Genomic DNA, 56870 nt, shown 5'->3' with positions numbered 1-56870 from the left:
CGGTCGAGCACGATCGTCGGCGAGATCGACGAACGCGGCCGCTTGCCCGGCCCGGGCAGGTTCGGGTCGTGGACGGCCGGGTTGGCGGGGGCGAAGGAGAAGTCCGTCAGCTCGTTGTTGAGCAGGAAGCCACGGCCGGGGACGGTGATGCCGCTGCCGCCGGTCTGCTCGATGGTGAGCGTGTAGGAGACGACGTTGCCCCACTTGTCGGCGACGGTGAGGTGCGTGGTGTTCTCGCCCTCGTACGTCGTCGGCGCCGCCGTTCCGCCCGCGCCGCAGGCGGCCGGGTGCCGCGGGTCGCCGGGCGCCACCGGGCTGGTGAGGACCGCGTCGTCCCTGATGAGGCAGGCCCGTGAGTCGGCGTACCGCTGCGACAGCAGCTGCTTGGTGGGGACGTCCTCGAAGGCGGGATCGCCGACCCAGCGCCCGCGGTCGGCGAAGGAGATCCGGCTGGCCTCGAGATAGTGGTGCAGGTACTGGACCTCGCTCGCCTTCGAGAGGTCCGTCCTCTCCAGGATGTTGAGGGCCTCTCCGACCGTCGTGCCGCCCGAGGACGAGGGCGCGATGGAGTAGACGCCCAGGCCCCGGTACGAGGTCCTGGTGGGCGCCTGGAGCTTGGCGCGGTAGGCCGCGAGGTCCTTGGCGGACAGCTCGCCCGGCCGGGCGTTCCAGCCCGAACCCGGGTCGACGGGCGGCTTGTTCACGGTGGCGACGATGTCCTCGCCGAGGTCGCCGCGGTAGATCGCGCCCACGCCCTTGCGGGCCAGCTCCGCGTAGGTCCGGGCGAGGTCGGGGTTCTTGAACGTCGAGCCCACCACGGGCAGTTGGCCGCCGGGCAGGAACAGCTTCGCCGTGTCGGGGAAGTAGCGGAAGCGGGTCTCGTTGGCTGCGGTCTGGCTGCGGAAGGTGTCGTCGACGGTGAAGCCCTCGCGGGCGATGCGCTGGGCGGGCTTCAGGACCGTGCCGAGCTGTTCGCTGCCCCACTCCTTCAGGGCGGTCGCCCAGGTGGCGGGGGTGCCCGGCGTGCCGACGCCCAGACCGCTGGTGACGGCGTCCGCGAAGGCGAGCGGCTTGCCGTTCTCCAGGAAGAGGCCGGAGTCCGCGGTCAGCGGGGCGGTCTCGCGGCCGTCGATGGTGTGCACCGCACGGGACTCGGCGTCGTAGTAGACGAAGTAGCCGCCTCCGCCGACACCGGCGGAATAGGGCTCGGTGACGCCGAGGGCGGCGGCGGTGGCCACGGCCGCGTCGACGGCGTTGCCTCCCTCGCGGAGCACCTCGATGCCGGCCGCGGAGGCGTCCGCGTCGACGCTGGCGACCGCGCCGCCGTAGCCGACGGCGACCGGGACCTTCGCGACAGTGGCTCTCTCAGCGGCGGGTGGCGCCGCGGCCCCCACCGTGACCACGGCGGCCGAGACCGCCAGGACCGACAGTTTCCGCGCGACAGGGCGACGCATCCGTACCTCCAGTCCAGGACCGTCCGCGCAGCGTAACCAGATTCCCGGGGCCCCGACAGCCTCCTTCCGGGCACTGTCATACGAACGCCACACCTCGAACACGGGTACGCCCCGCTCGCGCCCGCCCGCTACCATGCGCGCCCATGAACGACGACGTGCGCAACATCGTCCTGGGCGTGGTGGCGGCCGGCATCAGTGCCGCGCTCGGCTGGCTGACCCGCACCTACCTGTGGAAGCGCAGACTCCGGCGCAAGCAGGCCTTCTTCGGGCTGCCCGAGAACTCGGAGTGCCTGCTCGTCGTGAACCGCGACGCGGGCAGCCCCGACCTCGCGGTGCACCGTCACGACGTGTTCGCGCTCCTGGAGCTCGCCGCGCTCATCAAGGACTGCGGCGCGGGCACCGAGGTGGTCACCCAGGACGTGGCCCGGCAGGGCTTCGGGGAGCGGACGGAGTTCTGTGTCGGGGGTCCGGGATCGAACCGGCGGATGGCGGCCCACATCCAGGCCATGCTGCCCGGCGTGCGCGTCAACACCGACCGCGAACCGGGCCCCGACCGGCTGGCGTTCCAGGTGGGCGGCGAGCACTACCGCATGGACTCGGGCGTCACCGAGTTCGTCCTGCTGGCCCGGCTGACCGTGGGCGGACGACGTGGGGCGCGGCCGGTGTTCCTGTTCTGCGGCCAGCGGGCGATCAACAACCAGGCCGCCACCCGCTACCTGGTCCGCAACCACGAGCGGCTGGCCCGCAAGCACGGCAACGGCTCCTTCGTGCTGCTCCTGAAGGTCGTCAACTCCCAGGCGTACGGCCCCGACGTGGTGGAACTGGTGGACGACGTGACCCGGGCGGCGCTGGCTCCCCTCCCGGAGTCAACTATTGTTACCCCCACGTAACTTACCGGCGGGTTACTCGTGGTGAGGCGCGGCGGTTACCGTCAGGTCACTTTGCGATGGCGCAGGCAAGAGGAGTGACCCGTGGGACGACCGCACCGCATGGCCCTTCGCGCGACCGCCATGGGCGCCGCCTCCGCGACCCTGGTCGCCGGCGGGGTGCTGGGCCTGACACCCGCCGCGCAGGCCGCGACCGGCGGCGTCCGGTACGTCGACATCGCCGGGGACGGCGGTACGGTCCTCAAGGCCAATGTGGTCACCCCCGCCGACGGTGCCCGCAGCCACCCGCTGATCGTCCTGCCGACCAGCTGGGGCTTCCCGCAGGTCGAGTACCTCGCCCAGGCGCGGCGGCTCGCCGACTCCGGCTACGTCGTGCTCAGTTACAACGTGCGGGGCTTCTGGCAGTCCGGCGGCGAGATCGACGTGGCGGGACCGCACGATGTCGCCGACGCCGCCAGGGTCCTCGACTGGGCGCTCGCCAACACCCCGAGCGACCCGCGCAACGTCGGCATGGCGGGCGTCTCGTACGGCGCCGGGATCAGCCTGCTGGCCGCCGCCCACGACCCGCGCATCAAGGCCGTGGCGTCGCTCAGCGGCTGGGGCGACCTGATCGACTCGATCTACTCCGGGCGCACCCAGCACGTCCAGGCCGCCGCCGTGCTCGACACGGTGGGCACGGTCACCGGCCGCCGGAGCGCCGAGTCCCGGGAGGTCTTCTCGGCCTTCTACTCCTCCGACCTGTCGAAGGAGAAGACCATCGTCGCCTGGGGGCAGAAACGTTCCCCCGTGACCTACCTGGACCAGCTCAACAAGAACGGCGCGGCCGTCATGCTCGCCGGCGCCTGGGGCGACACGATCTTCCCGCCGAACCAGTCAGCCGCCTTCTACGAGCGGCTGACCGGCCCGAAGCGGCTGGAGTTCCGCCCCGGCGACCACGCCACCGCCGAGCTGACCGGCCTGTTCGGCCTCCCCAACGACGTCTGGACCGACACCGAGCGCTGGTTCGACCACTACCTCAAGGGCGAGGACAACGGCATCGACCGTGAACAGCCGGTCCGGCTCAAGTCCCGTTCCACAAGCGGTTACGAGGGATATCCGGACTGGAAGTCGGTGGACGCGACCCGGGAGAAGATCGCCCTGGCGGGCTCCACCACGATCCACACGAACGTGAACTCGGGCGCCGACGGCGGGATCGTCTTCCTGTCCAGCATCCTCGACCAGGCGGCGAAGCTGCCCCCGGTGGCCGCGATCCCCCTGCTCCCCCGGCGCTGGGCCGCCGTGTGGCAGTCCGGGAGGTACGCCACGGAGCAGCGGGTCCGCGGCACAGCGAAGCTGCACACCACCGTCACCCCGACCGAGGAGAGCGGCACCCTCGTCGCCTACCTCTACGACGTGGGGCCGCTCGGCCTGGGCAAACTGGTCGCCAACGCGCCGTACACCTTCCACGGGCACACGCCGGGCAAGCCGTTCGGTCTCGACCTGGATCTGATCTCCACGGCCTACGACGTCCCGGCCGGGCACCGGCTCGCCCTGGTCGTCGACACCGTGGACCCGCTGTACGTCGAGCACAACCCGTCCGGCGCGCGGCTGACCTTCTCCTCGCCGGCGAACGACCCGTCGTACGTGTCGGTTCCGCTGCGCGAGCAGTGATCTCCGGCCGCTGCCGGGGCGGGCGGCCTCCGTGGCCGGCGCCGTCGCTCAGTGCTTGAGGATCTTGGAGAGGAAGTCCTTGGCGCGGTCGCTGCGCGGGGCGGTGAAGAACTCCTCGGGGATGCGGTCCTCGACGATCCGGCCGTCGGCCATGAAGACCACCCGGTTGGCGGCCGAGCGGGCGAAGCCCATCTCGTGGGTGACCACGACCATGGTCATGCCCTCCTGGGCGAGCTGCTGCATGACCTCGAGGACCTCGTTGATCATCTCGGGGTCCAGGGCGGAGGTGGGCTCGTCGAACAGGAGCGCCTTGGGGTCCATGGCGAGGGCACGGGCGATGGCCACGCGCTGCTGCTGACCTCCGGAGAGCTGTGCGGGGAACTTGTCGGCCTGATCGGCGAGGCCCACCCGGTCGAGCAGTTCACGGGAGCGCCTGTCGGCCTCGCCCTTCTTGCGTCCGCGCACCTTCACCTGACCCAGCGAGATGTTCTGCAGAACGGTCTTGTGGGCGAACAGGTTGAAGGACTGGAAGACCATGCCGACCTCGGAACGCAGTCCCGCCAGGGCCTTGCCCTCCTCCGGCAGCGGCTGTCCGTCGAGCGTGATCGAACCGGAGTGGATGGGCTCCAGCCGGTTGATCGCGCGGCACAGTGTCGACTTCCCCGACCCCGAGGGGCCGATCACGACGACCACCTCCCCCCTGCCGACGGTGAGGTTGACGTCCTGGAGGACATGCAGCTCCCCGAAGTACTTGTTGACGTCACGCAGCTCGATCAACGGATCGACGGCCATGCGCAGCCCTGCTCCTTCAGCTGTGTCGTGGTTGCCGCAAACTATCCATCCGGGACCGGTGCGGGGGCACGACACGCACCTTTCCGTCATTAGCCGTATTTACGCGCCCGTCCTTCAGTTCTCGGCCACCTCGGCGTACAGCTGGGACAGTTCGGGGGTTCCGGTCGCGGCCCACTCACGCCCCGCGGTGATCACGTCGACCTCCCGGCCGGACGCCAGCCGGACGACCGGCTCCCCGCCGGGCCAGATCATCCAGACGGCGCCGGGCACCGTACGCACGACGACCGTCCCGAGGTAGAGCCCGGCGTCGTGACCGAACCAGGGCAGGTTCTCCTCGTCCTCGCGCCAGCGCGGCGGAAGCTGGTCCAGTGCCTCCAACGAGGCGGCCGTGTCGTCGAGTCCGATCCCCTGCCGGGCCGCCTGCGAGCGCAACAGCTCGCATTCGGAGAGGAGTTCGGCGATCCCCCCGAGGTCCTCGGCCAGCACCGCCGCACGGTACTTCTTGCTCCTGTTGCCCAGGAAAGGGATGTTCATAAGCCCAGCCTGACATTCGCACCGGCGTGCGCACCACAGGCGCGCTGGCATACGCCGACGGCCGGCCCCGGCCCGGCGGGCGTCCCGCGCAGTCCGACGGACCCGGCTCCCGCTCCCGCTACACCTCGAGGTCGACCACGACCGGAGCGTGATCCGAGGCGCCCTTGCCCTTGCGCTCCTCGCGGTCGACGTAGGCGTCCTTGACGGCCTCGGCGAACGGCGCGTTGCCGTACACCAGGTCGATGCGCATGCCGCGGTTCTTGGGGAAGCAGAGCTGGCGGTAGTCCCAGTACGTGAAGGGGCGGTCGTACTTCAGCGGGCGCGGGACCACGTCCGAGAGGCCGGCCTCGCGCAGGGACGCCAGGGCGGCGCGCTCGGCCGGGGTGACATGGGTGAGGCCCTCGAAGGCGGCCACGTCGTGCACGTCGTCGTCGGTCGGCGCCACGTTGTAGTCGCCCATCACCGCGAAGGGGCGGCTGCCCGCCGCGTCGCCCGCGACGGCGGCCTCGAGTGCCTCGAACCACTGGAGCTTGTAGGCGTAGTGCGGGTGGTCGACCTCCCGGCCGTTCGGCACGTACACCGACCAGACGCGGACCGGGCCGCAGGTCGCCGAGATGGCGCGGGGCTCCTGCGCCCCTTCGTAGCCGGGGTCGCCGGGCAGGCCCTTGACGACGTCCGCCAGGCCGACGCGGGAGATCACCGCCACGCCGTTCCACCGGCCCGTGGCGTGCACCGCCGCCTCGTAGCCCAGCTCGCGCAGCTCGTCGAGCGGGAACTGCGCCTCGGCGACCTTGGCCTCCTGGAGGCACAGCACGTCGGTGCCGCTGCTCTCCAGCCAGGCCAGCAGCCTCGGCAGGCGGGCGGTGATCGAGTTCACGTTCCAGGTCGCGATACGCATGCCTCACAACCTACCCGGCGGGTCCGACACCGCCCTCGCTCAGACCTGCGCGGACGCCCCCGGCGCCAGCCGGCCGTGGTCGGCGCCGCCCAGGTTGCCCAGGTGTGTGTCGTAGATCGGGCGGGCGAGGTCGGTGAGGAGCGCGTCATGGATGTCGTAGACGCGCCGCGGCCGGACCTCGCGGACGTACTCGATCACCTCGGCGATCTTGTTCCAGGGGGCCTGGACCGGCGCCAGCAGCGTCTCCACCGGCTGCCCGGGGACGGTGAGGGCGTCGCCCGGGTGGAAGACCCGGCCTTCGTCGACGAGGAAGCCGACGTTGGTGACGCGCGGGAGGTCGGGGTGGATGACCGCGTGCAGCTCGCCGTGGACCTGGACGTCGAAACCCGCGACGGTGAAGGTGTCGCCGTGACCGACCGTGTGCACCCGGCCGGGGAACGCGGCGGAGAGCTTCTCCGCGACGGACCGCAGGGTCCAGATCCCGACGGCCGGGTCGGCCTCCAGGGCCGCCCGCAGCCGCTGCTCGTCGAAGTGGTCGGGGTGCTCGTGCGTGACCAGGATCGCGTCCGCGCCGAGCGCGGCGTCCGCCTCGCCGAACCCGCCGGGGTCGAGCACGAGCGTGCGCCCGTCCTTCTCCAGGCGCACACACGCGTGCGACATCTTGGTGAGTTTCACAGCCGTCATGAGACCCATCCTGCCCCCCTGTCCGGCGGCCGGCTCACTCGGTGGGGGTGGTCTCCTCCCGGATGACCTGCTGCGCCACCTTGAACGCGCCGCTCGCCGCGGGTACGCCGCAATAGACGGCCACCTGGAGCAGCACCTCCTTGATCTCGTCCGGGGTGAGGCCGTTGCGCAGCGCGGCGCGGATGTGGGAGGCGAGCTCGTCCAGGTGGCCGCCCGCGACCAGCGCGGTGAGCGTGACGCAGGAGCGGGAGCGCCGGTCCAGGCCGGGCCGCGCCCAGATCTCGCCCCAGGCATAGCGGGTGACGAACTCCTGGAACTCCCCGGAGAAGTCGTCGGCCTGCGACAGCGCCCGGTCCACGTGGGCGTCCCCGAGGACCTCCCGGCGCACCTTCAGACCGGCGTCGTACGGATCGGGGCGGCCCATGACCTGCACCGGTTGGAGAACGGGAGCGGGCGCGATCTCCGCGATGGCCACCGGCTGCGGAGGCTGCTGGGGCGCGGTCAGGACCGCTCTGACGGGAATGCCCGGCACGGCCGTCTGCCCGGTGCCGGAGTCGTAGGCGGGCTGCCAGGCGGTGGAGAAGTGGCGGACCAGCAGGTCGGTCACGGCCGCGGGCTGCTCCACCGGGACCAGGTGCGAGGCGCCCGGTACGACGGCCAGCCGGGCGTCCGGGATGCCGGCCACCAGGGTGCGCGCCTCGGCGGGGCCGGTGACCTGGTCGTCCGAGCCGACGAGGACCAGCGTCGGCACACCGACGAGACCGATCTCGGCCCGCACGTCGAAGGCGGCGAGCGCCTCGCAGGCCGCTATGTAGCAGCCGGGGTCGGTGGTGCGCACCATCTGCACGGCCCATTCGGTGATCGCGGGCTGCGCGGCGGCGAAGCCGCTGGTGAACCACCGGTCGGGCGAGCTGCGGGCGATGGGGTCGAGGCCGTTCGTACGGACGATCACACCCCGCTGCCGGAACTCGTCGGCCGTGCCGAACCGCGGCGAGGCGGCGATGAGCGCGAGCGACGCGACCCGCTCCGGGTGCCGCAGCGCCAGCTCCACGCCGACCGCGCCGCCGAACGCGCAGCCCGCGTAGCCGAAGCGCTGTACACCGAGCCCGTTGAGGGTGGCGAGGAGCCGCGCGGCGAGGTCGGAGACCGAGCCGACGGGGTAGGCCGGGGCGCCGCCGTGGCCGGGCAGGTCGTAGCGGAAGATCCGCCACTGCTGGGCCAGCTCGGGGACCTGACGGTCCCACATGTGCCATGTGGTACCCAGCGAGGGCCCCAGGATCAGGACCGGGGCGTCTTCCGGCCCGTCAAACCGGTATTGCAGGGTGTTCGGTGGTGTCTCGCTCACCCGTCAGACCCTCTCATCTCGCACGGACGCCCCTATAACGAGGGGGCGCTGGATACCGTTCCGTCCGGGTTGAATACTTCTCGGACGGCACATCGCTCGGGGCGTCGGACGATCGCACGGCGGGTCCCGCCCTCCTGGGCGCGGCTCGGTGTTCAGCCCCTCGGGGCTGTCTCCCCCGGTGGTCAGGGACGTGACGACGCTCCGCGCAGCCGCTGACACCGGGGGCCGTCGGCCCCGGCAGGCCGCCGACCGCAGACAACGCGCAGCCGCCCGCGGGGCTGTTCGGCTCCGGTCGGCGCCCAGCTCCTTCTCGCCCCCGCCGCGGCCAGGGCCCGCTACGCCACCTGGGACCACGTCGAAGCGCACCGGCCTCCGACCATCCCGGGTGAGCGGGGAACGGTCCGCCTCACCGTCCGGCGCGACGAACTCATGCCTCTGCGCGAAGCCCACGACGACTGGAACAGGTGACGGTCCCGCACAGAGGCGTGCCCGGACGCAGTCGCCCGGCTCCGGTCGAAGCACGCGCCGCGTGAGTCCCTGCCGGCCACCACGCCGGCGGCCACGCGGGGCGGCAGCGCAAGGCGTAGCGTTGAGGACGTGAGGACGGGGAACGTGACGGACCCCGCCCTCACCCCGGATGCGCGGTCGCGCCCACGGCGGTGACGGATCCGGGCGGAGGTCACGGCGTCCGCCGTCCCGTCCCCTCCCGGACCAGGTGCTGCGTCCGCCGCTCCGTTCACCCACCGCCCCGACGCCATGCGTACGGCGCCGCGGCCGCTGACCGGTGCCGGTCCCGAGCGGCCGGCGGCCGGCTCAGTCGGTGGACAGCGCCTGGAGCAGGTCGCCGACCTTGGGGTCGGGCAGGGAGCGTGCGACGTCGGCCTGGGCGACCATGCCCACCAGATCGTGCCCGTCGATGACCGGCAGACGGCGTACCTTGTGCCGGTTCATCGTGCGCAGGATCTCCTCCACGTCGTCGTCCGCGCCGATGGTGACGGCCTCGCCCTGGGCCAGCTCGCCTGCCGGACAGGTGGCGGGATCCTTGCCGGCGCCGAGGACCTTCACCACGATGTCCCGGTCCGTCAGCATGCCCTTCAGCCGGTTGTCGGTGCCGCAGATCGGCAGCGCCCCGATGCCGAGGTCCTTCATCTTGCGGGCCGCGTCCAGCACCGTCTCCTCGGCCCCGATGCACTCGGCTCCGCCGGTCATGATGTCCCGCGCCTTCGTCATCACATCTCCCTCTCTTGTCGTGCGGCCCCGGACCCGCCGGGCGCCGTTGCGCCCGGGTCCAGGCCACCGTCTCGTCGATGTGGCATGTGTTCCCGGACGTCGCAGGCGATAACGGGATCACCCGGCCAATCCCCCGCCGGCCGAGCGGGCGGCTCGTCGAACGCGGTACGGACCGAAGCCCGCCGTCGCCGGAGCGCCGTGAGGAGGCCGAGGAGCGGACGGGCCGGCGTCATGGACAGGAGTCGTCGTTGTCCGTCGTCCGCGTACTGCTCCTGTCGGCTGCGGTTCCGTCACCACCGCACGGCGAGGCGGCGGACTGCGCCCTGGTCAACGCGGCCTTCAGAGCTTGTTGCACCGGGTCGGGCAGTTGCTGGGTGCTCACCCAGTCGATGACGAGACCGGCGATCTCGCGCAGTTTGATGTTGGTGTGCTGGGAGACGTCCTTGAGGACGTCGAAGCCCTGCTGAGGACGCAGTCCGCCGAGGGTGATGATGACGCCGACCGCCTGATCGATCACGGCATGCGAGGCGATGGCCGTCTGCAGGTGGTCGTTGTCCCGCTGCAGGTCGACGATCCTGGCGGCGAGGTCACCCGGCTCCTGCGGCTGGCGCACTCCAGTCGGCTCAGGACGGCCGTTGTGCGCGAAACCCATCGTTATCACTCTCCAGGAAGCGACGTTCGAGATCCGGCCGGGCGCCGTCGCCCGGCCGGGACGGTGAGGACGACAACACCACTCCTACCCGCACACTTCGGCGGTTCGCATCCCTTCCGGCCCGGCACGGCCCCCGCACGGGCGGTCCGGCCGCCGACCGGAAGCGACCGGGTGCACTGTCCGGCCGGCCCGGCAGCGCGGTGCCGGAGACGGTGGCCGTCCCCCGCGACGAGCCTTCCCGGCCGTGACCGGCGTCGCCCGCGACGAACCCGCGACCACCCACCGTTCGTCGCGCAGTCCAAGGCACTGCAGGGAACGGGTGAGGTTGCGTACTCACCGGTGTGGCGCACCCGTCCCGCGGTCCTCGCCCTTGTTGAATCCCTCCGCAGGCGAGGACCCGAGGCGGCATGCGCCGGGTGGCCCCGCCTTCGATACGGCTCAGCAATGGAGAGGTGACCCGTGGCGGACATCAGCCCGATCGACATGCAGAAGGCTCTCAAAGGCGCCGAGTATCCGGCCGACCGCGACGACCTCGTGGCGCTGGCCAAGAAGAACGGTGCGGACGACGATCTCGTCGAGAGGCTGTCCAACTCCGGGACCGAGCGGTTCGACGGCCCCAACGACGTCCAGAAAGCCGTGTTCGGCGATTAGCGGCTGTCGCGAAGCGGCCGGCACCGGGGCGGGGCCCGCAGGTTCTCCCGTACACCGACCGCCTGGAGGATGAGCACCGACGTTACGGGCGTGCGCTGCCGGGTACCGATGATGCGGTCGGCACGGTGGGTGCCGGCCGTGAGGAGGTGCGGCATGGACGCTTCGGTGGACCGCATCGCGCAGCCGTGGGGCGGCCGCACTCCGTACGGGCGGCACGAGGTGTGGCCCGCGCGGGTGGACACTCACCTCGAGGAGGGCGTCGCACCGGATGACGTGCAGCGTTGGGTGCGGGCCGCGTCGATTCTGCACTCCGACGGCGACGCGATGGACATCGCGGTCGTGGACGGTCGCATGGTCGGCGTACGGGGGCGTGCGCAGGACAGGGTGAATCACGGCCGTCTCGGGCCGAAGGACCTGTTCGGCTGGCAGGCCAACGCCTCTTCCGGCCGGCTCACCCGGCCGCTCGTCCGCCGGGGCGGCCGCCTGGTCGAGACGGACTGGGCGACCGCGATGGACCGGATCGTGTCCCGGTCGCGGTCGCTTCTCCAGGAGAAGGGCCCCGGTTCGATCGGTTTCTACACCACCGGCCAGCTCTTCCTCGAGGAGTACTACACGCTGGCGGTGCTGGCCCGGGCCGGGATCGGGACGAATCACCTGGACGGCAACACCAGGCTCTGCACGTCCACGGCCGCCGAGGCGCTCAAGGAGTCCTTCGGCTGTGACGGGCAGCCCGGCAGTTACGACGACATCGATCACGCGGACGCCATCGCCCTCTTCGGGCACAACCTGGCCGAGACGCAGCCGGTGCAGTGGATGCGGGTCCTGGACCGGCTCGAGGGCGCCGATCCGCCCCGGCTCGTCTGCGTGGATCCGCGGCCGACGCAGGTGGCGCGCCGGGCCACCGTGCACCTGGCTCCGCGGGGCGGCACGAACGTGGCGCTGCTCAACGCGCTGCTGCACGAGATCATCCGCACCGGCCGGGTCGATCACGCGTACGTCGAGGCGCACACCGTCGGCTTCGAGGAGCTGGAAGCCCGGGTCGCAGAGTGCACTCCCGCGTGGGCGGCCGGCATCTGCGACGTTCCGGCCGCGCGCATCGCCGAGGCGGCCGAGATCCTGGGTTCGGCCGACCGGCTGCTGTCGACGGTCCTGCAGGGCGTGTACCAGTCCCACCAGGCCACCGCGGCGGCCGTGCAGATCAACAACATCCACCTGATCCGGGGCATGCTCGGCCGGCCGGGAGCGGGTGTGCTGCAGATGAACGGCCAGCCCACCGCGCAGAACACCCGGGAGTGCGGCGCCAACGGCGACCTGCCGGGCTTCAGGAACTGGGAGAACGACCAGCACGTCGCCGACCTGGCGAAGGTGTGGAACGTCGACCCGAAGCAGATCCCGCACTACGCGCCGCCCACCCACGCGATGCAGATGTTCCGCTACGCCGAACAGGGCTCGATCCGCATGCTGTGGGTCAGCGGCACCAACCCCGCCGTTTCCCTGCCCGAGCTGTCCCGTATCCGCTCGATCCTTTCCCAGGAGCGGCTGTTCGTCGTGGTGCAGGACCTGTTCCTGACCGAGACGGCCCAGCTGGCCGACGTGGTGCTGCCCGCCGCGACCTGGGGTGAGAAGACCGGGACGTTCACGAACGCCGACCGCACCGTGCACCTGTCCGACAAGGCCGTCGACCCGCCGGGCGAGGCCAGGCCGGACCTGGACATCTTCCTCGACTACGCCCGGCGCATGGACTTCCGGGACAAGGACGGGGGCCCGCTGGTCCACTGGCACGACCCGGAGTCGGCGTTCGAGGCGTGGAAGCGGTGCAGCGCCGGCCGGCCGTGCGACTACACCGGCCTCACCTACGGCAAGCTCCGCGGTCCGAGCGGCATCCAGTGGCCGTGCAACGAGGACGCACCGGACGGCACGGAACGTCTCTACACCGACGGCATCAGCTGGGCGCACCCCGACCGGTGCGAGACGTACGGCAAGGATCTGGTCACCGGAGCGTCGGACAGCGTGGTGGAGTACCGCTCCCTCAATCCGGACGGCAAGGCGATGATCAAGGCCGCCGCCTATCTGCCGCCGCACGAGGAGCCCGGCGCGGAGTACCCGTTCCAGCTCACCACCGGGCGGACGATCTACCACTTCCACACCCGGACCAAGACCGGGCGGGTCCCGCAGCTGAACGCCGCCGCGCCCGACGTATGGGTGGAGGTGTCCGTCGCCGACGCGGACGAGCGGGACCTGAACGAGGGCGATCTCGTGGAGGTGGCCACGCCCCGCGGCGCGCTGCGGGGACGGGTCCGGGTCACCGACATCCGGCCCGGCCTGCTGTTCGTGCCGTTCCACTACGGCTACTGGGACACCCCCGGCGGCAAGGGCCCGGACGGGAGCACGCCCGGGCGTGCCGCCAACGAGACGACCGTGACCGACTGGGACCCGGTCTCCAAGCAGCCGTTGTTCAAGACCGCCGCGGCGGCTCTCACCCTCGTCGAACGCGGTGGGGGCCGGGCCGCCCCCGCGCCGACCACCACCGCATCCGTGCCGTCACGCAGCGGCGGCGTCACCGCGACGGCGGGCGGCCCTTCGGCGAGTGTCGCGCAGTCGGACGGCGCCCCCTGGCACGGCCGTGAGGAGGGAAGCCGGTGAACGGCATCACCCTGACCCTGCGCGTGCTGCACCACGGCGAGAAGCATCTCGCCCGGCACCTGGTCGCGGTGGCGGAACGTCATCGCACCGAGCACGAGGTCCACCACGTCGCCACCGACCTGGCCGTCTGGTCCCGTGAACACGTCCAGCGACTGACCGACACCGGTCACCACTACGGCGTGAAGCTCGGTGACCCGCCCCACCCGTCCGACTCGGGGGTCCTGGCGACGCTCAGGGAGAAGGCGGCGGATGCCGTGGGCCGTCGTCCCGAGCCCGGTCTGCTCCTGCTGCGCGACCTGCGGGAGCTGCATCTGGGAGCGACCGAGAACTCGCTGCACTGGGAGATGCTCGCCCAGGCGGCGCAGGCCGCCAAGGACGACCGGCTGCTGGCGCTCGTCTCCTCCTGCCACCCGCAGACCCTGCGGCAGATGCGTTGGTCCAACACCATGATCAAGAACATCTCGGCGCAGATCCTGACCAGCCTCTAGCCGTCAGCCGGCCCTGACCCGGATCGAGCGGCGCACAAGGCTGCCGTGACAGGTCGACCGGCCGGGTGCGGCGCCGGTTGGCCGGCCGGACGGCCGGGCACCCGGGGAGAAGTTCCCGCGGCCGCAGAGGAGTGACAGTGGCGATCGGTCGAATCCCCGATCATGAGCAGCGGCGCATCCTGGAGGAGATGGAGCGCGCTCTGCGCCGGGACCGCCGCCTGGCACGGCGGCTGCGCAGGCTGAGCCGGCAGCGTGGGAGGTCCATGCCGTCCCGACTGGTGTCCTGCACGCCGCGTCCGTGGGCCGTCGCCCTGCTGCTCGCGTTGTCCGTGGGACTCATGGTGTCCGGCATCTCCACCTCCGAACCCGGCGTGATCTGGGCGTTCGCTGCCGTCTGGCCCGTGACGCTGTACGCGGCGTTCCGGTTGCTGTGCCGCTGGACGGAGCCTTCGGCGTCAGTCCCCGCAGAGCGCGGGACACCCGGTCCCAGGAGGTGATCACCATGCCGGAACCCGGAGCAAGACGTACGACACCCGGCGGGCGAGGCGGCGTAAGGGGGCGGAGCGGTCGGGGATCTCCGACCAGGACGCCAACGCGGTCGCCGACGAGTCCCTGCGGCGGGAGCCGGAGCACCGGAGCCGCGGCCCGCGCACGGAGCGGGGCCGGGGCCCGGAGGGCGAACGCCCGGAGAGCACGGGCCGACCGGGTCTCCACGGACCGACCAGGTGTCCACGGAGGGTCCGCGAACGGGGGCGGGGACGCCGAGCGCGGCCCCGCCCCCTCGTACGCCCTGGTCCCCACCTGGTCCCGCGGGCCTCAGCCCACGTAACGGCGGGCGGCCGAGCGCTGCTGCGCCTCCTCCAGGATCCTCATCCGCGCCTCGACCTCCGTCGGCAGCACCCGGCGCTCGCGCAGCACCCATGGCAGAGCGGCCGCGGCCTCCGCGAAGGCCCGTAGGGACACGGTGTCCCGGGGGACCGTGCGGGCCAGGTACACGGTGCGGCGCAGCGCGGGTCCGGCCCGGGCGGCGCAGCCAGGTGAACCAGAGCGTGTTGCGGATGCCGTGCGCCCGGCGCAGCGTCGAGTCCCGTACCGCCGAGGGCTGGTGATGGATCGTCAGATGCTCGGCGTACGTCAGCCACCAGCCGTTGGCCGCCAGGTCGGCGGCGAGCAGCTCCTCCTCGCCGCCCAGCCAGAGCCGGGGGTGGAAGCCGCCCGCGGCGCGGAAAGCGTCGGTGCGCAAGGCGGTGGCGGCGGCCAGGAAGGAGCCCAGCGCGGGTCCGGGCAACCAGTCCGGAGCGGGCACGGGCGAGTCGCGCAGTTCGTCGTTGATCGGGTCCTCCGTGCTTCCCGGTTCGACCAGGATGCGGGCCGTGACGGTGGCGAGCGCCGGATACCGGTCCAGCAGGTCGGCGGCGCCGGACAGTGAGCCGGGCGCCCACCAGGAGTCGTCGTCGCAGAACGCCACGTAGGGCGTGCGGACCTCGCGGACGGCCAGGTTGCGGCCGACGGCGCCGAGGTTGCGGCCCGGGCACAGCAGCCGTACCCGGGGGTGGAGACGGGCGACCGCGTCGGCGGTCCCGTCGCTGGAGGCGTTGTCGACGACAATCACCGGGGGCCGCTCGGGCAGTTCCGTCAAGTGGCCGAGCGTGCGCAGGAGTTCGGGGCGGCGGTTGTGGGTGATGACGACGACGGTGGTGCGGGGGTCGGTCACGGCTGTGCTCCGTCCAGCATGCGGGCGGCCCGTTCCAGGTGCGGGGGCAGGGCGCGGCGGGCGCGCAGGGCGGCCGGCAGCCGCGTGAGCGTCTCGCGCAGGGCCTGCCGGGCGGTCGGGTCGCGGCGGGCGTCGGCGGCCAGGTCGCGGGTGCGGGCGAGGACGTGGGGCAGGGGGCGGCGCAGCCAGGCGGTGAGGAGTTCGTTGCGGCGCTGGACGGCCGGGCGGCCGTCGCGGGGCGCCGGGTCCGGATGGTGGTGGGCGACGACGTCGGGGCAGTGGGTGACGCCCCAGCCGCGGGCGGCGAGGTCGTAGGCGAGGAGGGTCTCCTCGCCGCCGAAGAACAGCAGGGGATGGAAGCCTCCCGCGTCGAGGTACGCCTCGCGGCGGACGACGGAGGCGCAGGCGAGGAAGCCGAGGACCTGGGTGCCGGGCAGGTCCCGAGCCGGACCGAGCGGGGAGGTGGCGAGGACGTCGTTGAGGGGGTCGGGGTCCTCGGCGGGGCCGACCAGGGTGGCGGCCGAGATCAGGCCGAGGCGTGGGTGGCTGTCCATCAGCTTGGCCGTGAGCTCCAGGGCGCCGGGCGCCCACCAGGAGTCGTCGTCGCTGAAGGCGACGTAGGGGGTGCGCAGGGCGCGTACGCCGTCGGTGCGGGCGATCGCGCCCCGGTTGACCGGCAGGGACAGCACGCGGACCGTGGGAAAGTCGCGGGCGAGCCGGGCGCGGGTGTCGTCGGTGGAGGCGTTGTCGACGACGAGGATCTCCGGCTGCTCGGGCAGGGCCAGGAGCCGTTGCAGGGTGCGGGCCAGACTCGCCGACCGGTTGCGGGTGGCGATGACGATGCCTACGGGCGCTTGGTTCATGGCGTGTCGCTGAGTTCGTCGAGCCGGTCGAGGGCGTGCAGTACGTCTTCGGTGGCGATGCGCAGCAGTGCCGGGTCGGTGCGGCGGCCGTGCGGGTCGCCGTCCTGGCCGGGATGCCACAGCACTCGGTGGCGCGGGGCGGGCGGCGGGCCCCAGCGGCTCGGCGGGACCGGACCGAACAGGGTCACCGAGCAGGTGGCGTGGGCGACGGCGAGGTGGGCGATGCCGGTGTCGCCGCTGACGACGGCGGAGGCGTCGGCCACCAGCGCGGAGAGCCGGTCGAAGGGGAGGCCGCCGCCGAAGGTGTCGGTGTCGGGCAGGCGCGCCTGCTTGGCGAGACGGGCCACGAGGTCGTCCTCGCCCGCTCCTCCGGTGACCACGACCCGGTGGCCGCGCTCGCGCAGGGCGGTGGCGACGGCTGCGTAGCGGTCGACGGGCCAGCATCGGGAGGGCGCCCCGGCACCCGGGTGCAGGACGACGGCCCCCGGCGCGGGGGAGGCGCCCGGCGGGCGGGGCAGTCGTAGGTCGGCCGGGTCGGCGGGGACGCCGTAGAACTCCAGGAAACGGCACCAGCGGTCCCGCTCGTGTTCCTCCGCCCACCAGCGGGGACCGTCGATCTCCGGGGTGTCCGGGTGGGCGAAGGCGAAGAGGCGGAGCGGGCGCAGCGACTGGAGCAGGCGGTGGCTGGGCGGGCCGTTGCCGTGCAGGTCGACGGCGATGTCGGGTGGCGGACCGGCCCAGTCGAGGGTGCGCGGTACGGCGCGGCCGGGGGCGGAGGCGGGCAGCAGCCGGTCGACGGCTCCGGTCGCCGCCGCCACCGGTTCGAGTTCGGCGGGGGCGGCGAGCACCAGTTCGTGGCCGGGGAAGGCCCGTCGCAGGGCGCGCAGGGCCGGCACCCCGGCCAGGAGGTCACCCAGGCCGAGAGCGCGCAGGACGAGCAGGCGGGGGCCCGTCATCGGGAACCCTCCGCCGCCCGGTCCAGGAGCGTGGTCGAGGACCGCCCGGCGAGGTAGGGCAGCAGCACCGCCTGCCCGCCCCATTCCTGCAGCAGCGCCGCCTCGGGCAGGTCGGCGCCGGTGTAGTCGCCGCCCTTGACCCAGACGTCGGGGCGCAGCTCGGCCAGCAGCCGTTCCGGTGTGTCCTCGTCGAACACGGCCACCGCGTCGACGCATTGCAGGGCGAGCAGGACGCGGATCCGGTCGGCGAGCGGGTTCACGGGACGGCCCTCGCCCTTGCGGCGCCGCACCGACGCGTCCGAGTTGAGGCACACGACGAGGCAGTCGCCGATCCGCCGGGCCGCCTGCAGCAGGCCGACGTGCCCGGCGTGCAGCAGGTCGAAGCAGCCGCCCGCGGCCACGACGGCACCGCCGGCGGCCCGCACCCGGGCGATCACGGCGTGCGGGTCGGGGGCCGCGTCGGAGCCCGCCCCCTCCTCGCCGGACGGGCGGAAGTCCGCCTCGGGGAAGGCTCCGTCGGCCAGTGCGCCCGCGCCGCCCGCGGCGACGAACTCGCTCGCGGCGGCGACGGCGCCTTCCACCGCCTCCCCGACGAGCGTCCCGTCCGCCAGCAGACCGGCCGCCGTGGCGGCGAAGCGATCGCCGGCGCCACAGGGGTCGCCGTGGTGGGCGGCGGGCGCCGGGACGAGCAGGGGATGGTCGCCGTAGGACAGCAGCGCGCCGCGCGCGCCCATGGTCACCGCGACGCAGGCGACCCGCCAGTGCCGTACGAGCGCGGCGGCCTCGCGGGCGGCGACGCGCAGGTCGCTGCCCGACGCCTGGGTGGTGTGGTGGTCCCCGGCGCCCGTCGCGAACGCCCGCGCCTCCGACCGGGCCGGAGTCGCCAGCCGGGTTCCCGGTACCGGCGGTCCGCCGCGCGGGTGCGGGTCCCAGACGAGCGGCGGGCGTTGGGCCAGGACGTCGCGCAGGGCGTCGGCCGCGCCCCGGCCGTAGTCGGAGACCAGGACCGCCCGGGCCGCGCGGACCGCCTCGCGGGCCTCCTCGGTGGCCGCGCGGACGCGGCCGTCGCCGCGGTCCAGCCGCACGACCGGGTGGCCCTGCGCCAGGACGCGGGTCTTCTCCGGCAGGGCACCGGTGAGCGGCAGGCCGATCACCTTCACCCGGCCGTCGAGCAGTCGGCGCAGTTCTTCGCTGGCCGGGTCGTCGCCGAGCCCGGTGATCAGGGTGACGTCCCGGCCGTCCGCCGCCGCGAGGCAGGCCGTGAGAGCCGCGCCGCCGGGCCGCGCCCGCCGCGCGTGCTCCGCGACGACCGGTACGGGCGCGTCGGGGGCGAGCCGGTCGGCGGTACCGGTGAGGTCGCGGTCGAGCAGGGCGTCGCCGACCACGACGAGGGCGGACCTGCCGGATCCGGAGCCTGCCATGGTCACCTCCCGTTCCTCTCCGCTGCCGCCCTCTCCACCGCCGCGTCGAACGCCTCGCACACCATGTGCACCGCCACCAGATGGAGTTCCTGGACGGTCGCGGTGGAGGAGCCCGACACGCACAGGGCCTCGTCGCTGCCGGCGGTCAGCGGGTTGGAGGCCGGGCCGGTCAGCGCCCACACCGTCAGGCCCGCCGCGCGCCCCGCGTCGGCGGCGGACAGCAGGTTGGCGCTGGCGCCGGAGGTCGACAGCAGCAGCAGGATGTCGCCGGGGCGGCCGTGGGCGCGGACCTGACGGGCGAACACCTCGTCCACGCCGTAGTCGTTGGCGATGGCGGTGGTGGAGGAGGTGTCGGCGTGCAGCGCGAGCGCGGAGAACGGCGGGCGGTCGTCACGGTAGCGGCCGACGAGTTCGGCGGTCAGGTGCTGGGCCTGTGCCGCGCTGCCGCCGTTGCCGGCGGCCAGCAGGCGTCCGCCGCCGCTGAGGACGGCAGCCAGTCGCTCGCCCCACCGCTCGGTCAGATGGGCCCGTTCCCGGAACCGGACCAGGGCGTCGAGCAGTTCGTCGCAGTGCGCGGTGACGGACGATGCGGCGTGGGTGCTCATCAGGCGACCTCCGTACGCAGTTCATGGCCAAGGGCGGTCTGCCGGTGGACTTGTTCGACGCCGTCCGCGACGTGCTGCCAGGTGTAGCGGGCGAGCACGCGCTCGCGGCCGGTGGCGCCGAAGCGGTGGCGTGTGGGCTCGTGTGTGAGCAGGTCGTGGACGGCGTCGGCGATCGCGGTGGGGTCGTCCGGTGGCACGAGTCGTCCGGTGTGGCCGTCGGCGACGGTGTCCCGGTGGCCGCCGACGTCGGTGGCGACGACGGGTGTGCCGCAGGCTGTGGCTTCCAGTGCAACGATGCCGAACGGCTCGTACAGGGGTGTGCACAGGACGAGGTCTGTGCTGCACATGAGTGCGGGCATCCGGTGCGGGTCGACGGCGCCGAGCAGGCGCACGCGGTGGGCCACGCCCTGTTCCTCGGCCAGTCGGAGCAGGCGCTGGGCTTCGGGTTCGGTGTGCAGCTTGTCGGAGGGCGGGCCGCCGGCGATGAGGAGTTCGGTGTCCGGGATGCGGGTCAGGGCGCGGATCGCCCGGTCGTGGCCCTTGCGGGGGACCAGCCGGCCGCAGGAGAGCAGCCGGTGGCGCTGCCCGCGCGCCGGGGTGTCGGCGGTGTCCGCCCTGGGGTGGAAGCGGTCGGCGTCGACGCCGCAGGGCACGACGGACACCTTGCGCGGGGAGACGCCCATGGCGGCGAGTTCGTGCACCTCGTCGGTGCAGGTCGCCAGTACCCGCTCGCAGGTGCGGCCGATCTGCTGCTCGATGCCGACGCGCTCGACGGGGCTGGTGTCGTCCCGGCCCTGGTGGCGCCGCTTGACGGTGCCCAGGGCGTGGAAGGTCTGCACGACCGGTATGCCGTGCGGCTGGACGCCGAGCTGGGCGGCCATGCCGGACATCCAGAAGTGGGCGTGCACCACGTCGGGCCGCTCCCGGCGCCAGGCCCGGGACAGGTGGGCGGCGAAGGCGGGCATGTGCTCGAACAGGGCGTCCTTGGGTATGGCCTCGGGCGGCCCGGCCGGCACGTGCTCGACGACGGCGCCGCCGGGCAGCGGCACCCGGTCGGGCAGAGCGGCCGCATCCCGCCGGGTGTAGACGGTGACTTCATGACCGCGCCGCGCCAACTCCTCCGACAGACGGGCGACGTAGACGTTCTGGCCGCCGGCGTCGACACCGCCCAGCGCCGCGAGCGGACTGGCGTGCTCGGACACCATGGCGATCCTCATCGGGTCACCTCTTTCAGCAGCCGCTCCCAGTCGTCCAGGAAGCGGGGCAGCCCGTAGCGGGCGAGCGCCGCGGCGCGTGCGCGCTCGCCGACCTGGCGGGCGTGCAGCGGGTCGGCGAGGAAGTCGCGGACGGCGTCGGTCAGGACGTCGATGCGGTTGGAGACCACTCCGGCGTCCGGGGGGACCGCTTCGGTGACCTCGGTGGTGGCCAGGGCGACCACGGGCATGCCCAGGTGCATGGCCTCCAGCAGGGACAGGCCGAGAGAGGTCCAGCGCACCGGGTGCAGGTAGAGGCGGCGCAGGGCCATCGCCGAATGCAGGTCCCGCTGGACGAGTTCGTGCGAGCGGCAGCGCCCGGGCGGCAGATGGAGGTGGTCGGCGAGGCCGTCGGTGCCCATGCCGAACACGTCCAGCGGAGCGGCCCGGGCGAAGACCGGGAGCAGGTCGGTGCCGGTCGTGCGGCCGCGCCGGACCGGCTCGTTGACGGCGACGGCCGCGTGCGGGATCTCACCGCTCCACAAGGGGCCCGGGTCGACGATGCCGTGCTCGATGACGGTGGTGTCGGCGCTCCCGGCGTCCCACATCAGGCGGTTGAAGTGGGTGACATGGACCAGCGGCACCCCCGGCACAGCGGCGACCGGGTGGCGGGTGTCCGGCACGCCGGGAGAGCCGTGGGGGGCGTTGTGCTCCAGATACACCATGGGCGGACGCCGGCCCAGCCACTGCTCCACCAGGGCGTACTCGTGCGGGCGTTGCAGGATCACCACGTCGATGCCGGCGTCCCGCAGCCGCTCCGGAGCGAGCTCGACCACCGAATCCGGCCAGTCGAAGGTGCGGGCCCGGCCGAGCCCGTCGGGGCCGCGGTCGGGGGTGACGGGGACGATGTAGGTGTGGGGGCCCTGGACGAAGGCGGTCGTCCAGGAGCCGTGCACGTGCCAGATCAGGATTCTCATTGCGCGACCATCACCTTCTCCACGGCGGCCACCACATCCTCGGCGCTCACCGACTCCAGGCACGGGTGCCCGGGCACCGGGCAGGTGCGGGCGCGGCTGTCCGCGCAGGGCGCGTCCTGGTCGCCGAGCAGGACGTAGGGCACGCCGTAGGGGCGCCAGCGTCCGGCCGGCACGACCGGGGCGAACAGCGACACCACCGGCGTGCCGACGGCGGCGGCGAGGTGGGCGGGCCCGGTGTTGGCGGCGACGACGGCCCGCGCCCCGGCGAGCACACCGGCCAGTTCCCCGGCGTCGGTACGGCCCCCCAGGTCGAGACCGTGCTCACCGCTCACATACGCGGTCAGCTCACGCTCTCCCGGGCCGCCGGTCACCACGACGCGGTGTCCGGCCGCGGTGAGTTCACGCACCGCCTCGGCGCACCGCCGACGGCTCCAGGCCCGGGCCGGGACGCTGGCCCCGGGATGCAGCACGACATACGGCTGCGGACCGGTCAGCCGGACCGCCCCCGGCGGGCCCAGCACGCGCAGCAGACCGTCGTCCCCACAGGGAAACCCGGCCGCCTCGGCGAGATCGAGGGCCGCCCGCGCCTCATGGGCGTGCGGATCACGCTGATGACGCACATCGAGCAGTGAGCCGGGGTAGTCGACACTGTCCGCCGCGATGAAGCCCACCCCGGCCAGGCGCAGCAGCAGAGCGGCGGGCAGCGGCGACTGGTGGAAGGAGGTCAGCACCAGCGCCGCGTCCGCGTCGATCGCGTCCAGGAGCAGCCCCACCTCACCACGCCCCACCGGCGGGGGCGTGAAACCCACCCAGGGCGCGTCCCAGACCAGGACGTCGTCGACGCCCGGCAGCATACGAGCCGCCGACGCGCCCAGCCGGCCGCACAACACCGTCACATGCTCGGCACGGGCCGCGACAGCACGGATAGCCGGCCCGGCCAGCAGCACATCACCGAAACCGTCCAAACGGACGACCAGGGCTTTCACGGGCCCCTCCCGGTGACGTCGTAGGCGGCCTCGACAGGTCCCTCGTCCGCGATGACCCGCCCGAGCGGCCGTCCGGACAGCAGCGCGCGCACCGCCGTCAGCAAGTCGGCCGCCACATGTTCGGCGGCGGCGATCTCCTCGGGCCTGGTCTGCGCGGTGGGGACGAGGACGCCCAGGGCGCCGGCCCGGCGGGCGGCCTCCACGTCGGCGCCGATGTCGCCGATCACGGCGATCCGCTCCGGCGCGGTACACAGCCGGCCGGCGGCCCACAGGATCATGCCCGGCCGGGGCTTGCGGCAGGCACAGCCCTCCTCGGGACCGTGCGGGCAGACGGCCCACACGTCGAAGGGACCCAGCAGTTCACCGACCCGCTCGTTGACCCGGCGGACATCGGCGGTGGAGATCAGCCCACGCGCGACGCCCGACTGGTTCGTCACCACACCGGTCCCGACACCCCGGGCACGCAGCAGACCGAGCGCCTCACGGGCCCCGTCCACCGGACGGACCAGCTCCGGATCGCCGTTGTAGGGAACGTCATGGACGAGCGTGCCGTCGCGGTCGAAGAGCACCAGGTCGATCCCGTTCACGGCGCCACCTCCCGCCAGCAGGCGGCACCGCGGTGACGCCACAGGCCGCTGACCCAGTGCCAGGTGGCCGCGGGCGGAATCAGCACACTCGTCGCCAGCATGGTGTTCACCTCATGCCGGGTACGCGGACCGGGCGCGATACGCGCCCAGGCGAACTCACCCGTGCCCGCCGCCCACCCCAGAGCGGCCACCGCGGCACCCCGGCGGCGACCCGCGACCGCAAGCACACAGGCGCCCAGGCCGGCTGCCGTGATCGTGGCATGCCGACGCAGACGGCCACGCGGAGCCAGCGCCCGGTGCCACCAGTCGGGTCCGTGCAGGCGCCGCATCAGGGCGTCGTCGGCGTTGCCGCGCTGGGCGCGCAGCGACACCCAGCGGTCGGCGGGCCGCACCGGATGGCGGGTGGTGCGCCGGCCCTGCCGGATCCGCCACCCCGCGTCCAGTACCCGCAGGGCGAGATCGGCGTCCTCGCGGAACGCCCGCCGGAACCGCTCGTCGAAGCCGCCGACCTGCTTCAGCACCTCGGCGCGGAAGGCCATGTCGGCGGTGATCCAGCGAGCCTGCGCCAGACCGGCGGTGCCGCGCTCCCAGTCGGTGGGCCGGCGCTCGCCCGGCAGCGGCACGGCGATCACGCCCTGCACGCCACCGGTCTCGGGGCCCGCCTCTTCCAGGTCCTGGGCGAGCTGGTCGCACCAGTGCGGTCCGACCTGCACGTCGTCGTCGAGGAAGGCGATCCAGGGCGCGGTGACCGCACGTGCCCCGGTGTTGCGGGCGGCGGCGGGCCCGCGCCCGCCGCTGTGGATCACCAGGGTGCGCTCGCGCAGCTCGCCGAGGACGCTCAGCGGACGTTCCAGAGCGTCGGAGTCGGGCTCGGGCCGGTCGTCGACGAGCACGATCTCCTCCGGCTTCGGACCGGTCGCGGAGACGAGCGCGGCGAGGCAGTCGGCGAGGGTGTCGCGCACCAGCGTGGGGATGACGACGGCGTAACCGGTCATGTGTCAGGCCCTCCCGAACATCGCGCCCCGGCGCACCGCGAAGGGGCCGATCGCGAGCAGGTCCACGGGAGCGGAGCCGAAGCACTCCAGCGCGTCGCGCGGGTCGTCGACCATGGGCCGACCGGCGGTGTTGAGACTGGTGTTGACGACGACGGGCAGCCCGGTGCGCTGCTCGAACGCGGTCAGCATCCGCGCCACGAGCGGCTCCTGACCGGCGTCGACGGTCTGGATGCGGGCGGTGCCGTCCACGTGCACCACGGCCGGGATACGGTCGCGCCACCGGGCGGCGACGTCGTGCACGAACAGCATGTACGGGCTGGGCAGCGGCCCGGTGAACAGCTCGTGGGCGCGTTCGGCGAGCACCATGGGCGCGACCGGCCGGAACTCCTCGCGCCCCTTGACCCGGTTCAGCCGCTCCAGGTTCTCCGCGCGGCCCGGATGGGCCATCAGGGAACGGTGGCCCAAGGCCCGCGGCCCGTACTCGCTGCGGCCCTGGAACCAGGCGACGACCCCGTCCCGGGCCAGTTCCTCGGCGACCGCCTCGGCGATGTCGGCGGGCTCCTCGTACGGGACGCCGGCCTCCTGGAGCCAGGCGCGGATCTCCTGGTCGCTCCAGCCGCGGCCCAGGTCGGCGCCGGGCATCGGCTCCGGGTTCTCCGCCAGGTGCAGCGCGCCGCCGAGCGCGGTCCCGGCGTCCCCGGCGGCGGGCTGCACCCACACCTGCCGGTACGGGCCGCGCGCGGCGATCTTGGAGTTGGCGACGCAGTTGAGGGCGACCCCGCCGGCCAGGGCGAGGGCCTCACCGCCGGCCTCGCGGTGCAGCCAGTGCACGAGGTCGAGCAGGACCTCTTCGAGGACGGCCTGGGTGCTGGCGGCCAGGTCGGCGTGGTCCTGGTTCCACGGTTCGTTCTTGCCGCGGGGCGGGGCGAGGGCGGTCCAGTCGACGCCGTGGGCGCGGAAACCGCCGTCGCCGGTGGCGTGCACGTACTCCCGCAGTCGGGTCAGGAAGCGGGGCTTGCCGTAGGAGGCCAGCGCCATCACCTTGTACTCGTCGCTGCTGCGCAGGAAGCCCAGGTGAGCGGTCAGGTCCTCGTAGAGCAGCCCCAGCGAGTGGGGCAGCGGCTGTGTGAAGAGCGTGTCGAGCTTGCCGTCGTCGTAACGCCCGGCCAGGTGGGAGGCGCTCTCGCCGCGGCCGTCCAGGACGAGCACCGCGCTGTCGGGGTGCGGGGTGGCGCGTCCGGCGGAGGCGGCGTGCGCGACATGGTGCGGGACGAAGACGACCCGCTCGGGGTCCAGACCGGGCAGCGCCTCGGCGAGGAACTCGGGGGCGCGGCGGGCGTAGTCCTGGCGCAACGGGTCCCACGGGTCGTCCAGGCCCATGTCGGAGGCGGGCCGGGCGAGCTTGGGGTCGTAGGAGTAGGTGACCGCGTCCAGCTCCTCGGGCCGGACCCCGGCGTGCTCCAGACACCAGCGCGCGGACAGCTCCGGCAGCTCCCACGCGGAGAACGGCACCGGTCGCTTGCCGTGCTTACGGCGGCTGAAACGCTCCTCCTCGGCGGCGGCGACCGTACGACCGTCCATGACCAGGGCGGCGGCCGGATCGTGGAACAGGGCGTTGATTCCAAGAATGCGCATGGGTGCTCCGTCCCGGGCGGCGTGCGACGTCACTCTGGTTTCAGCGAGTGCCGCACTGCAGTTGTCTCAAACATGTAGAGACAGCTCATCCCGTGATAGGCCAGACGTCTCACGTGAAGTGGTCTTTTGTTACGAAATATGTCGCTGCCGCGGAAGCCGCGTTCACGCTCCGAGCGCTGCTCAGGCGGCCTCGGAGCGCGTGAACCAGCCGATCGTCCGCCCGAGGCCCTCGGTCCAGTCCACGCGGGGCTGCCAGCCGAGCCGCTCCTGGGCCATCCGGGTGTCGGGGCGGCGCCGACCGGGGTCGTCGACCGGACGTTCGACGAACCGGATGCGGGAGGAGGAACCGGTGATCTCGACGATGCGCCGGGCGAGGTCGAGCACGGTGATCTCCACGCCGCCGCCGATGTTGACCGGGCCGGGTTCCCCGGAGGCCGCCAGGGCCAGGACGCCGTCCACGGTGTCGTCGACGTAGCACAGCGAGCGGGTCTGGCTGCCGTCACCCGCGACGGTCAGCGGTATGCCGTCCATGGCCTGCGAGATGAACGCGGGGACGGCGCGGCCGTCGCCGGTGCGCATGCGCGGGCCGTAGGTGTTGAAGATGCGGACGATGGCGGTGTCGGTGCCGTGCACCTGCCGGTGGGCGGTGACCAGGGCCTCGGCGAAGCGCTTGGACTCGTCGTAGACGCTGCGCGGGCCGACCGGGTTGACGTTGCCCCAGTACGTCTCGCGCTGTGCTCCAGCGGGTCGCCGTACACCTCGGAGGTGGAGGCGAGAAGGAACCGGGCGCCGTCGGCCCGGGCCCGTTCCAGCGCCAGCCGGCCTCGGGCGGAGGCGGGGGCGGGACTCCCCGCGGCGGGAGTCGACGGGAGGCGGAGTCGGCACGTCGGCCGGACCGCCCGGATCCCGGCCGATCGGCGGAGCCTCATCCCGGCCGACCGGCGGACCGCCTTGGACGTCCTGGCGGCGTACCACGCGCCCGCCCCGTGCCGGAACGGCGGCGTGGAGCTGCCGGACAGCGGCTTCCGCGCGAACGCGACCGAGGGCGTCGACGCGCTCGTCGACGCCCTCTGCGACGTACCCGCGCGGGGCAGCGGGCAGGGTGGGGACCGGGGTGTCAGGCGCCGAGTTTCGACACCAGGGTGTTCAAAGTGGCGGCCAGGGCGTCAAGTTCGCCTTCGGAGTGGCCGCCCGGCGTCGCCTGGCGGTTGAATTTCTCGCCGGAGACGACCTCGAGGGCGCCGGCGTAACGGTCGGACCCGAGGTCGTCGGCGGGTACCACGTGGGCCCGGCCCTCCAGAACGACGAGGACCGGCCCGTCGTCACGGGCTTCGAGCAACTCGCGCACATGCTCCCGCGTGACCGGTCCGGACCCTTCGTCATTCTGTGCGGCCGGCGCGGACTCCTCGACACCGGCAAGAGGGTCGCCCTGCGCCGTTCCCGTTCCGTTCCGTGACGGGTAGCCCTCGGCAGCACTCGCCGTGCCCGGCAGGACCCGCTCCCGCGCCTGGCTCTCCCCACCGGAATGAGCCCCCGGCTCCTCTTCGCTCCGCGCCCGGGCATACCTGTCCGGCTCTTCCGCGGAAGGCGTCTGCTCGCTCATCGGTGCATCTCCTCACATTCGTCGGAAGGCAGTGACAACGCCACCTCGCCACCTCGCCCCTGTGCGCGTGCGGACCTCCGGAAGGCCCATGCGCAAGGCTCCACGAGTACCCGGACCCCACCGGCGTCATCCGCCTGGTCTTCGGGCCGGCTCCCCTCGGAAGCCGGGTTCCGGGGTAGAAGGAAGAGGAGCACGCGCCGGCCGAGCACCGGGCGCCAGGCCGTGCACCGTACGCATCGGGACGTCCCTCGCGGCAGGTGCGTCCAAGGAGGTTGGAGTGCGTCTTCACCACAGCCGTCCCACTGACCCCGGATACCGCCGCCTGCGCCACGGACGCGGCTTCCGCTACGTCGACGCCCGCGGTGAGCCCCTGCGCGACCCCGACGAGCTGGCCCGTATCCGAGAGCTGGTCATTCCGCCGGCCTGGCGGGACGTGTGGATCTGCACCCGGCGCAACGGACATCTGCAGGCCGTCGGCACCGACGCCGCCGGACGCCGCCAGTACCTGTACCACCCGCGCTTCCGTGCGGAGCAGGAGCACGCCAAGCATGAGCACGTGCTCGAGGTGGCCGAGTCCCTGCCCGCGGTACGGGAGGCCGTCGAGGGACATCTGCAGGACCGCGGACTGACCCGGCAGCGAGTCCTCGCCACCGCCGTGCGCCTGCTCGACCTCGGTTTCTTCCGCATCGGCAGCGACCGCTACACCGAAGTGAACAACAGCTACGGTCTCACCACGCTGCTGCGGGAGCACTCCCGCTGCCAGGCCGGCGCGATCCTGTTCGCCTACACCGGCAAGCACGGCAAGGAGATCATCCAGACCATCGCGGACCCCGCCGCCTGCCGCAGTCTCACCGCGCTGCTGCGGCGTCGGGGCGGCGGTGAACGGCTCCTGGCCTACTGGGACCGGCAAGCCTGGCACGACGTGAGCGGTCATGACGTCAACGCGTACCTCAAGGAACTCACCGGTCTCGACATCACCGCCAAGGACTTCCGGACCTGGCACGCGACCGTCCTGGCCGCCGTCGCGCTGGCCGTCTCACAGCCCGTCGCACGCAGCGAGACCGCCCGGCGCCGTGCCATCGCCCGGACGGTGCGCGAGGTGTCCGGCTATCTCGGCAACACGCCGGCCGTCTGCCGGGCCTCCTACATCAACCCGCGGGTCATCGAGTTGTACGAGGAGGGCGTGACGGTGGCAGCCGCGCTGCCCCACCTCGGCGACGAGGGCGCGTACGGCATCCCCGCGACCCAGGGACCCGGCGAACGGGCTGTGCTGCGCATGCTCCGTGACGGACACGCGCCCGAGGAGGCGTAGAGGAGCGCGGTCGTCTCCTCCTCTCCTCGGGGACGCCTGCGAGACGGTGCGTCGACCCGGTCCGCTGCGTTCCTCGACAGCGCCCGGCGCGGCCGGTCGGCGCCCGGACGCCGACCGTCAGCCCGCCGCCCGTGCCGCGCCGTGGACCGGCGCGGGAACACGGACGGATTCGATGACGAACCCGCTGCGTACGCGGCTCGGCATGCGGTTCAGGGGGATCCGCAGGTCTTGTTCGGGCACGTCGTACTCCAGCCGTGCCAGCCGTGGCCCGAGGGCTCCCAGCAGAGCGATCGTGATGTCCTCGCCGGGGCAGCGGTGGCCGGCGGTGCGGTCGCCGCCGCCCTGCGGGACGAGTTCGTCGCGGTGAGGGGGCCGGTTCAGGAAGCGGTCCGGGTGGAAGGCGTACGGCTCGTCCCACAGGTCGGGGTCGTGGTTCTGCCCGTACAGGTCGAGCAGGATCAGCGCGCCGGACGGGATCGGCTCTCCCCGCCACTCCAGGTCCTTGACGGCCCGGCCGCCGAGGAAGGGGGCGAAGGGGTAGAAGCGCCGCAGTTCATGGGCGAACGCCACGGCGTACGCGGGATCGTCCTGTCGCAGCCGCTCCCGGACGTCGGGCCTGGCGCGCAGGGCGTGACCGGCGTAGGCGACGAACCAGCACACCGCCACAGTGGGACGGACGACGTTGAGGAGTTCCACCGCGGCGGTGTGCGGGTCGAGGAACTCGCCGTCGGCGTCCCGGTGCCGGACGATCTCTTCCAGCACCGACCCGGCCGGTGCGGTGACCGTGCCTTCCCGCACGTCCTCGACCAGGCGTCCCAGCGAGGCCTCGCACCGGGCCCGCGCGCCGCGAGCCCGCCAGTGGCGCGGTCCCGGCGTGGCGAAGCCGTCGACCATGGCGACCAGGTCCCGGGCGACGGAGTCCGAGTCGTCCAGGGGGATCCCGGCCCACTGGCAGACGCCTCGGGTGAGCACCCGGCTCGCCTCGTCGAACAGCACGACCGACGGACGGCCGGGCCACGACTCCACGGCCTCGTCCCACGCCGCGGCGACGCGTTCCACCACGCCGGCGACCGCTTCGGGGCCGGTGAGCAGCGACAGGAACATCCCCTTGCGCACCCGGTGGGCCTGCCCGTCCAGGGTGTGCACGGCTCCATGACCGAACAGGGTGCTCAGCACCGGCCCGGGAAGCGCCGTCCCACGCTCCACATGCCGCTCGTCGTAGAAGAACCGCACCGCTTCCGGGCCGTGCAGGGCGACGGCGTGCTGTCCCATCAGCCGGGCCCGCACGAGAGGGCCGGCGGTACGGCGCCGGCGGTCCGGCAGCCACGCATACCCCTTGGCGAGGACGGCGAGTGAGCTGTCGACGATCGGGGCCCGAGGATTCTGATTCATGGATCCTTGGGTCCCCGCCACCGCCCACCGGAAACGCGGGCCCGCGCACGCTCACCCGAACCGGGAGTGCCCTGTCGCTCCGCGAGAAACCGGGCGTCCGCCGGACGGCCGAGTGCGTGCCACGCATGGCCTCGCCGATGGCGTGCCGGCTCTCCCCGGCGTGCTGGAGCTGTCGCCGGTGCGGGCGTCGGCGCGGGCCACCGCAGCGGCGCACTTCGGTCCGGTCGGCCGGGGCCGGGTGGTGTCCCCGGCCGACCGGCCGAACGCCTCGATCCGGGCGCCGCCGAAGGCGCACCCTGTCATCGCTGCACCAGCGCCCTCATCCCTGTCGTCCCCGCTGCTCGGTCTCGCCGTCTGCCGGCGCCGGAACGGCGTCGGGGCCGGGATGACTGGAGATGACCTGGTCGATGCCGGTGATCTCCAGCATGTGCCGGACCGGCGGGCTGGGGGTCACCAGGAGAAGGCGGCCACCGGCGCTTCCGGCGGCTCGGCTGGCGATGAGGAGCCGCGTCAGGCCGGTGGAGTCGAGGAAGGACACTCCGGACAGGTCGAGCAGGACGGTGGGGGCCTCGGCACGCAGGACCGGCCGGAGTGCGTCGGTGAGGCGGTCGGCGGTGTGGTGGTCGAGCACGCCGGTCACGGTCAGCAGGAAGCTGCCGTCGTGCAGCGGACGGGTGTGCACCTCCAGCAGGTCCGGGTTCTCGTGCCCGTCGTCGCGATGGCCGGGCATCGCCTCTCCTCTCTGTCAGCCTCTCGGACGAGCGCCGCGCCGCTGCGACGGCACCGTGTCAGGGCATCAGGGCATCAGGGCATCAGGGCGTCAGGGCGTCCTGGCCGGTGTCGCGCCATTCGGCCAGCAGGACGGTGGCGTCGTCATCGAGTCGTCCGTCGTGATGGTCCAGGACCGCGTGGGTGAGGCGGCGCAGTGTCTCCTGGACGGTGAGGCGGTCGGCGTGATGGCGCACGACGAAGTCGACGAAGCGGTCGAGACCGAACAGCTCACCCCTGCTGTTGCGGGCTTCGACGACCCCGTCCGTGTAGAGCAGCAGCCGGTCACCGGGCTGGAGCTGTTCGTGGCAGACGGTCACCGGCAGGCCCAGGGCGACTCCCATGGGTCCGGCCGGAGGGCACTGCAACTCGCTCGGCCACCGCCCGTCGCGGATGAGTACCGGCAGGTGGTGGCCACGGTTGATCCACTCCAGTCGGCCGGTGGTCAGGTCCAGGTCGGCGAGGATGCCGGTGACGTAGCGGCTGGTGCCGAACTGCTCGACGAGGGCCTCCTCCACCGCCTGGCTGGTGTCCACCAGGCCGGCGCCCTGGCGGCGGGCGTTGCGGCAGGTGGCGACCGCCATGTTGGCCGTCAGCCCGGCGGTGGCGTCGTGTCCCATGGCGTCGAAGATGGACAGGTGCAGGGTGTCGTCGGCGACGGCGTAGTCGAAGGCGTCCCCGCCGACCTCGTACGCCGGTTCCGACGCGGCGCCGACGGTGGAGGTACGGCCGGCGAAGGCCGAGGGCGGGGTGAGATGCCACTGCATCTCCGCGGCCACGCTCATCGGCGCCGTACGGATCAGGCGGGCGTAGGAGTCGCTGTGGGACCGCTTGCTCAGCAGCAGCAGCGCCACCATGGACGCCAGGGCCCGCAGCGCGTTGCGGACCGACTCGTCGTCGTCCGTGGTGTCCGCGCGCAGCACGCCGAGGCGCTCGACACCGTCGGTGATCGGCACCCACCACCGGCGCAGGTTCCGCCTGCCCGTCCCGTCCGGTTCCGTGACGAGGTCCACGCGCTGGAAGGCCAGGCCGGCCACGGTGCCGTGCACCATGAACTGCAGGCCGCCCTCTGCGGCGTCGGGTCCCCTGCCGGTCACCTGGCGCAAGATCTTTCCCTGCAGGTCCACCACGAAGAAGGCCACGTCGTGAAGGCCCACCGGGTCAACGTGCGCGGCCACCATCTCGGGCAGGTCCTCCAGTGCCGCGACATGGCTGACCAGCATGAGGTCGGTGAGCGCGCTCGCCACCTTCGCGTATGCGGTCACGAGGTGAACCTCCTCCTGGTCCGGGGCCGCCACGGCCCCTGCGGGCACACGGCCCCGCGCACAGCTTCGCCTCGTCCACGGCGGGCCGCCTACCGGCTACCCCCGATCAGTCGGTCCAGTGAGCCGGAGCCCGCCGGTGTCGCGTCGGGTACATCGGGGGGCACTACTTGCGGGGTGGCCGGTTCAGGACGGCTGCGGTGATCTCGGCGAGTGTCTGTCCGGTGCGAAAAGCCTCCGCGCGCATGTGGGCGAGCGCGTCGCTGATGCTGATGCCGAGGCGTGCCGCGACGACTCCGATGGCCTGGTGGGTCGAGGACCAGTGGGACCGGATCACGTCGGCTGGTTCCCAGGCCGGGGCCGCGCTGCCGGTCAGCAGTTCGGTGTGCGTCGAGAGCAGGGCTTCGACCACGGCGTCGGCGACCTGCTGGGCCTCACGTACCGCCGGGGCGTCGAGGCCGCCTTCGCGGCGTCGGAGCAGGTTCATGGAGCCGAGCGTCTCGTCGTCGAGCCGCAGAGGAAGGGCGTAGACGGCTCTCACTTCCGGGAGTTGCTCGGCCGTGCTCGCGCTGAAGAAGGGCCAACGAGGGAGCTCTTCGCGCAGGTCCTCCACCAGGACCGGTGTGCCGCTTGCCGCGGCGGCGATGCAGGGGCCCTCCGCGACAGTGAACTGGATCTCCTCCAGGCGCAGAGCCGTCGCGTCCGAGGCGCACAGCAGTTGCCGTGAGGGCGTGTCCGTCAGCAGCGACACCCGTCGCCCCGTCCACCGCCAGGACCTCACGCACCGCCCGGCACACGGCCCGGGGCATTTCGGACGAGGGGGTGGAGCGGACGACGCGCATGACCGTCTGTGCCGCTCTGGATCGTCGTTCCCCCACCGCGGTCCTCCCCGACGTCGGCTGCTCGTGACTGTCTCGGAGTGCCCGGGCGGGAGAGGTGGAAACCGCCCGGAAGGATGGACGCGAGCGCTGTCCCCGCGCTCGGGGTGAGACCGGACCCGGCGGGCCTCCGACGGGCCGACGGCTCACCGACGCGGGCCGGGTCACTGCCCGCGTCCCCGGCACCGCACGCACGCTCTCCGCGAGTGAGGGGAGCACGTCGGGCAGGTCGACGCCGAGGGCGGGGGCGCCGAGGGCCGGGGGCGGGTCGACGCCGAGGGCCGGGGGCGGGTCGGGGGGGGCGCCTGCCGCAGGATCACCCGCGCTGCTCACCGACGGTCAGCAACCTGCCGGCACAGCCATGTCGGGCGTGCTCACCGGGCACGACGACGACATGCCGGGTGGTTCACCACACCCCATGCCCGCGCCCCGCACTCCTTCATGTCGGGTTTGTGGTGAATCGGTTGCGGCACTCGGGCCAGGTGCATCGTGCAGCACGGCAGCGAGCGAAGCAGAGGGCCTCTGATGACGACGATCGGTGTGGAAGAGGAATATCTGCTGATCGACCCCGTCACGGGCCTTCCGGTGCCGCAGGTGGAGAAGGTGCGCAGGGCAACGGAGGCCGCCTGTCTCATGGCCGACCACGAGGTGCAGTGCGAGCTGCTGCAGACGCAGGTCGAGGTGGCCACGCCGGTGTGCGGCACTCTGGAGGAGGTAGGGGGGCATCTGCTGCGTCTGCGGCATGCCGTCGGGGCGGCCGCCGAAGCGCACGGCTGCCGGATCGCGGCCTGCGCCACGCCGCCGCAGCGCCACCGTCGTCCCGTGGCCGTCACCGACCGGGCCCGTTACCGGGCCATGGCGGCGCAGGCGCCCCAGCTGGTGGCGGAGCAGCTGGTCAACGGGATGCATGTCCACGTCGCCGTGCCCGGCCGCGAGGCGGGCGTGCAGGTTCTGAACCGGATCCGGGTGTGGTTGCCGACGCTGACGGCGATGTCGGCCAACTCCCCGCTGTGGGACGGCCACGACACCGGCTTCGCCAGCTGGCGCACCGTGATCTTCAGCCGTTGGCCGGTCAGCGGCCTGCCTCCGCACTTCCATGACGAGGCCGACTACGACCGGCGGGTCCAGCGACTGCTGGAGAGCGGCCTGATCTCGGACACCGGGCAGCTGTACTGGCAGGCCCGCCTCTCGGAGCGGTACCCCACCATCGAGGTGCGGTGCCTGGACGTGCAGCTGCGCGTGGACGAGGCGGTCATGTTCGCCGGTCTGGTTCGAGCACTCGTGGAGACCGCCCTGGGGGAGGCGGTCGCCGGGGCTGCTGTGCCGGACTGCGCGCCGGAGCTGCTGCGGGCCGGCATGTGGCACGCGGCCCGTCATGGCCTGAGCGACACCTTGATCGACCCGAGCGGCGGTCGGCACCGCGCAGGTGACGTGCTGTGCCAGCTCCTGCGCCACGTCGCTCCCGCACTGGAAGCGACCGGCGACAGCCGGGAGGTGACGAGTCTCGTCCACCGGCTGCTGCAGCACGGTACCGGGGCGGACCGCCAACGATCCGCCCTGTCCGACGGCGGTCTGGGGGCGGTCATCGGCCTGATCATCAGCGAGTGCGGCACGCCATGACCCGGGTGCGTGGATCTCGGGGAGACCGAAATCAATCTGGATCCGGCTCGAATCGTCGTGACCAGCGGACCAGCGGACCAGGTGGCTGACGGGCCGGGCGGGCTCACACGCGAGAATCCGTGATCAGCGGATCGACGGGCCCCGCGGGCTCACACGCGGGGATCGTCGATCGGTGCGCTCTGTGACCGCGAGGGGACGTGCCGCCCCCCTGCGGTCGGTGGACGGTACGGCCCCTCGCCGGTGACCGCTCTCACTTACTCAGGATGGTCCGGACGTTGCGCCGGCGGTGTGCCACCGCCCTCACCGCCGCCTTTGTCGCCCCGGTCCGTTCCATGGGCCCTGCCCCCGTGCTGCGATTCCTGCGACGCCTTGAGCTCCCGGCTGTCCTGTGGGGTGCTCGCACCCTTGTCGCTACGCCGTATCTCTGGTTGCTGTGGATTCGACATCGCGCTCCGTCCTCGTTCTTTCGGGTATCGGCGGACATCCTCGCCCTGCCGTGCAGGGGTTCGGGTAGCCCAGCGCTTCCGGTGTCAAACGTCCGAGGCACGTGAGGCACGGCGGTGGTCGTGGTGCGGAGCCGGCCCGCGGGGCGGGGCGACGGCGCACGCCCGCGCGAGCGTGCCATGGCCGTCGAACACCGGCAGGCGGCGTGCCGCGCGCGCAACCGTGGTGCGGTCCACCGTCCACCGGGACATCCACGGCGTCCTCCCGATGCCCGCACGGATTCCGATACGGCGTCCGACGCGCAGCGCGTCACGGCGAGCGGGGGCACCGCTCCGGCTGGTGCCGCGTCGGGGGACTCGTGCCGCGTTCGGCCATCCGCGCCGGCCACGAGAAAGCTCCTCGGTGAACGGGGAAGCTTATTACCCGGCGGGAAGCCGTCCGCACCCGGACTTCACGCCGACAGGAACCGATCGGCGCGCACCCCGGCCACAGGATGCGCCGCAGACGCCGGAGGGCGTGGCACCTCCCGCCTCCGCCGGGACCGGCCGCGCCGACATCGCTCCTGACCTGTAGGAAGGGGTCCCATGAGGGCAACCGGTGTTCCTGGGATGTGGAGGATGCCTTGACCATGACAGAGCAGCCGGGTCACCTGGCGGAAGAGGGCACCGCCCGCTGCCCGCACCGCGACAGCCACGGTCCGGACGCCGGTGACGAGATACCGGAAACGCCGCGTGAGCGCGTCAACCGCCGCTGGAGCGAGGTCCTGCAGGAAACGCGGGTCACCCAGACGGGTGTGCAGATCCTCTTCGGCTTTCTGCTCAGCGTGGCCTTCACTCCCCTGTTCCGTGGCCTGGGAACGGTGGACCGCGCCATCTACGTCCTGACCGTGGTGCTCGGCGCCGCGGCCACGGGATCGCTCATAGCCCCCGTCTGCATCCACCGCTTCCTGTCCGGTCAGCGCATGAAGCACGAGGTGGTGAAGGCCGCCTGCCGCTTGATGATGTGCGGCATGGCCCTCCTGGCGCTGACCATAGGCTGCACGCTCCTGCTGATCCTGCGTTCCGTGGTGCCGGGCGTCCTGGCCGAAGTGCTGGTCGGCGGAGTCATGCTGTGGTTCGGACTGTGCTGGTACGTACTGCCGCTGCGCCTGCGCCGCCGGGCCGCTCGGCGCTCGCGGCCCGGGGATGCTCAGCACCCGTAGCGAGCACCTGCCGACCGCTCCACGGCGCCTGGGTTCTGCTGATCAGCCTCGTCAGTCCCGCGCCACGACCCGGAGCGTCTTGACCGAAGGGTCGGCCGCGTCCGGGATCAGGACCCCGTGCTCCACACCGCTGCGCAGGTAGTCCAGTACCTCGTCGGTGATGACCTCACCGGGAGCGATGACAGGCACCCCGGGCGGGTAGGGACTGATCGTCTCCGCGGCGATCCGGCCCGCGGCGCGCTCGGCGGACACGTGCTCCACCGGGGCGAAGAACGCCTTTCGGGGCAGCATCGCCTGCTCCAGTTCCAGGGCCGAGGGCTCCGGCAGGCGCACCGGCGGCTGCTTCTCGATGGAGTCGGCGCCCTCGACGAGCGCGGTCAGGGCGTCCAGCAGGACCTTCTCGGTCTCGTCGTCATCGGCGTGCGTGATGGAGGCGCTGATCCGGCAGGTGTCGGAACCGCCGACGTCCACGTGCCTGTTCGCCCGCAGCCACTCGGCCGCCTGCATGCCGCTGATTCCGAGTTCCCGTACGTCGATCACGAGCTTCAGCGGGTCGAACGCGGCGGCGAACCCCTCCTCGACGACCTCGCCGCCCATGGGTCGCAGCCCCGGCAGGTCGCCGGCGGCCGACCGGATGCGCTCCGCACGGTGCAGCGCGGCGTCGAGCAGATCGCGCCCCTGTTCGACCATCTGACGCCGCCAGCCGTCGAGCGTCGCGTACACCAGGGACGAGGCGCTGGTCGTGCCGAGCAGGTCCTCGCGCTGCTTGAGCGCCTCCGGAGACACCCGGTCGTACTGCAGATGGAAGACGGAGCTCTGCTCGATGGCGCCGCCCATCTTGTGGACACTGGTGACCACCAGGTCCGCCTCGGCGTCCATCCCCCACGCGGGCAGGTCGGGATGGAACGGAAGGTGGGCCCCCCACGCCTCGTCCACGATCAACGGGACGCCGAACTCGTGGCACACCCGGGCCACCCCCGCCACGTCCGCGCAGGTGCCCCAGTCGGTGGGGGTGATCAGCAGCATGCCTTTGGCGTCGGGATGCTCCTCGAGGCGGCGGCGGACGTCGTCGGGCTCCGGCGGGTGCGCGAGATGCCGCTCGGCGTCGAACTTGGGGTGCACCCAGATCGGTTCCACGCCGTTGACGACGACGGCCGCAATCACGGACTTGTGCGCGTTGCGGGACAGCAGCAGCTTCTCACCGGGACCTGCCACGGCCAGCATCGCGGTCTTGACCGACAGGGAACTGCCGCAGGTGGAGAAGAACGCCTGCTCCGCGCCGACAGCGTCGGCCATCAGTTCCTGGGCCTGGCTGAGCACGCCCTGTGACTGGCGGCGGTCGTCGAGGCCGTTGAGCGAGAGGACGTCCGAACGGAACACGTCGAGCCCGACGATGTCCGCCACCCGCGGATCGACGCCGCGGCCCTGCTTGTGCCCTGGCGGGCCGAAGACCACGTCTCCACGACGCCGGAACTCCTCCAGCGCCTCCAGCACGGGCACGCGCGAGTGATCCATTCGTTCCTCCCAGTCGGTTCCGGTCCGCACGGCCGCTTTCCCAGCGCGGTCGCCTTCACCGCCGTACAAGCACCCTGACCGTGTTGCCAAGGTGCCGCTGTCGAAACCCGAAGGTGTCGCGGCGTCAGGGCGTGGCACCCGATGGTGCGCGGCGCACGAGCGACGACCGCTTCCACCCCGAGGAGACCAGGTGACCCGCACGCCGTCCGACAACGCGAACGCCGACGTCCACGACAGGCTCCGGGCGGAGGTCGCCGCACGGGCGGACAGGCTGTGGGAGGTCTCCCTCGCGCTGCACGCCGACCCCGAGTACGCCTTCGCCGAGCACCGGGCCGCGGCGCTGCTGACGGGGGAGCTGGAGAAGGCCGGCTTCGAGGTCGAGCGCGGGGTGGCCGGGATGCCCACCGCGTTCACCGCCCGCTCGGGGCACGGCCGTCCCGCCGTGGCGTTGCTGCTGGAGTACGACGCCCTGCCGGGTCTCGGCCACGCCTGTGGGCACAACCTCATCGCAGCCGCCGGCCTGGGAGCGGCGCTCGCGCTGAACACGGTGCTGGACGCCTCGGCCGGATGCGTGACGGCTGTCGGGACGCCCGCCGAGGAGGGCGGCGGCGGAAAGGTCCTGGAGGTGGAGGCCGGTGTGTTCGACGAGGTCGACGCCGCCCTGATGTTCCACCCGGGGGTGTACAGCTGGACGCGGGCGCCGCTGACCGCGCAGGTGCAGTACCGGGTGGCCTTCCACGGCCGCTCCGCGCATCCCACCGGCAACCCGACCGAGGGCGTCGACGCGCTCCTGGCGCTGCTCGAGCTGTTCAACGTCCTGACCGCCCTGGGCAGGCGTCTGCCGACGGCCTCACACATCCAGGGGATCGTCACCGACGGGGGCAAGGCCACCAACATCGTCCCGGAGTACGCGGAGGGGCTGTTCGGCCTGCGCGCGGCGACGAGCGACGGGTTGGAAGACCTGACCGAGCAGTTGCGCGCAGGCGCCGAGGGCGTCGCCCACGCCACGGGCACCAGGGTCGAGGTGGAACGGGCCACGCTGCGCTACGAGCACTTCCGTGACAGCGGCCCGCTGTCCGACAGGTTCGCCGAGCACCTGTCCGGGGCGGGGATCGAGTTGACGCCGCCTGCGCCGGGCGTCCACCTGGGATCGTCGGACATCGGCAACGTCAGTACCCGCGTGCCCGCCATCCACCCTTTCGTCGCCATCATGGACGGCGGGTCCGACCACACCCCCGAGTTCGCCGCGGCAGCCGCCTCCCCCCGGGCCCGCGACGTACTCGTCGCCGTCACCCACGCGCTGGCCTGCACGGCCGCCGACCTGCTCCTGGACGCGGACCTGCGCGGGGAGGCGTGGAAACCGCTCCGGGAGGCGGGACGCTGAGCCGCATCCGGGCGCGGCCGTCGTGGGTGCGCCCGTGCGGCGCCCGCCGGAGCGCTCGGCCGACGTCTGTGCGCCGTACGTCCGCTGCCCTCACACCGCCCGTACGGGGTGCCGGACCACGGCGTCGAACAGATAGCCCTGGGTGTTCGGGACGGTCGTGTCGGGCTGGGTGCGGCCGGCGCTGTCGGTGGCCCGGGCCAGCAGCGTGTACCCGCCCGGCGCCGACGGGCGCCAGTCGGTGGACCAGCGGACCCAGCCCGCGCGGCGCGGGGCGTCGTGCAGCCGGGCACGCCGCCAGCGGGCCCCTCCGTCGGTGCTGACGTCGACGCGTACGACCGCGCCCGCGCCGGACCAGGAGCGTCCGGTCAGACGGTGCACGGCACCCGCCGCGAGACTCGCGTCCCAGGGCAGCTCCCAGGCGCTCTTGACGGTCTGCCGGGTCAGCGGGGCGCTGCCGCCTTCCGGATGGGCGGTGCCGAACAGGCGGTAGAAGTCGGTGTTCCAGGGCGAGTAGAGGGGTTGCGTGGACACCTCGATGTCACCGACCCACTTGACCGACGCGATGCCGATCCAGTTCGGCACCAGGACGCGTACGGGGAAGCCGTGGTCGTACGGCAGCGGCTCGCCGTTCATCTCGTAGGCGAGGAGGACGTCGTCGAGCGCCTTCGACACCGGCAGGGGACGGCGGACCCGGCCGAGGTCCGTGCCGTCTGCGGTGACGTAGTCGGGGTCGAGCCCGCGGGGCAGGACGTCGACGGCGTCACGGGAGAGCCCCGCCCGTCGCAGGACGTCGGCGAGGCGCGCTCCGCGCCAGCGCGCGGTGCCGATCGCGCCCAGCGTCCACGCCGTGCCGGTGACGGTCTGGCCCTGCTGGGAGGTGAAGAAGCTGCGGCCGTTGCCCGCGCACTCCACGAACGCCGAGCGGGTGACCGCGGGGAACTTCTTCAGGTCCTCGAGGGTGAACTCGACCGGGGTGGCGTGGGTGAGCCCGTCGCCGTGGACGGTGAGGGTCCAGTCGGCGGCGTCGAGCACGGGGGTCGCTGTGTGGTTGCGGACGAAGAAGTGGTCGGCGGGGGTGTGGTAGCCGGTCCCGGCGAGGGAGGCGAACTTCGTCTCGGCGTTGGTGCCCCGGACGGTGAACCATTCGTCGGGGAGCGCCTTGACGATACCGGGTGACGTCGCTGCCGCGGCCGGCGCGGAGAACGCGGGGACCGCGGCGGTGGCGAGTCCGGCGGCGGCGGCGAGGCGGAGCAGATCGCGCCGGGAGACGCCGTCGGCGCGGGCCTCCCCGGCCAGCCACTGGTGGAGTCTGCGGCGGTCGTAAGCGGATTCGGGCGTGGGAGACGTGGGCATGGGCCTGCCTTTCCGGAAGCGGGGTGCCTGAACCGGGACGCGATCAGGGCGTCAGAAGGCGCGGCGCGTCCACGGCAGGAGGGCGGAGAGGGGTGAGGTGAGGATCAACAACAGCCGCGCGAGAGCAGCGCGCGGTACCGCGGGGCGGGGCGGTGGTCGTCGAGAGTCACGGGCGCCATCGTACGAGGCGGGCGGGGAAAGGGAGGACGGATTCCGGGAGTTGGGACGGACACGAGCACGGTCACCGGTCGGGCCGCTCCGCACGCGGAGGCGCTGCGGGTGCGGTCAGAGTTCGTCCGAGCCGCCCAGCCCGGTCAGCGCGCCCACCGGGTCCGGGTCGGGGGTGCCGCGTGGCCACCAGTCGTCGTCGCCCGGTTCGGACTCGTACGCGTACCACAACCCGTTGCGTCCGAAGCGGAGTTGGACGTGGCCGCGGGGGTGGGTGAGGTGGTTGCGGCGCGGGCGGAAGGCCGGGAGGTCGGCGGCGAGGAGGAGCGGCCGGGCCCGGTCGAAGCGGCCGGCCGGCGGGTCCCAGGTCTCCTCCAGGACGGTGAGCCCGTCCGGCCCGCCCTGCCGCCAGGCGGCCACCGCGCGTGCCAGTTCGAGGGGGGTGCGGCCGGCGGCGGAGGCGAGCGCTGCGTAGAGGGCGCGGGTGGTGGCGGTGAGCCCCGAACCGGGGCGGGACGCGGCGAGCCGTACGGCGTCCCGCCAGAGGGTCAGTCCGCCGATCTCGTCCTGGCCGGTGGTCAGCAGGGCGTGGGCGCGGGCGGCCGCGTCGGTCGCGAGGTGGTCCAGCGCGAAGGAGTCGGGGCCGTTCGGCACGGAGGGGTAGGCCGGGGGTTGTTCGGGGTGCGGGGGCACGGGCAGCGGGGCGGGCAGCGGCGGGAGCCGGCGCTCGGCCAGGGCTTCGGCGGCCCGTACGCCCGGCAGGGGTTCCGGTTCCTGCTCCTGGGCGGCGCGGGCCGCGCGGGTGGCGTTACGGCGGGACAGCGCGTCGAGCACCTCGCGTTCGCCCCGGCCGCGGAGCAGGAGCAGCACGAACGGGTCGGCGTCGAGCAGCCGCGCGGTCTGGTAGCAGAGGGCGGCCGCGTGCTTGCAGGGGTGGCCGCGGTCGGGGCAGCTGCACTGCGGCTCGAGGTCACCGGGGCCGGGCAGCAGCGGCACCCCGCACTCGGCGAGGGATTCGGGCATCTCCTTGTCGAGCAGCGCGGCGATGTGCCCGGGGCGCTCGACCGCCGCCTCCAGGAAGCGCTCCCAGTCCTCGCCGCCGAGGGTGCGCAGCCGCACCTGTACGCGGTAGGGGCGGGGACGGCTGCCCTGCACGTACGCCAGCACGAGGCCGGGGGTCACGGTGATGGCGTCCACGTTGCCCTGCTCCGCGTAACCGCGCCCGCGGGCCAGGCGCTTGGCGTCGAGGGCGCCCTCTTCCAGGGCGGTGACCCAGGCGTTGCCCCACCAGGTCCCGGCGAAGGATCCGCCGGTGCTGGGCGGGAAGGCCGGGAAGGTGCGGCGGTGGTCGCCGTCCCGTGCGGGAGCGGCCATGGAACGGGGGGTACGGGACGGTTCGGGAGGCAGCGCGGGTGCGCTGCTGAGGGGAGTCGCGGAGGGGGCGCCTTCGGGTGAACTCCCCCCGGTCGCCCTCGAGTCGCCGGAAGCGGACCCGGCCTCGAACCCGGCGCCGGACTCCACCTCGGCCCCGGAAGCGAACCCGGCCTCGGACTCCACCTCGGCCCCGTTCGTCTCCGCCGACGGCATCCGGAAGGCGCCCGCGAGCAACTCCCTTACGGCACGCGCCCGTTCGGCGGCAACCTGGTCATGAGCGCCGCGGTGCCGCCGGGCCTCGGCGGCGCGGGCGTCGGTGCGGGCGTCGGTACGGGGGCGGGCGCCGCCGTCGCCGCGCGCCGTCCCGCGGCCCGCCCGCGTCCGGCTTCCCGCCGCGCTCTGCCGTGCCTCCGCGCGGGCGGCGCGCAGGGCCTCCCGGGCGACGTCCCCGGGACGCGGGCCGGTACCGGCCCCCACGGCGCGCGGCTCGACGGCCACAGCCGGGGCGTCCGCCGACGCGGGCTCCGTCGGACGGGCCTCCGCTGGCGGTGTCACGACCGGCCGGTTCTCGGTCGGCCGGTCCTCGGTCGTCCGGTCCTCGGTCGGCGGGGCGGGAGCCACGAGAGAAACGGCGTCGGCTGCCGGGGCAGCTTCGCCGGGTGTCGAGTCCGCGGCAGGTGTGGGTTCCGCAGCGGGAGCGCTGTCCACCGCGGGCACGGTGCCTGCCGCACGCGCGGTGTCCCTTGCGGGCGCGGTGCCTGCCGCACGTGCCGTGTCCGCCGCACGCGCGGTGCTGTTCGCGGGCGCGGTGTCCGCCGCGAGTACGGTGCCCACCGCAGGCGCAGGTCGCGCGGGACGCGCGGTGTCCGCCGAACGCCGTTCGGCCTCAGACGCCGTGTCCCCCGCACGCACGGTGTTCTCCGCAGGCACCGTGTCCCCCACAGACGAGCGTTCGGCCACAGACGCCGTGTCCGACCCGGGCGCAGGTCCCGCAACAGACGCGGGCGCCGCCACACGCGCGGTCTCCGCCGCAGGCGTGCCCTCGGCCACCGACCCGCTGTCCCCCACAGGCGCGCCTTCAGCCACAGACGCCGTGTCCGCCGCAGGCGCAGGTCCCGCAACAGACGCGGGCGCCGCCACACGCGCGGTCTCCGCCGCAGGCGTGCCCTCGGCCACCGACCCGCTGTCCCCCACAGGCGCGCCTTCAGCCACAGACGCCATGTCCGCCGCAGGCGCAGGTCCCGCAACAGACGCGGGCGCCGCCACACGCGCGGTCTCCGCCGCAGGCGTGCCCTCGGCCACCGACCCGCTGTCCCCCACAGGCGCGCCTTCAGCCACAGACGCCGTGTCCGCCGCAGGCGCAGGTCCCGCAACAGACGCGGGCGCCGCCACCGACGCCGCACCCGCGCGTTCCGCGCGTTCCGCCGTGCGCCGCAGGGCCGCTCGGGCCGCGTCGCCGGGTCTGGGGGCGGGGCCTCCGGGCCGCGCCGGGGACTCTGGCGAGGAGCCGCGCGTCGGACCGTGCGTCGGTTCCTGTTCCGGTGAGCGCTCCCGAGCCGCCCGCAGGGCTCGGCGGGCCTCGTCGGCCGGGCTTGCGGCCTTCTCCGGTTGCTCTCCGGCCGGGACGGCAGCGGTGGTCCCGGCGGCGGTCTCGGTGGTGTCGGCCGCGGTCCCGGATTCGTCCCTCTCCGCCATCACGCCTCCCTCCGCAGCCTGACCAGGTCGGTCAGTTCACGGTCCGTGAGTTCGGTGAGGGCCGACTCGCCGGAGCCGAGGATCGCGTCGGCCAGGGCGCGCTTCGCCTGGAGCATCTCGGCGATGCGGTCCTCGACCGTGCCCTCGGTGATGAGGCGGTGCACCTGGACCGGCTGGGTCTGGCCGATGCGGTAGGCACGGTCGGTGGCCTGTTCCTCCACCGCCGGGTTCCACCAGCGGTCGAAGTGGACGACATGGCCCGCCCGGGTGAGGTTGAGGCCGGTGCCGGCGGCCTTCAGGGAGAGGACGAGGACCGGGGTCGCGCCGGCCTGGAAGCGGTCCACCATCCGCTCCCGCTCGGGGACCGGGGTGCCGCCGTGCAGCAGGTCGACCGGGATCGCGCGGGCGGTGAGGTGAGCGGTGATCAGGCGGGCCATGCCGACGTACTGCGTGAAGACGAGGGCCGAGCCGTCCTCGGCGAGCAGGGTGTCCAGCAACTCGTCCAGCAGGGCGAGTTTGCCCGAGCGGGCGGCCAGGGCGTCGCCGACGGAGGCGGACTCCTCCTTGAGGTACAGGGCCGGGTGGTCGCAGATCTGCTTGAGCGCGCCGAGCAGCTTGAGCACCAGGCCGCGCCGGGCGATGCCGTCCGCCGTCTCGATGGCCAGCAGGGACTCCCGCACCACCGCCTCGTACAGCGCGGCCTGTTCGCGGGTGAGCGGGACCGGGTGGTCGGTCTCGGTCTTGGGCGGCAGCTCGGGCACGATGCCGGGGTCGGACTTCTTGCGACGCAGGAGGAACGGGCGGACCAGCCGGGCGAGGCGCTCCACCGCCTGGTCGTCCTCGCCGTTCTCGACCGCGCGCGCGTGCCGGGCGCGGAAGGACTTCAGGGGACCGAGGAGCCCCGGTGTCGTCCAGTCGAGCAGGGCCCAGAGCTCGGACAGGTTGTTCTCGACGGGCGTGCCGGTCAGGGCCACGCGCGCGGGGGTGGGGATGGTGCGCAGCGCCTTCGCCGTCGCCGAGTAGGGGTTCTTCACGTGCTGCGCCTCGTCCGCGACGACCATGCCCCAGGGCTGTCCGGCCAGGAGGGGCGCCGCCGAGCGCATCGTGCCGTAGGTGGTGAGGACGAAGCCCCCGGCGAGGTCCGCCAGGCTGCGGTCGGGCCCGTGGAAGCGGCGGACCGGGACGCCGGGCGCGAAGCGGTTGATCTCGCGCTGCCAGTTGCCCAGGAGCGAGGCCGGGCAGACCACCAGGGTCGGTTCCGTGCGCTCCCGCTTCAGATGCAGGGCGATCACGGTGATGGTCTTGCCGAGGCCCATGTCGTCGGCCAGGCAGCCGCCGAGGCCGAGGGAGGTCATGAGGTCCAGCCAGGCCAGGCCGCGCAGCTGGTAGTCGCGCAGGGTGGCGTGCAGGCCGGCGGGCGGGTCGGCCGGGTGGACCCCGGTGGTGAGACGGTCGCGCAGGGCGGCCAGGGCGCCGACGGGTACCGCCTCGACGCTCTCGCCGTCGACCTCCGCGGTGCCGCTGAGGGCCACGGACAGGGCGTCGACCGGGTCCAGCAGGCCCAGCTCCCGCTTGCGGGCCTTGCGCACGAGCGCCGGGTCCACCAGGACCCACTGGTCACGCAGCCGGACCACCGGGCGGTGGGCCTCCGCCAGGGTGTCCATCTCGGCCTCGCTGAGCGGATCGCCGCCGAGCGCAAGCTGCCAGCGGAACTGGAGCAGTTCCTCGCTCTCGAAGAAGCCGGTGCCGTCGGTCGCCGAACCGGGCGCGGTCCTGACCACCGCGGCCGCGCTGAGGTCCTGCGCCAGGTCCCTCGGCCAGTGCACGGCGACCCCGGCCGCCGCGAGCCGGGTGGCCGCCACCCCGAGCAGATCGCTCAGCTCGTCCTCGGACAGGGCCAGGACGTCCGGCGTGTCCTGTTCGGCGAGCCGGGCGAGCGGCGGCCAGACGCGGGCCGCGCGCCGCACGGCGAGCGCGGCGTCCACGCGTGCGCGCGCCCCGAACGCGGCGTCGGCCTCGCCCGCCCACAGGGCCGCTACGTCGGTCATCAGGGTGGGGTCGGCGAGGCTGTGCACCTGGACGATCGCGGCGCCGGCCCGGCGGGTCCGCTCGCCGTCGTCGAGCCGGTCGAACATGTCGTACGCGGACAGGTCGAGGCGGAGCGAGATCCGTACGCCCGCGTCCATGCCGGCGGCGACCTCCGCGGCCCAGTCGTGCGCGCCGGGCAGCCGCTGGGGCCGGCGGTCCGCGAAGGGCTTCCCGCACGCGTGCGGCGCGGCGGGGGTGCGGGGCAGGGTGTCCGCCACGGCGTCCAGGAAGGACCGCATCAGAGCCTCGGGCCGGGGCAGCCTGAGCGGCCCGGGGCCGGGGAGCGGCACCGCGTGGCCCTCGTGCGGGAGCGCGGCGGCGACCGCGCGCAGATGCGCGATGTCCTCCGGGTCCAGTGGTCCGGCCCGCCAGGCGTCGTGTCCCGAGGGTGTCAGGCCGGGCAGCAGGCGGCCACGGGCGGTGAGCCGCAGCGCGTGCAGCGCGGCCGCGCCCCAGCAGGCGGTCGCCGGGTGGGCGGCGGGGTCGCGGCGGGCCCGCACGAGCAGCGGGAGCGCCTTGTCGAGCGGCAGGGACAGGGCGGGGGCCTGATCGCGGCGGATGGCCGAGCCGTGGCGCCGGACGACGGTGAGCTCCGTGAGTTCCGCGTCCGCCGTGGTGGGCAGTGGGCCGTCCGCCGGGTCCCAGAAGGCGACGCGGCCCTCGCGCGGGGCAGGCGCGGGCAGGAAGACGGCGGCGAGCCGCACGGAGACGGAGCCGGGCTCCGCCACGGCCGCGCCGTCGGCCATGACGCTCATGCCTTGTGTCCACCTCCCGCCCGCATGTCGGATCAGTCGTCTTCGACTCTACGGGCGGGGTCTGACAATCGGTCCCGGCGGCCGGCCGGAACACCGCGTTCCGGCCGGGGCGGGGCCGGTCACGGAACCGTGCGGGAGACCACGTAGACGAAGGGGTAGACCGCGTTGCCGGTGTTCACCACCACATCCAGCGTGGGCTTGGGGTTCTTCTGTTCGTGGACGATGCCGAAGTCGTCACCGGGGCGCGAGCCGGGTCCCGTGAACTTCCACCCCGTGACCTCCTGGTCGCGGGCGCTGATGGTGATGTCGCCCTTCTTCAGCTCCCCGCGGCTGACGCCTATTTCGGCGAGGAACTGGTCGAGTCCGGCCTGCGTGGTCTGGAACTGGGCGTACAGCCGGCTGGTCTTCCAGTTGTTCGTCTCGTAGTAGGCGACCTGGTTCGACGGGTGCGGGATCGGCACCTGGTACAGGCGGCGCTGCACCTTCGAGGGCCAGCCCTCGGTCAGGCCGGTCGCCGAGTACTTCGCCTCCTTGTCCTTGCCGCTGTCGCGGCTCTGGTTCGCGGAGATCACCAGGTAGCCGGCCGGGACACCGATGAGCAGCACGATGATCAGCAGGGTGAGCGCCCTGCGGCGGATCACGTGCCGGCGGTCCTCCGGCGGGCGGTGCGGCTCGTCGGGGGGTGCGGCCTGGCGGGGCAGCGATGCTGTCATGCGGTGTCCCGGGTCGTGCGGGGCGGAGCGGCGGTCATGCGATGTCCTGGGGGCGGGGCGGTACGGGCGGTCACACCGTGTCCTGGGTACGGCGGGCCACCTCGGTGAACCGCTCGAAGCGCTCGTAGCGCTCCACGCGGCGGCGCTTCGCGCGCCGGAAGCGGCGGGCGACCAGGCGGGCGAGGTCGGCCGCGCCGACCATACCGGCCTCCGGGCCCAGCTGGGCGCGGACGATGCGGGCCTCGGGGCGGTAGCCGCGCCCGGTGAGCTGACGCTTGAACGCGTCCCGCGCGGGGCTGATCAGCAGGTCGTCGGCGGCCGAGACGCCGCCGCCGATCACGAAGCAGGACGGGTCGAGAGCGGCGGCCAGGTTGGCGATGCCGACGCCCAGCCACTGGCCGATGTCCTGGAGCAGCTCGATGCACATGGCGTCGCCCTCACGGGCGAGTTCGGTGATCATCGGGCCGGTGATGTCGCCGATGTTGCCCTTGACGTGCTCGATGATCCCGTACGCCACCGGGGAGTCGGCGGCGGCGAGTTCACGGGCCTCCCTGACCAGCGCGTTGCCCGAGCTGTACTGCTCCCAGCAGCCGCGGTTGCCGCACGGGCAGCGGTGGCCTCCGGGCACGGCCTGCATATGGCCGAACTCACCGGCGACGCCGTACTTGCCCCGCTTGACCTGGCCGTCCTCGAGGATCGCGCCGCCGATGCCGGTACCGAGGGTGATCATGACGAGGTGGTCCTCACCGCGGCCCGCGCCGAAGCGCCACTCCGCCCAGGCGGCGGTGTTGGCGTCGTTGTCCACCAGGACGGGAACCGCGAGCCGGCCGGAGAGGCGGTCGCGCAGCGGCTCGTTGCGCCAGGACAGGTGGGGCGCGAACAGGACGCGGTTGCGGTCGGCGTCCACCCACCCCGCCGCACCGACGCCGACCGCGTGCACGTCGTGCCGGTCGGACAGGTCCAGGACCAGCTCGACGATCGTGTCCTCCACGACCTTCGGACTCTTGGACTTGTCCGGAGTCTCCGCGCGGACCTTCTCCAGGATGTTGCCGTCGGCGTCGACGACCCCCGCCATCACCTTGGTGCCACCGATGTCGATGCCGACCGTCGGCACTCGGGGCGCGGTGAGGTGCGACCGGCGCTCCCTCGTGCCCACGGTGCGGAGTGCGGAGGCGCGGCGGGAGCCGATGGGGGCGGTGAAGTTGCCGTAGGTGCTCATCGCCGCCGATTCTGCCTCACCCTCCCGCCGGGTGCCGAGCGGGGCGGTGGCGGGGACGGGCGGCCTGTGCCGTGCCGGGGCGCGTCGTGGCCGCTCGCGCCGCCGGTGCGGTCCCGCGCCCCGTCGGCCGTGTCCGCAGGAGGAGGAGCACCGTCTGCCCGCAGGGGCGCAGCTCGCCGCGTCAGGCGTCAGGCGTCAGGCGTCAGGCGTCAGGCGTCAGGCGTCAGGCGTCAGGCGTCAGGCGTCAGGCGTCAGGCGTCAGGCGTCAGGCGTCAGGCGTCAGGCGTCAGGCGTCAGGCGTCAGGCGTCAGGCGTCAGGCGTCAGGCGTCAGGCGAGTATGCGGCCCCACGGGCCCAGGCGCACGACGTCCGCGCGCGGTGTCCGCCGCGTCCCGGGCCGCCGCCCAGTACTTCGGGCTTCCCGACCACGCCGGACTGCTTCACGCCGCACGCCCCACGCCGACGCCGCGGCCCCCTCGCGCGGCTGGACGCCAGGGAGGGTCCGTCCCCCAGGGGCGGACACAGGACGCACAGCCGGGCCCGGGGACGACCGTCACGCCGGCGCATCACTCACCTTGTCCGGACATCAGCGGTCACCTTGTCCGGACAATACGACCACGGCGGGCCGGTCGCGCGGACGCTCTCAGGGACGTACGAGCAGCTGGAACTCGAAGGAGTAGCGGGTCGGCCGGTAGATGTGGTCGCCGAACTCCACCGCCCGGCCGGTGTCGTCGAAGGTCGTGCGCTGCATCGTCAGCAGCGGAGCGCCCTCCTCCTCGGCGAGCCGCTCGGCCTCGGCGGGGGTGGCGGCCCGGGCGCCGATGGACTGGCGGGCGCTGTGCAGGGTTGATCCCGGCGGCCCGCATCAGCCGGTACAGGCCGGTGGCCTGGAGCTGGTCGGTGTCCAGGCCGAGCAGGCCGGAGGGCAGGTGATTGCACAGGTACGCCATCGGCTCCCCGTGCGCCAGACGCAGCCGCTCCACCCGGTGCACGTCGCTGCCCTCGGCCACCGCGAGCGCGGCGGCGACCTCGGCGGACGCCTGGACGACGGTGTTGACCAGCACGGTCGTCGCCGGACGCTGCCCGGCGGCCTCCAGGTCGTCGTAGAGGCTGCTGAGCTCCAGCGGACGCTTGACCTGACTGTGCACGACCTGCGTACCGACGCCCCGGCGACGGACCAGCAGGCCCTTGTCGACGAGCGACTGGATCGCCTGACGGACGGTCGGCCGGGACAGGCCGAGCCGCCCGGCGAGCTCGATCTCGTTGCCCAGCAGGCTGCCGGGGGTGAGCGTTCCGTGCTCGATCGCGGCCTCCAGCTGCTGGGCGAGCTGGAAGTACAACGGCACCGGAGAACTTCGGTCCACACGTAGTTCTAGCTGCACGGTCGGGTCCACTTCTGGTTTCGGCACGGCCCGAGCGTAGCTCCGCGACCGGTTGACGGGAAGTCGTGTAGTTCGGTTGTCCGGACATACGCATTGACAGCGCGCGGCCTGCGCCGTCACTTTTGTTTCATGCGCATCGGGGTCATCGGGACGGGCCGCATAGGCACCATTCATGCGAACACACTCAGCCGTCACCGCGAGGTCGGATCCCTGATCCTGACGGACGCGGACCACGCGCGGGCCCAGGAGCTCGCGCATCGGCTGGGCGAGACGGCCGCCCCAGGGGTGGACGAGATCTTCCGCTGGGGCGTGGACGCCGTGGTGATCACGACGGCCACCTCCGCCCACGCCGAACTGATCGGTCGGGCAGCCCGCTCCGGGCTCCCGGTCTTCTGCGAGAAGCCGATCGCCCTGGATCTGGCGGGCACCTTACAGGCGATCGCCGAGGTCGAGACCGCCGGAACGATCCTTCACATGGGCTTCCAGCGCCGCTTCGACGCGGGGTACACCGGGGCCCGGGAGGCGGTGCGTTCCGGCCGGCTCGGGCGGCTGCACACCGTGCGGGCGCTGACGTCCGACCGGTCGGCGCCCCCGGCCGCCTGGCTGCCGGTGTCCGGCGGGATCTACCGGGACGCGCTCCTGCACGACTTCGACTGCCTGCGCTGGGTGACGGGCCGCGAGGTGAGGGAGGTGTACGCCGCCGGCTCCGACGCCGGGCCCGCCATGTTCCGCGAGGCGGGGGACGTGGACACGGCGGCCGCGGTCCTCACCCTCGACGACGGCACTCTCGCCACGGCGACGGCGACGCGGCTGAACGGGGCGGGCTACGACGTCCGCATGGAGCTGGCCGGGGAGCTCGACCAGATCGTCGTGGGCCTGGACGACCGCACCCCGATCGCCTCCACCGAACCCACCGGTCCGCCGGCCGCGGACAAACCGTGGACGGGATTCCTGGAGCGGTTCGAGCCCGCGTACGCGGCGGAGCTGAACGCCTTCGTGGACGTGGTGCGGGGCGAGCGGACCAACCCCTGCGGCGGCCGCGAGGCGCTCGAGGCGCTGCGGATCGCCGAGGCCTGCGAGGTGTCCCGACGAGACCGCAGAGCGGTGTGGCTCGCGGAGATCCCGGCGGCTCCCGCAACGGGCTGACCAGGAACGGCCCGGCCTCCCATTCGCCCGGACCGGGTGGACGCGGGTCCGGCGGTCGCCGTACTACCAGCGCACCGGGAGGCTGCGCATCCCGCGCATCAGAGGGCCGGGGAGCCAGTCGCCGGGTGGGCCGTCGAGGGCCAGGGCGGGTGTGCGGTCGAGCAGGGACCGCAGGGCCGTGCGGGCCTCCAGGCGGGCCAGCGGGGCTCCCAGGCAGTAGTGGACGCCGTGCCCGAAGGCCAGGTGGCCCCTGCTGTCCCGGCGGATGTCGAAGCCGTCGGGGGCCGGATAGCGGACCGGGTCGCGGTCGGCCGCGGTCAGGCCGATCATCACCGCCTCGCCCGGGGCGACGGACGTGCCGGCGATCTCCAGCGGTTCGGCGGCGAACCGGAACGTGGCGTTCTCCACCGGCCCCTCGTAGCGCAGCGCCTCCTCCACGGCACCGTCGAGCAAGGCCGGGTCGGCGCGCAGGGCGGCCAGCTGGTCGGGGTGGGTGAGCAGGGCGTGTACGGCATTGGTGATCAGGTTGACGGTGGTCTCGTGTCCGGCGACGAGGAGGATGAACGCCATGCCGCGCAGTTCGCCGGGCGAGAGCCGGTCGCCGTCCTGCGCGGTGGTGCGGATCAGGTCGTCCAGCAGGTCGCCGCTCGGTCCGGCGCACCGCTTGTCCTCGATCAGCTCGGTGAGGTACCCGGCGAGCCGTACGAACGCGTCGTACTCGGACTGCGAGCTGGTGGGCGCGACGGCCTCGCCGGACAGCTTCCGGAACGCCGTGCGGTCCGCCTCGGGGACGCCCAGGAGCTCGCAGATGACCGTCAGGGGCAGCGGGTAGGCGAGCGACTGCACGAGGTCGGCGCGGCCGTGCGGCAGCATCGCGTCGAGCATGTCGTCGGTGATCCGCTCGATCCTCGGCCGCAGTTCCTCCACGCGGCGCGCGGTGAACGCGCGGGAGACCAGCGCGCGCAGCCGGGTGTGGCGCGGCGGATCCGCGGTCAGCAGGTGCTTGCCGATCAGCTGCTCGTCGAGGAACGTGACGCCGATCCGTTCGGAGTCCTTGGCCAGCCGGGGGTCGGCGAGCGCCGCGCGCGCCTCCTCGTGCCCCACGACGAGCCAGGTCACATGGTGAGCGTCGGGCGCGGGCAACCGCACCCGGTGCACCGGGCCGCGCTCGCGCAGTCGCGCGTACACCGGATGCGGGTTCCTCCGGAAGCCGTCGCCGAACGTGCCCAGGTCGATCACCTCGGTCATGTCCCCCCCTGCCGTCATGACTTCGACGAGCCCTCCCGTCACGACTCCAACGAGCGGGACGCCCGCCCGGTGCCCGCCGTGCCGCCGGATTCGCGGCTCGTCACCCGGGGCCGTCCGCCCCCTCTTCCAGGAGACCCGCGTCATGGGCGAGCAGGGCGACCTGCACCCTGTTGTTGAGGCCGAGCTTGGCCAGGACCCGGGAGACGTGGGCCTTGACGGTGGCGACGCTCATGAACAGTTCCGCGGCGATGTCCGCGTTGGACAGCCCCCGGCCGACCGCGACGGCCACCTCGCGCTCCCGCTCGCCGAGGGCCGCGAGCCGTACGCGCGCGTGCGCGCGCCCCGTGTCGGCCGCGGTACCCGCCGCGTGGTCCATCAGCTGCCGGGTGACCGTGGGCGACAGGACGGGGTCACCGGCCGCCACCCGGCGCACGGCGTCGAGGATCCGGGCGGGCGGGGTGTCCTTGAGGACGAACCCTGCGGCACCCGCGCGCAGTGCGCGCAGCACCTGTTCGTCGGCGTGGAAGGTGGTGAGCACCACGACCTGCGGGGCGTCCTCGCGTCCGCGCAGGCGTTCCGTGGCCGTGATCCCGTCCATGGCCGGCATCCGGATGTCCATCAGGACCACGTCGGGGCGGGTGCGCTCCACGAGCCCCTCGACCTCGCTCCCGTCGGCGGCCTCGCCGACGATCTCGATGTCGTCGGCGCCCCCCATCATGAGAGCCAGACCGGCCCGCACGAGGGGATCGTCGTCGACGAGGAGGAGTCTGATCGCAGTCATGGGTTCACGTAACCACGCTTGCGGGCGGGCGAGTCGGCGGTTCGCGACGAACGGACCGGGCGGGGCCGGTCGGACCCGGCCCGTCAGGGCGTCGCCGGCCACGGCAGCCACGCCCGTACCTCGAATCCCCCGTCGCCCCACGTCCCGTGCTCCAGTCTCCCTCCGGTCAGGGTGGCCCGTTCGGCCAGGCCGATCAGTCCCTGGCCGGAACCGGGGACGGGCGGTACGTCGCCCTCGGGCGCCGCGTTGCGCACGCTCACGTCGAGCCCTTCGCTGGGACCGCCGGTGACGGTGACCTCGATCTCCGCGCCCGGGGCATGCTTTCGGGCGTTGGTGAGGCACTCCTGGACGATGCGGTAGGCGGTGCGGCCGACGGCGGCTGGGACGGTCGCGGCGTCGGTGACGCACTGGTCCGGGGTGACCTTCATGCCGGTCTCGCGGGACTCGGCGACCAGCGTGTCCAGCGCGGCCAGCGTCGGCTGGGGGCGGCCCGCGTCGTCGGGTTCGCCGGCCCGCAGGACACCGATGATCTCCCGTAGGTCCTGGAGGGCCTCGTGGGCGCTCTCGCGGATGACGCCGGCCGCCCGCGCGATGTCCTCGCGGGGCGCGTCCGGACGGAACTCCAGCGCGCCCGCGTGCACGCTGAGCAGGGTCAGCCGGTGCGCGAGCACGTCGTGCATCTCCCGGGCGATGGCCTCGCGGGCCAGCCGCTGCGCCTGCTCGGCGCGCAGCCGGGCCTCCGTCTCGGCGCGCCGGGCGCGGTCGCGCAGGCTCAGCATCAGCTGCCGCTTGGACCGGACGAACATGCCCCAGCCGATGGCCGTGACGGTGAACAGCACGCTCCACGCCACCGACGGTCCGTAGGCCAGCGTCGGATCGGGCCGGGCCCGGGCCAGCAGCGGGATGAGGGCCACCTGGGCGCCGCCCACCCAGGCCACGTACCGGAACGGCCGGTGGACGGCGAGGGTGAAGAGGGCGACCGTGCAGGCGCCGGCCGAGGTGGTCGCCAGGAAGCCGAGGGGGACCATCGCGATCGCCAGGCCGAGGGGCCACCGGCGGCGCAGCCACACCGCCGCGCAGGCGAGGGCGCCCAGGAGCTGGTCGGCCGCGGCGACCACCTCGGGAAGGCCGGGTTCGCCGGGGAAGGAGTCCGCGACCGCCAGGCCGACGGCCACGGCCACGAGGAAGCAGAGGAAGTCGACGGTCCAGTCGCGGACGGTGCGCCGGTGCCGCCGGCCGGGGATCCCGGCGTCCGGGTCGAGTTCCGCCACCACGGCCGACGGCAGCAGCCATCGTCGGCCCGTGAACCCTGGTGCCGCCCGTGGCGTGCCGTCGTCCGCCCTCATGGTCGGCCAATCTACGCAGCGCGGGGCCGTGCGACCTCTCCGTGGCAGCCATCCCCTACCGAGGGCGGGGAACGGCCGACCCGAGTCGTGGCGTCCGTCTCCTTTCGGCCCGGCGGACCGCCGCTTCGCAGACTTCCGACGCACCGGTCCCGCCGGGCGGCCGGTGGACCGCCGGGGAGCCGCGGAACGAGAGTCGGATCCATGAGGGAACTGCTGGGACTGCTCGGTTTCGTCGCGCTGGTGCAGGGGGTCCTGGGCCTCCTGCACGAGTTCACCCGTCGGCACGTCGGTCTCGTGCAGCGCCTCGGCCTGCTCGACGGTTACGAGGTGTACGCGAGCGTCGCGCTGATCGTGCTGGCGTTCGCCCTGTTCGCCGCCGCGGGGGGCCGGAGAGCGGGCTGAGCGGAGGAGGCCGGACTCCGGTTAACGCCATGAAAACTTCTCGGGCCCGAAGGCAAATTCCCGTTCCTTGTCATTGACATGACACTGTCTACGCGCGTCATCATGAGCCATGCGATTCCCCCCACGGATCACTCGTACTGTCACCTCGGCGGCCGTCCTGTCCGCCCTCCTCGTCGGCGGCTCCGTCTCCGCCACCACGGCACACGCCGCCGTCGGCAGCGTCTGCTACACCAAGCTGCCCTCCCAGGCGTACGACACGCTCGACCTGATCGACGCGGGAGGGCCGTTCCCCTATTCGCAGGACGGGGCCGTCTTCCAGAACCGGGAAGGCGTCCTGCCCGGCCAGACGTCCGGCTACTACCACGAGTACACGGTGAAGACCCCGGGCTCCTCGACGCGCGGAGCGCGCCGCATCGTGACCGGGAAGAAGTCCGCCGAGGACTACTACACCGCGGACCACTACGTCACTTTCAACCTGATCAACTACGGCTGCTGACCCGCGCCGTCCGCCCGTCCGATCCACAGACCCTCGCCCCGCGGACCCCCCACGTCTCCAGGCCGCGGGGCGAGGCACGTCCGGACGCGGACGCCCGCAGGGGCGGCCCGGCCGGCTGCCGCAGGCGTGCCGGGGCGTACGCGGGCGTACGCCGTGCGCATCGCACCCGCCACCCGGCACCCGCCACCCGCCGGCTCAGCCCGCGTTCGTCGAGAACAGTCCGCCGGTCGGCCCCTGCTTGTCGCCGCCCTGGGCCTTCCTCAGGGCGTTGGCGAGGCTCTCGATGGTGAGGGACTGGAGGATGACGCGGCCACGGCCCTCCAGGGTGGCCAGGGACAGGCCCTCGCCGCCGAACACGGCGTTCATCACCCCCTGGCGGTTGAGACCGCCGACGCGCTGGACGCCGTACCGGATGCCCTCCTCGAAGGCGACCACGCACCCGGTGTCGACCTCGATACGGCCCCCGAAGTCGGCCGGGTCCAGGTCGATGAAGTTGCCGGCGCCCGCGATGATCACCGTCCCCCGGCCGGTGAACTTCTCCAGGACGAAGCCCTCACCGCCCTTCATGCCGGTGCGGCCGCCCTGGAAGGCGATGCCGAACTCGACGGTGGACTCGGCGGCCACGAAAGCGTCCTTCTCAGCGAACCACGCGCGCGTGCCGTCCAGCTCCAGGGCGCGCATCTCGCCGGGCAGCACGCCCGCGAAGCCGACCGTGCCCTCGCCGCCCCGGGCGGTGAAGTACTGGAAAGCCAGCGACTCGCCCGCCAGGGCGCGCTGGCCGACCTGCATGGCCGTCCCCATGGCCTGGCGCAGCATGCCGCCCATGCCGCCACCCGCCTGGCCGCCCTGCGGTGGTTGCCCGTCGCCGCCGGACGGGCCGCCCAGCCGGGTCTCCATGGTCACGTCGACCGTCTTGAACAGGAACTTCCCGGCCTCGCAGTACACGGTCTGGCCGGGAGACAGCTGGACGACCGCCATCTGCATGGCGCTGCCGACGATTTCTTGCTGAAGGGTCACACAGGGAGAACGCGGGAGGCGGAGGAAAGAGTTCCGGTTTTCTGCGGCCCGCATGATCCGTGCGATCCGGCCGGCCCCCGCGGAGCTGTCACCACCGGGCGATCTCGACGTCCGTTCGCCGCCAGCGTGCGCGGGCCCCGGCCGCTGGGATGGACCCATGACAACGACCGACGAAACCCTGAACGGCAAGGTGGCCCTCGTGACCGGCGGCAGCCGCGGCATCGGAGCGGCCACGGCGCTGCGGCTCGCCCGGGAGGGCGCGGACGTGGCGGTGACCTACGAGAACGGCAAGGAGGCGGCGCAGGACGTCGTGGCGGCCGTGGAGGCGCTGGGACGGCGGGCGGTGGCCCTGCGCGCGGACTCGGCGGACCCCGGGGAGGCGGCCGGGGCGGTGGACCGTACGGTCCGGGCGCTGGGCGGCCTCGACGTGCTGGTGAACAACGCGGGCGTCGGCGTCCTCGGGCCCCT

47 protein-coding genes and 3 pseudogenes (2 of these 50 running past the window's edge) are annotated in these 56870 nt (G+C 73.2%); 14 read left to right on the top strand and 36 right to left on the bottom strand.

All coding sequences use genetic code 11. From position 1 onward, the window contains the following. A protein-coding gene (gene ggt, locus QF030_RS32545) for a gamma-glutamyltransferase (protein WP_307166145.1) crosses the window boundary here: on the bottom strand, positions 1-1454 show its 5' portion. Its footprint begins 376 nt before the window's first position; 1454 of the gene's 1830 nt are visible here — the first part of the coding sequence; the start codon lies at positions 1452-1454; its stop codon lies beyond the left edge, outside the window. A gap of 143 nt (positions 1455-1597) precedes the next feature. Between ggt and QF030_RS32540 the strand changes: the two genes are divergently transcribed. Beyond that, the gene (locus tag QF030_RS32540; RefSeq protein WP_307166144.1) at positions 1598-2344 is read left to right on the top strand and encodes a hypothetical protein; all 747 of its coding nucleotides are present in this window, start codon (positions 1598-1600) and stop codon (positions 2342-2344) included. A 99-nt stretch (positions 2345-2443) separates the two neighbouring features. After that, complete coding sequence (locus tag QF030_RS32535) at positions 2444-3991, top strand: CocE/NonD family hydrolase (RefSeq protein ID WP_373428931.1); 1548 nt, start codon at positions 2444-2446, stop codon at positions 3989-3991. Positions 3992-4039: 48 nt separating this feature from the next. Here the strand turns inward: QF030_RS32535 and QF030_RS32530 are convergent, their stop codons facing one another. The 7 genes from QF030_RS32530 to QF030_RS32500 all read right to left on the bottom strand — a co-directional run bounded on the left by QF030_RS32530 (position 4040) and on the right by QF030_RS32500 (position 10126). Further along, positions 4040-4783 carry an amino acid ABC transporter ATP-binding protein gene (locus tag QF030_RS32530; protein WP_307166142.1) on the bottom strand — a complete coding sequence of 248 codons (744 nt, stop codon included), beginning with the start codon at positions 4781-4783 and terminating at the stop codon, positions 4040-4042. Positions 4784-4897: 114 nt separating this feature from the next. Then, positions 4898-5317 (bottom strand): DUF6278 family protein, encoded by a 420-nt coding sequence (locus tag QF030_RS32525; RefSeq protein ID WP_307166141.1) that lies wholly within the window; start codon positions 5315-5317, stop codon positions 4898-4900. Positions 5318-5435: 118 nt separating this feature from the next. Beyond that, positions 5436-6215 (bottom strand): exodeoxyribonuclease III, encoded by a 780-nt coding sequence (locus QF030_RS32520; RefSeq protein WP_307166140.1) that lies wholly within the window; start codon positions 6213-6215, stop codon positions 5436-5438. Positions 6216-6254: 39 nt separating this feature from the next. After that, positions 6255-6890: an MBL fold metallo-hydrolase gene (locus tag QF030_RS32515; RefSeq protein ID WP_307167763.1), complete on the bottom strand. Its 636-nt coding sequence runs from the start codon at positions 6888-6890 to the stop codon at positions 6255-6257. A gap of 43 nt (positions 6891-6933) precedes the next feature. Continuing rightward, a complete protein-coding gene (gene pcaDC / locus QF030_RS32510; protein WP_307166139.1) occupies positions 6934-8244 on the bottom strand; it encodes a bifunctional 3-oxoadipate enol-lactonase/4-carboxymuconolactone decarboxylase PcaDC in 1311 nt (436 codons plus the stop codon). An 813-nt stretch (positions 8245-9057) separates the two neighbouring features. Continuing rightward, positions 9058-9474 (bottom strand): CBS domain-containing protein, encoded by a 417-nt coding sequence (locus QF030_RS32505; RefSeq protein WP_307166138.1) that lies wholly within the window; start codon positions 9472-9474, stop codon positions 9058-9060. 229 nt (positions 9475-9703) lie between these two features. Further along, positions 9704-10126: an ANTAR domain-containing protein gene (locus QF030_RS32500; RefSeq protein WP_307166137.1), complete on the bottom strand. Its 423-nt coding sequence runs from the start codon at positions 10124-10126 to the stop codon at positions 9704-9706. Positions 10127-10585: 459 nt separating this feature from the next. Here QF030_RS32500 and QF030_RS32495 point away from each other — a divergent pair, with 459 nt between their 5' ends. The 4 genes from QF030_RS32495 to QF030_RS32480 all read left to right on the top strand — a co-directional run bounded on the left by QF030_RS32495 (position 10586) and on the right by QF030_RS32480 (position 14405). Next, a complete protein-coding gene (locus tag QF030_RS32495) occupies positions 10586-10777 on the top strand; it encodes a DUF2795 domain-containing protein (protein WP_307166136.1) in 192 nt (63 codons plus the stop codon). A 153-nt stretch (positions 10778-10930) separates the two neighbouring features. After that, positions 10931-13420, top strand: coding sequence for a molybdopterin oxidoreductase family protein (locus tag QF030_RS32490; RefSeq protein WP_307166135.1), 2490 nt, complete (start codon positions 10931-10933; stop codon positions 13418-13420). After that, positions 13417-13908 (top strand): hypothetical protein, encoded by a 492-nt coding sequence (locus QF030_RS32485; protein WP_307166134.1) that lies wholly within the window; start codon positions 13417-13419, stop codon positions 13906-13908. The genes QF030_RS32490 and QF030_RS32485 overlap by 4 nt, the downstream gene beginning before the upstream one ends. Before the next feature lie 188 nt (positions 13909-14096). Then, positions 14097-14405 (top strand): hypothetical protein, encoded by a 309-nt coding sequence (locus tag QF030_RS32480; RefSeq protein WP_307167762.1) that lies wholly within the window; start codon positions 14097-14099, stop codon positions 14403-14405. 319 nt (positions 14406-14724) lie between these two features. On the opposite strand, the pseudogene QF030_RS32475 reads toward QF030_RS32480, so the two are convergent. The 13 genes and pseudogenes from QF030_RS32475 to QF030_RS32415 all read right to left on the bottom strand — a co-directional run bounded on the left by QF030_RS32475 (position 14725) and on the right by QF030_RS32415 (position 27443). Continuing rightward, positions 14725-15622, bottom strand: a pseudogene (locus tag QF030_RS32475) (glycosyltransferase family 2 protein). Continuing rightward, on the bottom strand, positions 15619-16485 hold the full coding sequence (locus tag QF030_RS32470; RefSeq protein WP_307166133.1) for a glycosyltransferase family 2 protein: 867 nt from the start codon (positions 16483-16485) through the stop codon (positions 15619-15621). The pseudogene QF030_RS32475 and the gene QF030_RS32470 overlap by 4 nt, the downstream one beginning before the upstream one ends. Then, positions 16482-17441 (bottom strand): glycosyltransferase family 9 protein, encoded by a 960-nt coding sequence (locus tag QF030_RS32465; protein WP_307166132.1) that lies wholly within the window; start codon positions 17439-17441, stop codon positions 16482-16484. Before QF030_RS32465 ends, QF030_RS32470 begins: the two co-directional genes overlap by 4 nt. Then, positions 17438-18862 (bottom strand): D-glycero-beta-D-manno-heptose 1-phosphate adenylyltransferase, encoded by a 1425-nt coding sequence (rfaE2, locus tag QF030_RS32460; RefSeq protein ID WP_307166131.1) that lies wholly within the window; start codon positions 18860-18862, stop codon positions 17438-17440. Before rfaE2 ends, QF030_RS32465 begins: the two co-directional genes overlap by 4 nt. A 2-nt stretch (positions 18863-18864) precedes the next feature. Further along, positions 18865-19467: a D-sedoheptulose-7-phosphate isomerase gene (locus tag QF030_RS32455; protein WP_307166130.1), complete on the bottom strand. Its 603-nt coding sequence runs from the start codon at positions 19465-19467 to the stop codon at positions 18865-18867. Beyond that, on the bottom strand, positions 19467-20684 hold the full coding sequence (locus QF030_RS32450) for a glycosyltransferase (RefSeq protein WP_307166129.1): 1218 nt from the start codon (positions 20682-20684) through the stop codon (positions 19467-19469). Before QF030_RS32450 ends, QF030_RS32455 begins: the two co-directional genes overlap by 1 nt. Next, entirely contained in the window at positions 20681-21637 is a 957-nt protein-coding gene (locus tag QF030_RS32445; RefSeq protein WP_307166128.1) for a glycosyltransferase, read from the bottom strand. The genes QF030_RS32450 and QF030_RS32445 overlap by 4 nt, the downstream gene beginning before the upstream one ends. Continuing rightward, positions 21634-22623: a glycosyltransferase family 9 protein gene (locus QF030_RS32440; RefSeq protein WP_307166127.1), complete on the bottom strand. Its 990-nt coding sequence runs from the start codon at positions 22621-22623 to the stop codon at positions 21634-21636. The genes QF030_RS32445 and QF030_RS32440 overlap by 4 nt, the downstream gene beginning before the upstream one ends. Next, entirely contained in the window at positions 22620-23210 is a 591-nt protein-coding gene (locus tag QF030_RS32435; RefSeq protein ID WP_307166126.1) for a D-glycero-alpha-D-manno-heptose-1,7-bisphosphate 7-phosphatase, read from the bottom strand. Before QF030_RS32435 ends, QF030_RS32440 begins: the two co-directional genes overlap by 4 nt. Continuing rightward, positions 23207-24205 carry a glycosyltransferase family 2 protein gene (locus tag QF030_RS32430; RefSeq protein ID WP_307166125.1) on the bottom strand — a complete coding sequence of 333 codons (999 nt, stop codon included), beginning with the start codon at positions 24203-24205 and terminating at the stop codon, positions 23207-23209. Before QF030_RS32430 ends, QF030_RS32435 begins: the two co-directional genes overlap by 4 nt. A 3-nt stretch (positions 24206-24208) precedes the next feature. Continuing rightward, on the bottom strand, positions 24209-25840 hold the full coding sequence (locus QF030_RS32425) for a carbamoyltransferase family protein (protein WP_307166124.1): 1632 nt from the start codon (positions 25838-25840) through the stop codon (positions 24209-24211). Positions 25841-26020: 180 nt separating this feature from the next. Beyond that, a pseudogene (locus QF030_RS32420) lies at positions 26021-26730 on the bottom strand (NAD-dependent epimerase/dehydratase family protein); the annotation flags it as partial. Positions 26731-26957: 227 nt separating this feature from the next. Then, positions 26958-27443: a hypothetical protein gene (locus QF030_RS32415; RefSeq protein WP_307166123.1), complete on the bottom strand. Its 486-nt coding sequence runs from the start codon at positions 27441-27443 to the stop codon at positions 26958-26960. Positions 27444-27720: 277 nt separating this feature from the next. Here QF030_RS32415 and QF030_RS32410 point away from each other — a divergent pair, with 277 nt between their 5' ends. After that, the gene (locus tag QF030_RS32410) at positions 27721-28755 is read left to right on the top strand and encodes a DNA topoisomerase IB (RefSeq protein WP_307166122.1); all 1035 of its coding nucleotides are present in this window, start codon (positions 27721-27723) and stop codon (positions 28753-28755) included. Between the two features lie 117 nt (positions 28756-28872). Here the strand turns inward: QF030_RS32410 and QF030_RS32405 are convergent, their stop codons facing one another. The 4 genes from QF030_RS32405 to QF030_RS32390 all read right to left on the bottom strand — a co-directional run bounded on the left by QF030_RS32405 (position 28873) and on the right by QF030_RS32390 (position 32928). After that, positions 28873-30147: a cytochrome P450 gene (locus QF030_RS32405; protein ID WP_307166121.1), complete on the bottom strand. Its 1275-nt coding sequence runs from the start codon at positions 30145-30147 to the stop codon at positions 28873-28875. Between the two features lie 319 nt (positions 30148-30466). Then, the gene (locus QF030_RS32400; RefSeq protein ID WP_307166120.1) at positions 30467-30877 is read right to left on the bottom strand and encodes an STAS domain-containing protein; all 411 of its coding nucleotides are present in this window, start codon (positions 30875-30877) and stop codon (positions 30467-30469) included. Positions 30878-30959: 82 nt separating this feature from the next. After that, on the bottom strand, positions 30960-32138 hold the full coding sequence (locus QF030_RS32395; RefSeq protein WP_373428930.1) for a PP2C family protein-serine/threonine phosphatase: 1179 nt from the start codon (positions 32136-32138) through the stop codon (positions 30960-30962). Between the two features lie 205 nt (positions 32139-32343). Further along, positions 32344-32928 carry a GAF and ANTAR domain-containing protein gene (locus QF030_RS32390; RefSeq protein WP_307166118.1) on the bottom strand — a complete coding sequence of 195 codons (585 nt, stop codon included), beginning with the start codon at positions 32926-32928 and terminating at the stop codon, positions 32344-32346. 652 nt (positions 32929-33580) lie between these two features. Between QF030_RS32390 and QF030_RS32385 the strand changes: the two genes are divergently transcribed. Both QF030_RS32385 and QF030_RS32380 read left to right on the top strand, forming a co-directional pair. Continuing rightward, positions 33581-34675: a carboxylate-amine ligase gene (locus QF030_RS32385; RefSeq protein ID WP_307166117.1), complete on the top strand. Its 1095-nt coding sequence runs from the start codon at positions 33581-33583 to the stop codon at positions 34673-34675. Between the two features lie 1072 nt (positions 34676-35747). Further along, on the top strand, positions 35748-36320 hold the full coding sequence (locus QF030_RS32380) for a DUF6328 family protein (RefSeq protein WP_373428838.1): 573 nt from the start codon (positions 35748-35750) through the stop codon (positions 36318-36320). Between the two features lie 51 nt (positions 36321-36371). Here QF030_RS32380 and QF030_RS32375 read toward each other — a convergent pair whose 3' ends face one another. Then, positions 36372-37835, bottom strand: a complete 1464-nt coding sequence (locus QF030_RS32375) for an aminotransferase class I/II-fold pyridoxal phosphate-dependent enzyme (RefSeq protein ID WP_307166115.1) — start codon at positions 37833-37835, stop codon at positions 36372-36374. Between the two features lie 190 nt (positions 37836-38025). On the opposite strand from QF030_RS32375, the gene QF030_RS32370 reads away from it, so the two are divergent. Next, complete coding sequence (locus QF030_RS32370; RefSeq protein WP_307166114.1) at positions 38026-39219, top strand: amidohydrolase; 1194 nt, start codon at positions 38026-38028, stop codon at positions 39217-39219. Positions 39220-39309: 90 nt separating this feature from the next. Here QF030_RS32370 and QF030_RS32365 read toward each other — a convergent pair whose 3' ends face one another. The 6 genes and pseudogenes from QF030_RS32365 to QF030_RS32340 all read right to left on the bottom strand — a co-directional run bounded on the left by QF030_RS32365 (position 39310) and on the right by QF030_RS32340 (position 49966). Further along, the gene (locus tag QF030_RS32365) at positions 39310-40572 is read right to left on the bottom strand and encodes a sulfite oxidase (protein WP_307166113.1); all 1263 of its coding nucleotides are present in this window, start codon (positions 40570-40572) and stop codon (positions 39310-39312) included. A gap of 285 nt (positions 40573-40857) precedes the next feature. Continuing rightward, positions 40858-42735: an SWIM zinc finger family protein gene (locus tag QF030_RS32360; protein ID WP_307166112.1), complete on the bottom strand. Its 1878-nt coding sequence runs from the start codon at positions 42733-42735 to the stop codon at positions 40858-40860. Positions 42736-43808: 1073 nt separating this feature from the next. Continuing rightward, positions 43809-46643 carry a DEAD/DEAH box helicase gene (locus tag QF030_RS32355; protein ID WP_307167761.1) on the bottom strand — a complete coding sequence of 945 codons (2835 nt, stop codon included), beginning with the start codon at positions 46641-46643 and terminating at the stop codon, positions 43809-43811. A gap of 128 nt (positions 46644-46771) precedes the next feature. Continuing rightward, positions 46772-47365 carry a sugar kinase gene (locus QF030_RS32350; protein ID WP_307166111.1) on the bottom strand — a complete coding sequence of 198 codons (594 nt, stop codon included), beginning with the start codon at positions 47363-47365 and terminating at the stop codon, positions 46772-46774. A 70-nt stretch (positions 47366-47435) separates the two neighbouring features. After that, entirely contained in the window at positions 47436-48584 is a 1149-nt protein-coding gene (locus QF030_RS32345) for an ROK family glucokinase (protein WP_307166110.1), read from the bottom strand. Between the two features lie 643 nt (positions 48585-49227). Beyond that, positions 49228-49966 (bottom strand): annotated as a pseudogene (locus QF030_RS32340) (GntR family transcriptional regulator). 129 nt (positions 49967-50095) lie between these two features. Between QF030_RS32340 and QF030_RS32335 the strand changes: the two are divergent. After that, positions 50096-51112 (top strand): Gfo/Idh/MocA family protein, encoded by a 1017-nt coding sequence (locus tag QF030_RS32335; protein WP_307166109.1) that lies wholly within the window; start codon positions 50096-50098, stop codon positions 51110-51112. 63 nt (positions 51113-51175) lie between these two features. Here the strand turns inward: QF030_RS32335 and QF030_RS32330 are convergent, their stop codons facing one another. The 3 genes from QF030_RS32330 to QF030_RS32320 all read right to left on the bottom strand — a co-directional run bounded on the left by QF030_RS32330 (position 51176) and on the right by QF030_RS32320 (position 54487). Next, complete coding sequence (locus QF030_RS32330; protein WP_307166108.1) at positions 51176-52360, bottom strand: cytochrome P450 family protein; 1185 nt, start codon at positions 52358-52360, stop codon at positions 51176-51178. Between the two features lie 100 nt (positions 52361-52460). Beyond that, positions 52461-53141 (bottom strand): response regulator, encoded by a 681-nt coding sequence (locus tag QF030_RS32325; protein ID WP_307166107.1) that lies wholly within the window; start codon positions 53139-53141, stop codon positions 52461-52463. A gap of 83 nt (positions 53142-53224) precedes the next feature. Beyond that, positions 53225-54487 (bottom strand): sensor histidine kinase, encoded by a 1263-nt coding sequence (locus tag QF030_RS32320; protein ID WP_307166106.1) that lies wholly within the window; start codon positions 54485-54487, stop codon positions 53225-53227. 201 nt (positions 54488-54688) lie between these two features. On the opposite strand from QF030_RS32320, the gene QF030_RS32315 reads away from it, so the two are divergent. Both QF030_RS32315 and QF030_RS32310 read left to right on the top strand, forming a co-directional pair. Beyond that, positions 54689-54889 (top strand): hypothetical protein, encoded by a 201-nt coding sequence (locus QF030_RS32315; protein WP_307166105.1) that lies wholly within the window; start codon positions 54689-54691, stop codon positions 54887-54889. Between the two features lie 109 nt (positions 54890-54998). Beyond that, on the top strand, positions 54999-55385 hold the full coding sequence (locus tag QF030_RS32310; RefSeq protein ID WP_307166104.1) for a ribonuclease domain-containing protein: 387 nt from the start codon (positions 54999-55001) through the stop codon (positions 55383-55385). A gap of 195 nt (positions 55386-55580) precedes the next feature. Here QF030_RS32310 and QF030_RS32305 read toward each other — a convergent pair whose 3' ends face one another. Then, entirely contained in the window at positions 55581-56402 is an 822-nt protein-coding gene (locus tag QF030_RS32305) for an AIM24 family protein (RefSeq protein WP_307166103.1), read from the bottom strand. 157 nt (positions 56403-56559) lie between these two features. Between QF030_RS32305 and QF030_RS32300 the strand changes: the two genes are divergently transcribed. Continuing rightward, a protein-coding gene (locus QF030_RS32300; protein WP_307166102.1) for an SDR family oxidoreductase crosses the window boundary here: on the top strand, positions 56560-56870 show its start. 436 nt of this gene lie beyond the right edge of the window; the window shows 311 of its 747 coding nt (coding positions 1-311); its start codon is at positions 56560-56562; its stop codon lies off the right edge, out of view.

This window comes from Streptomyces rishiriensis (assembly GCF_030815485.1).
GTDB lineage: Bacteria > Actinomycetota > Actinomycetes > Streptomycetales > Streptomycetaceae > Streptomyces > Streptomyces rishiriensis_A.
Note: the sequence above shows the minus strand (reverse complement) of the source record. Positions and strands in the feature narration are given on the sequence as shown.

What these genes read in the sequence shown, in the direction of transcription:
- QF030_RS32540 (WP_307166144.1), top strand. Translation starts at nt 1,598, where the DNA reads ATGAACGACGACGTGCGCAACATCGTCCTGGGCGTGGTGGCGGCCGGC.
- QF030_RS32535 (WP_373428931.1), top strand. Translation starts at nt 2,444, where the DNA reads ATGGCCCTTCGCGCGACCGCCATGGGCGCCGCCTCCGCGACCCTGGTC.
- QF030_RS32530 (WP_307166142.1), bottom strand. Translation starts at nt 4,783, where the DNA reads ATGGCCGTCGATCCGTTGATCGAGCTGCGTGACGTCAACAAGTACTTC.
- QF030_RS32525 (WP_307166141.1), bottom strand. Translation starts at nt 5,317, where the DNA reads ATGAACATCCCTTTCCTGGGCAACAGGAGCAAGAAGTACCGTGCGGCG.
- QF030_RS32520 (WP_307166140.1), bottom strand. Translation starts at nt 6,215, where the DNA reads ATGCGTATCGCGACCTGGAACGTGAACTCGATCACCGCCCGCCTGCCG.
- QF030_RS32505 (WP_307166138.1), bottom strand. Translation starts at nt 9,474, where the DNA reads ATGACGAAGGCGCGGGACATCATGACCGGCGGAGCCGAGTGCATCGGG.
- QF030_RS32500 (WP_307166137.1), bottom strand. Translation starts at nt 10,126, where the DNA reads ATGGGTTTCGCGCACAACGGCCGTCCTGAGCCGACTGGAGTGCGCCAG.
- QF030_RS32490 (WP_307166135.1), top strand. Translation starts at nt 10,931, where the DNA reads ATGGACGCTTCGGTGGACCGCATCGCGCAGCCGTGGGGCGGCCGCACT.
- QF030_RS32480 (WP_307167762.1), top strand. Translation starts at nt 14,097, where the DNA reads ATGGAGCGCGCTCTGCGCCGGGACCGCCGCCTGGCACGGCGGCTGCGC.
- QF030_RS32470 (WP_307166133.1), bottom strand. Translation starts at nt 16,485, where the DNA reads ATGAACCAAGCGCCCGTAGGCATCGTCATCGCCACCCGCAACCGGTCG.
- QF030_RS32465 (WP_307166132.1), bottom strand. Translation starts at nt 17,441, where the DNA reads ATGACGGGCCCCCGCCTGCTCGTCCTGCGCGCTCTCGGCCTGGGTGAC.
- rfaE2 (WP_307166131.1), bottom strand. Translation starts at nt 18,862, where the DNA reads ATGGCAGGCTCCGGATCCGGCAGGTCCGCCCTCGTCGTGGTCGGCGAC.
- QF030_RS32455 (WP_307166130.1), bottom strand. Translation starts at nt 19,467, where the DNA reads ATGAGCACCCACGCCGCATCGTCCGTCACCGCGCACTGCGACGAACTG.
- QF030_RS32450 (WP_307166129.1), bottom strand. Translation starts at nt 20,684, where the DNA reads ATGAGGATCGCCATGGTGTCCGAGCACGCCAGTCCGCTCGCGGCGCTG.
- QF030_RS32445 (WP_307166128.1), bottom strand. Translation starts at nt 21,637, where the DNA reads ATGAGAATCCTGATCTGGCACGTGCACGGCTCCTGGACGACCGCCTTC.
- QF030_RS32430 (WP_307166125.1), bottom strand. Translation starts at nt 24,205, where the DNA reads ATGACCGGTTACGCCGTCGTCATCCCCACGCTGGTGCGCGACACCCTC.
- QF030_RS32425 (WP_307166124.1), bottom strand. Translation starts at nt 25,840, where the DNA reads ATGCGCATTCTTGGAATCAACGCCCTGTTCCACGATCCGGCCGCCGCC.
- QF030_RS32415 (WP_307166123.1), bottom strand. Translation starts at nt 27,443, where the DNA reads ATGAGCGAGCAGACGCCTTCCGCGGAAGAGCCGGACAGGTATGCCCGG.
- QF030_RS32405 (WP_307166121.1), bottom strand. Translation starts at nt 30,147, where the DNA reads ATGAATCAGAATCCTCGGGCCCCGATCGTCGACAGCTCACTCGCCGTC.
- QF030_RS32400 (WP_307166120.1), bottom strand. Translation starts at nt 30,877, where the DNA reads ATGCCCGGCCATCGCGACGACGGGCACGAGAACCCGGACCTGCTGGAG.
- QF030_RS32395 (WP_373428930.1), bottom strand. Translation starts at nt 32,138, where the DNA reads ATGCTGGTCAGCCATGTCGCGGCACTGGAGGACCTGCCCGAGATGGTG.
- QF030_RS32385 (WP_307166117.1), top strand. Translation starts at nt 33,581, where the DNA reads ATGACGACGATCGGTGTGGAAGAGGAATATCTGCTGATCGACCCCGTC.
- QF030_RS32380 (WP_373428838.1), top strand. Translation starts at nt 35,748, where the DNA reads ATGACAGAGCAGCCGGGTCACCTGGCGGAAGAGGGCACCGCCCGCTGC.
- QF030_RS32375 (WP_307166115.1), bottom strand. Translation starts at nt 37,835, where the DNA reads ATGGATCACTCGCGCGTGCCCGTGCTGGAGGCGCTGGAGGAGTTCCGG.
- QF030_RS32365 (WP_307166113.1), bottom strand. Translation starts at nt 40,572, where the DNA reads ATGCCCACGTCTCCCACGCCCGAATCCGCTTACGACCGCCGCAGACTC.
- QF030_RS32355 (WP_307167761.1), bottom strand. Translation starts at nt 46,643, where the DNA reads ATGGCCGACGGCGCGGCCGTGGCGGAGCCCGGCTCCGTCTCCGTGCGG.
- QF030_RS32350 (WP_307166111.1), bottom strand. Translation starts at nt 47,365, where the DNA reads ATGACAGCATCGCTGCCCCGCCAGGCCGCACCCCCCGACGAGCCGCAC.
- QF030_RS32345 (WP_307166110.1), bottom strand. Translation starts at nt 48,584, where the DNA reads ATGAGCACCTACGGCAACTTCACCGCCCCCATCGGCTCCCGCCGCGCC.
- QF030_RS32335 (WP_307166109.1), top strand. Translation starts at nt 50,096, where the DNA reads ATGCGCATCGGGGTCATCGGGACGGGCCGCATAGGCACCATTCATGCG.
- QF030_RS32330 (WP_307166108.1), bottom strand. Translation starts at nt 52,360, where the DNA reads ATGACCGAGGTGATCGACCTGGGCACGTTCGGCGACGGCTTCCGGAGG.
- QF030_RS32325 (WP_307166107.1), bottom strand. Translation starts at nt 53,141, where the DNA reads ATGACTGCGATCAGACTCCTCCTCGTCGACGACGATCCCCTCGTGCGG.
- QF030_RS32320 (WP_307166106.1), bottom strand. Translation starts at nt 54,487, where the DNA reads ATGAGGGCGGACGACGGCACGCCACGGGCGGCACCAGGGTTCACGGGC.
- QF030_RS32315 (WP_307166105.1), top strand. Translation starts at nt 54,689, where the DNA reads ATGAGGGAACTGCTGGGACTGCTCGGTTTCGTCGCGCTGGTGCAGGGG.
- QF030_RS32310 (WP_307166104.1), top strand. Translation starts at nt 54,999, where the DNA reads ATGCGATTCCCCCCACGGATCACTCGTACTGTCACCTCGGCGGCCGTC.